Annotated in this window: 53 protein-coding genes and 2 pseudogenes (1 of these 55 only partly in view); 37 read left to right on the top strand and 18 right to left on the bottom strand. The window is 67.4% G+C overall.

The window, feature by feature from the left end; all coding sequences use genetic code 11:
- The 3 genes in view from QT17_RS11965 to dusA are tightly spaced (at most 1 nt apart) and all read left to right on the top strand, a layout consistent with a single transcriptional unit that may run on beyond the window.
- Positions 1-25, top strand: the final stretch of a protein-coding gene (locus QT17_RS11965; RefSeq protein ID WP_039460282.1) for a hypothetical protein. The gene continues 566 nt to the left of window position 1, outside the view; the window shows 25 of its 591 coding nt (coding positions 567-591); the start codon falls outside the window, past its left edge; its stop codon occupies positions 23-25.
- Between the two features lies 1 nt (position 26).
- Complete coding sequence (gene ispH / locus QT17_RS11960) at positions 27-1049, top strand: 4-hydroxy-3-methylbut-2-enyl diphosphate reductase (protein WP_039460281.1); 1023 nt, start codon at positions 27-29, stop codon at positions 1047-1049.
- Positions 1042-2058: a tRNA dihydrouridine(20/20a) synthase DusA gene (dusA, locus tag QT17_RS11955; protein WP_039460280.1), complete on the top strand. Its 1017-nt coding sequence runs from the start codon at positions 1042-1044 to the stop codon at positions 2056-2058. Before ispH ends, dusA begins: the two co-directional genes overlap by 8 nt.
- Here the strand turns inward: dusA and QT17_RS11950 are convergent.
- Genes QT17_RS11950 through glgC form a run of 6 tightly spaced genes read right to left on the bottom strand, consistent with a single transcriptional unit; the run spans position 1966 to position 6906 of the window.
- Positions 1966-2589: a tetratricopeptide repeat protein gene (locus tag QT17_RS11950; RefSeq protein WP_369792392.1), complete on the bottom strand. Its 624-nt coding sequence runs from the start codon at positions 2587-2589 to the stop codon at positions 1966-1968. The two genes, dusA and QT17_RS11950, sit on opposite strands and share 93 nt — an antisense overlap.
- A 10-nt stretch (positions 2590-2599) precedes the next feature.
- The gene (locus QT17_RS11945; protein WP_039460295.1) at positions 2600-3913 is read right to left on the bottom strand and encodes a glycogen synthase; all 1314 of its coding nucleotides are present in this window, start codon (positions 3911-3913) and stop codon (positions 2600-2602) included.
- Positions 3910-4281 (bottom strand): gamma-glutamylcyclotransferase, encoded by a 372-nt coding sequence (locus QT17_RS11940; protein ID WP_039460276.1) that lies wholly within the window; start codon positions 4279-4281, stop codon positions 3910-3912. The genes QT17_RS11945 and QT17_RS11940 overlap by 4 nt, the downstream gene beginning before the upstream one ends.
- Positions 4281-4955 (bottom strand): response regulator transcription factor, encoded by a 675-nt coding sequence (locus tag QT17_RS11935; protein ID WP_039460275.1) that lies wholly within the window; start codon positions 4953-4955, stop codon positions 4281-4283. Before QT17_RS11935 ends, QT17_RS11940 begins: the two co-directional genes overlap by 1 nt.
- 17 nt (positions 4956-4972) lie before the next feature.
- Entirely contained in the window at positions 4973-5659 is a 687-nt protein-coding gene (locus QT17_RS11930; RefSeq protein ID WP_039460273.1) for a SagB/ThcOx family dehydrogenase, read from the bottom strand.
- Between the two features lie 2 nt (positions 5660-5661).
- Positions 5662-6906 carry a glucose-1-phosphate adenylyltransferase gene (gene glgC / locus QT17_RS11925; RefSeq protein ID WP_039460272.1) on the bottom strand — a complete coding sequence of 415 codons (1245 nt, stop codon included), beginning with the start codon at positions 6904-6906 and terminating at the stop codon, positions 5662-5664.
- Positions 6907-6973: 67 nt separating this feature from the next.
- Between glgC and QT17_RS11920 the strand changes: the two are divergent.
- Positions 6974-9065, top strand: a pseudogene (locus QT17_RS11920) (AAA family ATPase).
- Here QT17_RS11920 and QT17_RS11915 read toward each other — a convergent pair.
- Positions 9062-11368 (bottom strand): penicillin acylase family protein, encoded by a 2307-nt coding sequence (locus QT17_RS11915; protein WP_039460270.1) that lies wholly within the window; start codon positions 11366-11368, stop codon positions 9062-9064. The pseudogene QT17_RS11920 and the gene QT17_RS11915 sit on opposite strands and share 4 nt — an antisense overlap.
- Before the next feature lie 58 nt (positions 11369-11426).
- Here QT17_RS11915 and QT17_RS11910 point away from each other — a divergent pair, with 58 nt between their 5' ends.
- The 6 genes from QT17_RS11910 to QT17_RS11885 are packed head-to-tail and all read left to right on the top strand — an operon-like array spanning position 11427 to position 17798.
- A complete protein-coding gene (locus tag QT17_RS11910; RefSeq protein WP_039460269.1) occupies positions 11427-12557 on the top strand; it encodes a Xaa-Pro peptidase family protein in 1131 nt (376 codons plus the stop codon).
- 26 nt (positions 12558-12583) lie between these two features.
- On the top strand, positions 12584-13516 hold the full coding sequence (locus tag QT17_RS11905; protein ID WP_039460294.1) for a ribose-phosphate pyrophosphokinase: 933 nt from the start codon (positions 12584-12586) through the stop codon (positions 13514-13516).
- Between the two features lie 2 nt (positions 13517-13518).
- Positions 13519-14235, top strand: a complete 717-nt coding sequence (locus tag QT17_RS11900) for an alpha/beta hydrolase (RefSeq protein WP_039460268.1) — start codon at positions 13519-13521, stop codon at positions 14233-14235.
- On the top strand, positions 14225-14788 hold the full coding sequence (locus tag QT17_RS11895) for a DUF72 domain-containing protein (RefSeq protein ID WP_039460266.1): 564 nt from the start codon (positions 14225-14227) through the stop codon (positions 14786-14788). The genes QT17_RS11900 and QT17_RS11895 overlap by 11 nt, the downstream gene beginning before the upstream one ends.
- Positions 14785-16677 (top strand): biosynthetic arginine decarboxylase, encoded by a 1893-nt coding sequence (speA, locus tag QT17_RS11890; RefSeq protein ID WP_039460264.1) that lies wholly within the window; start codon positions 14785-14787, stop codon positions 16675-16677. Before QT17_RS11895 ends, speA begins: the two co-directional genes overlap by 4 nt.
- 44 nt (positions 16678-16721) lie before the next feature.
- Complete coding sequence (locus tag QT17_RS11885; protein ID WP_200883405.1) at positions 16722-17798, top strand: diguanylate cyclase; 1077 nt, start codon at positions 16722-16724, stop codon at positions 17796-17798.
- 40 nt (positions 17799-17838) lie between these two features.
- Here QT17_RS11885 and metK read toward each other — a convergent pair whose 3' ends face one another.
- Complete coding sequence (gene metK, locus QT17_RS11880) at positions 17839-19017, bottom strand: methionine adenosyltransferase (RefSeq protein ID WP_039460292.1); 1179 nt, start codon at positions 19015-19017, stop codon at positions 17839-17841.
- A gap of 88 nt (positions 19018-19105) precedes the next feature.
- Between metK and murI the strand changes: the two genes are divergently transcribed.
- The 10 genes from murI (at position 19106) to QT17_RS11830 (ending at position 30048) form a co-directional block, all read left to right on the top strand.
- Positions 19106-19879, top strand: a complete 774-nt coding sequence (gene murI, locus QT17_RS11875) for a glutamate racemase (protein ID WP_039460262.1) — start codon at positions 19106-19108, stop codon at positions 19877-19879.
- A 9-nt stretch (positions 19880-19888) separates the two neighbouring features.
- Complete coding sequence (locus QT17_RS11870; RefSeq protein WP_039460261.1) at positions 19889-20533, top strand: TIGR00730 family Rossman fold protein; 645 nt, start codon at positions 19889-19891, stop codon at positions 20531-20533.
- A 5-nt stretch (positions 20534-20538) separates the two neighbouring features.
- Entirely contained in the window at positions 20539-21150 is a 612-nt protein-coding gene (rdgB, locus tag QT17_RS11865; RefSeq protein WP_039460260.1) for an RdgB/HAM1 family non-canonical purine NTP pyrophosphatase, read from the top strand.
- Positions 21147-22178, top strand: a complete 1032-nt coding sequence (locus QT17_RS11860; RefSeq protein ID WP_039460259.1) for a hypothetical protein — start codon at positions 21147-21149, stop codon at positions 22176-22178. The genes rdgB and QT17_RS11860 overlap by 4 nt, the downstream gene beginning before the upstream one ends.
- 95 nt (positions 22179-22273) lie before the next feature.
- Complete coding sequence (locus QT17_RS11855) at positions 22274-23131, top strand: extracellular solute-binding protein (RefSeq protein ID WP_039460257.1); 858 nt, start codon at positions 22274-22276, stop codon at positions 23129-23131.
- Positions 23132-23190: 59 nt separating this feature from the next.
- Positions 23191-24519: an ABC transporter permease subunit gene (locus QT17_RS11850; RefSeq protein ID WP_039460256.1), complete on the top strand. Its 1329-nt coding sequence runs from the start codon at positions 23191-23193 to the stop codon at positions 24517-24519.
- A complete protein-coding gene (locus tag QT17_RS11845) occupies positions 24520-25839 on the top strand; it encodes a sugar ABC transporter permease (protein ID WP_039460254.1) in 1320 nt (439 codons plus the stop codon). It abuts the gene before it with no gap.
- Positions 25836-27548: a glycoside hydrolase family 13 protein gene (locus QT17_RS11840; RefSeq protein ID WP_039460253.1), complete on the top strand. Its 1713-nt coding sequence runs from the start codon at positions 25836-25838 to the stop codon at positions 27546-27548. The genes QT17_RS11845 and QT17_RS11840 overlap by 4 nt, the downstream gene beginning before the upstream one ends.
- Positions 27549-27552: 4 nt before the next feature.
- A complete protein-coding gene (locus QT17_RS11835) occupies positions 27553-27783 on the top strand; it encodes a hypothetical protein (protein WP_052155212.1) in 231 nt (76 codons plus the stop codon).
- A 27-nt stretch (positions 27784-27810) separates the two neighbouring features.
- Positions 27811-30048 carry an endonuclease MutS2 gene (locus QT17_RS11830; protein WP_039460251.1) on the top strand — a complete coding sequence of 746 codons (2238 nt, stop codon included), beginning with the start codon at positions 27811-27813 and terminating at the stop codon, positions 30046-30048.
- Here QT17_RS11830 and QT17_RS11825 read toward each other — a convergent pair.
- Positions 30034-30444, bottom strand: a complete 411-nt coding sequence (locus QT17_RS11825) for a thioesterase family protein (protein ID WP_039460250.1) — start codon at positions 30442-30444, stop codon at positions 30034-30036. The genes QT17_RS11830 and QT17_RS11825 overlap by 15 nt on opposite strands.
- Before the next feature lie 130 nt (positions 30445-30574).
- On the opposite strand from QT17_RS11825, the gene QT17_RS11820 reads away from it, so the two are divergent.
- Both QT17_RS11820 and QT17_RS11815 read left to right on the top strand, forming a co-directional pair.
- A complete protein-coding gene (locus tag QT17_RS11820) occupies positions 30575-32266 on the top strand; it encodes a M3 family oligoendopeptidase (protein WP_039460247.1) in 1692 nt (563 codons plus the stop codon).
- 35 nt (positions 32267-32301) lie between these two features.
- On the top strand, positions 32302-32754 hold the full coding sequence (locus tag QT17_RS11815) for an arsenate reductase ArsC (protein WP_039460246.1): 453 nt from the start codon (positions 32302-32304) through the stop codon (positions 32752-32754).
- Here the strand turns inward: QT17_RS11815 and ubiE are convergent.
- On the bottom strand, positions 32751-33455 hold the full coding sequence (gene ubiE, locus QT17_RS11810; protein WP_039460245.1) for a bifunctional demethylmenaquinone methyltransferase/2-methoxy-6-polyprenyl-1,4-benzoquinol methylase UbiE: 705 nt from the start codon (positions 33453-33455) through the stop codon (positions 32751-32753). The genes QT17_RS11815 and ubiE overlap by 4 nt on opposite strands.
- A 59-nt stretch (positions 33456-33514) precedes the next feature.
- On the opposite strand from ubiE, the gene QT17_RS11805 reads away from it, so the two are divergent.
- Complete coding sequence (locus QT17_RS11805) at positions 33515-35329, top strand: ABC transporter permease (RefSeq protein WP_152607406.1); 1815 nt, start codon at positions 33515-33517, stop codon at positions 35327-35329.
- Positions 35326-36249: an ABC transporter permease gene (locus QT17_RS11800; RefSeq protein ID WP_039460243.1), complete on the top strand. Its 924-nt coding sequence runs from the start codon at positions 35326-35328 to the stop codon at positions 36247-36249. The genes QT17_RS11805 and QT17_RS11800 overlap by 4 nt, the downstream gene beginning before the upstream one ends.
- Here the strand turns inward: QT17_RS11800 and QT17_RS11795 are convergent.
- From QT17_RS11795 to QT17_RS11775, 5 genes and pseudogenes are all read right to left on the bottom strand, one after another.
- Positions 36237-36507 (bottom strand): annotated as a pseudogene (locus QT17_RS11795) (hypothetical protein). The gene QT17_RS11800 and the pseudogene QT17_RS11795 sit on opposite strands and share 13 nt — an antisense overlap.
- The gene (locus QT17_RS11790) at positions 36504-37040 is read right to left on the bottom strand and encodes a flavin reductase family protein (RefSeq protein WP_039460241.1); all 537 of its coding nucleotides are present in this window, start codon (positions 37038-37040) and stop codon (positions 36504-36506) included. The pseudogene QT17_RS11795 and the gene QT17_RS11790 overlap by 4 nt, the downstream one beginning before the upstream one ends.
- Complete coding sequence (locus QT17_RS11785; RefSeq protein WP_039460240.1) at positions 37037-37804, bottom strand: regulatory iron-sulfur-containing complex subunit RicT; 768 nt, start codon at positions 37802-37804, stop codon at positions 37037-37039. The genes QT17_RS11790 and QT17_RS11785 overlap by 4 nt, the downstream gene beginning before the upstream one ends.
- The gene (locus QT17_RS11780) at positions 37801-38610 is read right to left on the bottom strand and encodes a DNA polymerase III subunit delta' (protein WP_039460238.1); all 810 of its coding nucleotides are present in this window, start codon (positions 38608-38610) and stop codon (positions 37801-37803) included. Before QT17_RS11780 ends, QT17_RS11785 begins: the two co-directional genes overlap by 4 nt.
- On the bottom strand, positions 38577-39299 hold the full coding sequence (locus tag QT17_RS11775) for a metallophosphoesterase (RefSeq protein ID WP_039460236.1): 723 nt from the start codon (positions 39297-39299) through the stop codon (positions 38577-38579). Before QT17_RS11775 ends, QT17_RS11780 begins: the two co-directional genes overlap by 34 nt.
- A 23-nt stretch (positions 39300-39322) precedes the next feature.
- On the opposite strand from QT17_RS11775, the gene QT17_RS11770 reads away from it, so the two are divergent.
- Positions 39323-39946 (top strand): hypothetical protein, encoded by a 624-nt coding sequence (locus tag QT17_RS11770; protein WP_039460235.1) that lies wholly within the window; start codon positions 39323-39325, stop codon positions 39944-39946.
- An 11-nt stretch (positions 39947-39957) separates the two neighbouring features.
- Positions 39958-40158, top strand: a complete 201-nt coding sequence (locus tag QT17_RS11765) for a hypothetical protein (protein WP_039460233.1) — start codon at positions 39958-39960, stop codon at positions 40156-40158.
- Here the strand turns inward: QT17_RS11765 and QT17_RS11760 are convergent.
- Both QT17_RS11760 and QT17_RS11755 read right to left on the bottom strand, forming a co-directional pair.
- Entirely contained in the window at positions 40121-40573 is a 453-nt protein-coding gene (locus QT17_RS11760) for a hypothetical protein (protein WP_052155211.1), read from the bottom strand. The genes QT17_RS11765 and QT17_RS11760 overlap by 38 nt on opposite strands.
- Before the next feature lie 23 nt (positions 40574-40596).
- On the bottom strand, positions 40597-41583 hold the full coding sequence (locus tag QT17_RS11755; protein WP_200883404.1) for a helix-turn-helix transcriptional regulator: 987 nt from the start codon (positions 41581-41583) through the stop codon (positions 40597-40599).
- On the opposite strand from QT17_RS11755, the gene QT17_RS11750 reads away from it, so the two are divergent.
- The 11 genes from QT17_RS11750 to QT17_RS11700 all read left to right on the top strand — a co-directional run bounded on the left by QT17_RS11750 (position 41540) and on the right by QT17_RS11700 (position 53106).
- The gene (locus tag QT17_RS11750; RefSeq protein WP_039460231.1) at positions 41540-42763 is read left to right on the top strand and encodes an MFS transporter; all 1224 of its coding nucleotides are present in this window, start codon (positions 41540-41542) and stop codon (positions 42761-42763) included. The genes QT17_RS11755 and QT17_RS11750 overlap by 44 nt on opposite strands.
- Positions 42764-42782: 19 nt before the next feature.
- Positions 42783-44762, top strand: coding sequence for a threonine--tRNA ligase (gene thrS, locus QT17_RS11745; protein ID WP_039460229.1), 1980 nt, complete (start codon positions 42783-42785; stop codon positions 44760-44762).
- On the top strand, positions 44762-45538 hold the full coding sequence (locus QT17_RS11740) for a PaaX family transcriptional regulator C-terminal domain-containing protein (RefSeq protein WP_039460227.1): 777 nt from the start codon (positions 44762-44764) through the stop codon (positions 45536-45538). Before thrS ends, QT17_RS11740 begins: the two co-directional genes overlap by 1 nt.
- A 10-nt stretch (positions 45539-45548) precedes the next feature.
- Positions 45549-46736: an ABC transporter substrate-binding protein gene (locus tag QT17_RS11735; RefSeq protein ID WP_039460225.1), complete on the top strand. Its 1188-nt coding sequence runs from the start codon at positions 45549-45551 to the stop codon at positions 46734-46736.
- A gap of 3 nt (positions 46737-46739) precedes the next feature.
- Positions 46740-47900, top strand: a complete 1161-nt coding sequence (locus tag QT17_RS11730; protein ID WP_039460224.1) for an extracellular solute-binding protein — start codon at positions 46740-46742, stop codon at positions 47898-47900.
- A gap of 23 nt (positions 47901-47923) precedes the next feature.
- Complete coding sequence (locus QT17_RS11725) at positions 47924-49123, top strand: ABC transporter substrate-binding protein (RefSeq protein WP_039460222.1); 1200 nt, start codon at positions 47924-47926, stop codon at positions 49121-49123.
- Between the two features lie 10 nt (positions 49124-49133).
- Positions 49134-49898: a sugar phosphate isomerase/epimerase gene (locus QT17_RS11720; RefSeq protein ID WP_039460221.1), complete on the top strand. Its 765-nt coding sequence runs from the start codon at positions 49134-49136 to the stop codon at positions 49896-49898.
- Between the two features lie 86 nt (positions 49899-49984).
- A complete protein-coding gene (locus QT17_RS11715; protein ID WP_039460219.1) occupies positions 49985-50710 on the top strand; it encodes a c-type cytochrome in 726 nt (241 codons plus the stop codon).
- Between the two features lie 3 nt (positions 50711-50713).
- Positions 50714-51196 carry a cytochrome c gene (locus QT17_RS11710; RefSeq protein ID WP_039460217.1) on the top strand — a complete coding sequence of 161 codons (483 nt, stop codon included), beginning with the start codon at positions 50714-50716 and terminating at the stop codon, positions 51194-51196.
- Positions 51197-51204: 8 nt separating this feature from the next.
- Positions 51205-51834, top strand: a complete 630-nt coding sequence (locus tag QT17_RS11705; RefSeq protein ID WP_039460216.1) for a ubiquinol-cytochrome c reductase iron-sulfur subunit — start codon at positions 51205-51207, stop codon at positions 51832-51834.
- 9 nt (positions 51835-51843) lie between these two features.
- Complete coding sequence (locus QT17_RS11700; protein ID WP_039460214.1) at positions 51844-53106, top strand: cytochrome bc complex cytochrome b subunit; 1263 nt, start codon at positions 51844-51846, stop codon at positions 53104-53106.
- A gap of 60 nt (positions 53107-53166) precedes the next feature.
- Here QT17_RS11700 and QT17_RS11695 read toward each other — a convergent pair whose 3' ends face one another.
- Positions 53167-54765: a 30S ribosomal protein S1 gene (locus QT17_RS11695; RefSeq protein WP_039460212.1), complete on the bottom strand. Its 1599-nt coding sequence runs from the start codon at positions 54763-54765 to the stop codon at positions 53167-53169.
- Positions 54766-55122 lie beyond the last annotated feature (357 nt).

The following is a 55122-nucleotide window of genomic DNA, read 5'->3' as shown; positions in this document are numbered from 1 at the left end:
AAAGGCGGAAGAACCTAACGCCTAGAATGGGGGGCATGGACGGGGGGCTTGAGCGGCTTTACCTGGCCCGGCCTCGAGGCTTCTGTGCCGGGGTGGTGATGGCCATAGAGGCGGTGGAGCGCTGGGCGGAGGCGCTGAAGGACCAAGGGGAACTGGTGGTCTACCACGAGATCGTCCACAACCGGGTGGTGGTGGAGCGCCTGAAGGCCAAGGGGGTCCACTTCGTGGAGGACCTGGCGGAGCTGGAGGAACTTAGGCGGCAAAGGCGGCTTGCGGGCACCCTGGTCTTCTCCGCCCACGGCCACCCCCCCGCGGTGCGCAAGGAAGCCGCCCAGATGGGCTTTCACATCCTGGACGCCACCTGCCCCCTGGTGACCAAGGTGCACACCGAGGCCCGGCGCTACGCCAAGGAAGGGTACTGGATCCTCCTGGTGGGGGACTCCGCCGACCACCAGGAAATCAAGGGCACCTACGGCGAGGCCCCCGACCGGACCATCTTGGTGGCGGTGCACACCCACGTGGGCAAGGACCCCCGCCTGGCCGACCCCCGCACGGTGGCGGTGCCCGACCCCGAAAGGGTGGTGGTCCTCACCCAGACCACCCTGAGCGTGGACGACACCCTGGCCACCATAGAAATCTTGAAGCGCCGCTTTCCCAAGCTGGTGGTGCCCGCCCGCAAGGATCTCTGCTACGCCACCCAGAACCGCCAGGAGGCGGTGAAGCGCATCGCCCCCCACGTGGAGGCCTTTTTGGTCCTCACGAGCCCCCACTCCTCTAACGGCATGCGCCTTTTGGAGTTGGCCCAGAGCCTGGTGGGGCGGGCCTACCGGCTGGAGCGCCCGGAGGAGCTCCGCCCCGAGTGGCTTCGTGGGGTGAAACGCCTCGGCCTCACCTCCGCCGCCAGCACCCCCGAGGACCTGGTGCAGGGGGTGGTGGCCCGCTTAAGGGCGGAAAACCCGGGGCTTGTGGTGGTGGAGGAGGGGGAGTGGGAGCACATCGGATTCCGCGAGCCTAGGCCCCTTTCCCCGGAGGAGGTCTTGGGTGCTTGACCTGAGGCTCTCCGTGGCCCCCATGGTGGACCGCACGGACCGCCACTTCCGCTACCTGGTGCGGCAGGTGAGCCTGGGGGTGAGGCTCTACACCGAGATGACCCTGGACCAAGGGGTCTTGCGGGGCAACCGGGCGCGCCTCCTCGCCTTCCGCCCCGAGGAACACCCCATCGCCCTGCAGCTTGCGGGCCGGAACCCCGAGGACCTGGCGGAGGCGGCGCGGATCGGGGAGGCCTTCGGCTACGGCGAAATCAACCTCAACCTAGGCTGCCCCTCGGAGAAGGCCCAGGAAGGAGGGTACGGAGCCTGCCTCCTCCGCGACCCCTTAAGGGTGGTGGAGATCGTCCGGGCCATGGCCCAGGCGGTGCGGGTGCCGGTCACGGTGAAGCTCCGGCTGGGCCTCGAGGGCCAGGAAACCTACCCCGAGCTCGCCCGCCTGGTGGAACGCCTGGCGGAGGCGGGGGCGAAGGCCTTCATCGTCCACGCCCGAAGCGCCCTCCTCACCCTTTCCACCCAGGCCAACCGGGAGATCCCCCCCTTGCGCCACGAGTGGGTCCACCGCCAAAAAGGGGACTTCCCCCACCTCCCCTTCGTGCTCAACGGGGGCCTCCGCACCTTGGAGGAGGCCCTGGCCCACCTGGGCAAGGTGGACGGGGCCATGCTGGGCCGGGCGGTCTACGAGGACCCCTTTGTCCTGGAGGAGGCGGACCGGAAGGTGTACGGCTTGGCGAGGAGGCCGAGCCGCCTCCAGGTGGCGCGGCGGATGCGGGCCTATCTGGAGGAAGAGGTGGCGAGGGGCACCCCTCCTTGGGCCGTGCTGCGGCACATGCTGGGCCTCTTCCGGGGCAGGCCCGGAGGGAGGCTTTGGCGGCGGATCCTCTCCGAGGGGAAAAGCCTCGCCGCCTTGGACCGGGCCCTACGGCTTATAGAGGAGATAGGCCAAGAGGGCGAGGAGGAAGACCCACACCCAAAGGGGCACCCGCTTCCGGCGCACCCGCTGGCCGGTTAGGGGGTCTAGAGGGGAGGGCGGGGCCATCTTGAGCCGGGTGGCCCGCTTCATGTGGGCCACCATCTTGTCCAGGTCCCCCTTGCGCTTGTAGAGGGCGGCCAGGTTCTCGTGGAGGAGGGGGTCTTCTGGGGCGAGCTTTAAGGCCTTTTGGTAAAGGTCTAAGGCCGCCTCCAAGTCGCCCCGTTCCAGGTAAAGCGTCCCCAGGTTGGTGAGGGCCCGGTGGTGCTCGGGGTCCAGGGCGAGGGCCCCTTGGAAGTGGGCCTCCGCCTCCGCCCGCCGGCCCTGCCGCACCGCCTCCACCCCCAAGACCACCTCCCGCTCCGCGGCGAAGAGGGGGTCTTCCAGGGCTTTGGGGTCTTCGGCGAGGAGGGCGAGGCCCCTAAGAAGCCGCTCTCGCAAGCCCTCGGGGAAGCCTTCGGCGTAGGTTTTGGCGGCGGCGTAGTCCTTGGCACGCAGGAGGGCGAGGAAGCGCAAAAGCGCCTCCGCCTCGCCATCCCCCGCCAAAGCCCGCCGTTTGAGCTCGCCCACCATCCCGTCCATCCTAGCCTAGGGCGCGGCGGTAGGCCTCGAGGTAGGCCCGAGCGGGCTTTTCCCAGGAAAAGTCCTTTTCCATGCCCTTCAGGCCCAAGGCCTCGGCCCCAAGCCAGAAGAGGCGCAAAACCCCGTAGAGGAGGCCCTCGGGGTGGAAGGTCTGGAAGAGGACCCCCGTCCGGCCGTCCTCCACGGTGTCCTTCAGGCCCCCCACCGCCCGGGCCACGGGGGGGGTGCCGTAGCGCTGGGCGATCATCTGCACCAGGCCGCAGGGCTCAAAGCGGCTCGGGACCAAAACCGCCTCCGCCCCGGCGTAGGCCAGGCGGGCCAGGCCCTCGTGGTAAGCGGGGACGAAGCGGAGCCGCGTGGGGCTTTCCCCCTCCGCCGCCTGCAGGGCTTGGGCCAACTCCCCCTCCCCCACCCCTTGCACGTAAAGGCTGAAGCCAAGCTCCTTAAGGCGGGGCCAAGCGGCGAGGAGAAGGTCCAGGCCCTTTTGCGGGTCCAGGCGGCCGATGTAGGCGAGGATGGGCGGCTCGAGCCCCGTTTCCCGGCGGAAGGCCTCCTTGGCCAAAGCCTTGCCCGCGGGGTCTTCCCGGGAGTAGGGGGCGGGGAGGTGGGGGTCGCGGGCCGGGTCAAAGACCTCCGTGTCCAGGCCGTTGAGGATGCCCACAAGCTTCCCCGCATGCCGGCGCAACACCCCGTCCAGGCCCATGCCGAACTCGGGGGTCTGGATCTCCTCGGCGTAGGAGGGGCTCACCGTGGTCACCAAACGGGCGAAGACGATCCCCCCCTTCATCAGGTTCACCCTCCCGTAGTACTCCAGGGCCTCCAGGTGAAAGAGGCTCCAGGGAAGCCCGGTCCAGTGGAAGAAGGCGGCGGGGTCCACCAGGCCCTGGTGGGCCAAGTTGTGGATGGTGTAGACCGTGGGGGCGTAGAGGGCGAGGAGGGCGGCGGTCCAGTCGTGGGCGTGGACCAGGTCAAAGCCCCGGGCCACCTCCTTGGCCGCCAGGGCGAAGCGCAGGTAGCGCTCGGGGTCGTCCGGGTAGCCGTAGATTCCCTCCCGGTCAAACCCCTCCACCCCCAAAAGGAGGAAGCGCATCCCCCCTTCCACCCGCTCCCCCAAGGCCGCCCGCGCCTCCTGGCCGGCGAAGGCGAAGCGCACCTCCCCCACCCCCTTGGCCTCCAGGCCCCGGTGCCAGGGGAGGAGGACCGCCGCCTCCACTCCCAGGGGCCTCAGGGCCTTGGGCAGGGCCCCCACCACGTCGGCGAGACCTCCCACCTTGGCCAAGGGGTAGGCCTCGGGGGCCACGAGGAGGACCTTCATGGGGGCCACACCCCCTCGGGAAGGGGAAGGGCGCCCTTCAGGTCCTGGAGGTAAAGGTAGGCCCAGGCCTCGAGGGGGCCCTCCGCCGTGTGGACCAGGACCCGCACCCTCCGGTACTCCTCCCCTTCCTCCTCCAAGGCGTCCAGAAGGGGAAGGGCCTCCGCCGGGAGGAGGAGGACCTCGCCATAAACCCTTCCTTCCCCCGGCACCATGGCGGGGTAGGCGTAGGGCCTTCCCGCCCCTTCCGGCAGGTGATACAGGCTAAACCCCTCCACGTACCCCGGGACCACCCCCAAAAGCTTCCCCGCCACCCGGGCGTGGTTCCGCTCCCCTCGCTTCAAGGTGCCGTAGACGAAGACCCGCTCCACTACTCCCCCAGGAAGCGGTACCCCACCCCCACCACGGTTTCTATAAAGCGGGGGGCGTAGGGGTCATCCTTGAGCTTCTTGCGGAGAAGCCGCACGTAGGCGTCCACCACCCGCTCCGAGCCGGCGAAGTCCGGCCCCCAGACCCTTTCCAAAAGCTCCTCCCGGGTGTAGACCCGGCCCGGGGCCTGGGCTAGGGCGAGAAGCAGGCCCATCTCCGTGGCGGAAAGCTTTAGGGGCTCCCCTTCCAAATACGCTTGGCGCGCCTCCAGGTCCAGCTCCAAGGGGCCAAAGCGCCGTCTCCCCTCCTTGCCCGCGCGGCGCAGGAGGGCCTTGATGCGGGCGAGGAGTTCTTTTAGCGAGAACGGCTTGCCCAGGTAATCGTCCGCCCCTTCCAAAAGCCCTTCCACCCGGCTGTCCTCGTCCGCCCTGCCCGTGAGCAGGAGAACGGGGAGGAGGGGGTCCAGGTCCCTTAGGGCCTTGAGGACCTCGAGGCCCTCCATGTCCGGCAGGCCCCGGTCCAGGACCACCAGGTCGGGCTTCTCCCCCTCAAAGGCCTCCCTTAGGGCCTCCCGGCCCGCGCGGGCCCAGACCACCGAAAGCCCCTCCTTCTCCAGGAACCGCTTCACCAGCTCCCCCACCTGGGGGTCGTCCTCCACCAAGAGAATCCGCACCATAATCCCTTTCCGAATACCTAGCGTCCCAGAACCACCACCACCCCGGGGTATTCCCCTTCGGGCAAACCCAGAAGCCGGGCCACCGCCTCGTCGTAGAAGGTTTCCGCCGGATAGGCGGCAAGCCCCAGGCCCACGGCGGAAAGCAGGACCAAGCCCGCGGCGTAGCCGGCCTCCAAAAGAGCATACCGGTATCCCCGAAGGCCGAACAAGGCTTCGCTCCTTTCCGGGACCAGGGTGAGGACGAGCAAGGCCGCCGCCTTCTTTGGGGAAAGCCCCAGAAGGGCCTCGGCCCACGCCCCGGGCTCCGCCTTGTGGGAGAGCTGGAAAAGCTGGTGCTCCTTGGGGAAGTAGTGGTAGACCCCGGGGAAAACCCCCTCCACCTGGAGGGCCACCAGGTAGGCCTCCACGGGGTAGGCCTCGCCGGCGGAGGGAAAGCCCCTAAGCCCCTCCCGCTCCGCCAGGGGAAGGAGGAGCTGGGAGAGGTCGTTGAGGGTGAGGGCGGCCCCCACCTCGGGCAAAGCGGGCTTGAGGTGGGCCAGGACGCGGAAGAGGGGCGGCCCCCCGTCGCGCCGCCCGGGGGGAAGGGCCTGGGTTTCCAGGGGGTTGGCGTAGACCTTGGCCTTGGGCTTGCGCTTGAGGGGTAGCTCGTCCCCCGGCTGGAGGCGGGAGAGGCGGTAGAAGAGCTTTCCGGGGTGCTTCTCCATGGCTAGAAGCGGTACCCCTTGGGGACCACCACCACCCCTTCCGGGGTCACGGTGAAGCCCCGGGCCCGGTCGGCCTCGAGGTCGTAGCCGATCTCGGTGTGGGGCGGGATCTTCACGTTCTTGTCAATGATGGCGTTGCGGATGCGGCAGTAGCGCCCAACCTCCACGTCGTCAAAGAGGACGGAGCGCTCCACCAGGCTATAGGAGTTCACCCGCACCCGGCGGAAGAGGACGGATTCCCGCACCGTCCCGCCGCTCACAATCACCCCGCCGGCGAGGAGGCTGTTGAGGGCCCGCCCCACCCGCTCCCCGGTTTCGTGGACGAACTTGGCCGGGGGGCTAAAGAGGTTGGCGGTGCGGAGGGGCCATTCGGGGTTGAAGAGGTCAAACTCGGGGATGACCTTCACCAGGTCCATGCTGGCCTCAAAGTAGGCGTCCAGGGTCCCCACGTCCCGCCAGTAGAGGTTGGGGCCCTCCTGGCCGGGGATGGGGTTGCGGTGGAAGTCGTAGGCGTAGACCCGGTACCCCTCCTTGAGGGCCCGGGGGATCACGTCCTTGCCGAAATCGTGGGAGCTCGCCTCGTCCTTGGCGTCCGCCTCCAAAAGCTCAAAAAGGGCCTCGGTGCGGAAGATGTAGTTGCCCATGGAGGCCAGGGCCAAGTGGGGCTTATTTGGGAGGGGCTTGGGGATCTTGGGCTTTTCCTGGAACTCGGTGATGCGCCACTCCTCGTCCACCTGCAGGACGCCGAAGCGGCCCGCCTCTTCCACGGGCACGGGGTAGGCGGCGATGGTGATGTCCGCCCGCTTTTCATAGTGGTACTCCACCATGTGGCGGACGTTCATCTTGAAGATGTGGTCCCCGCCGAAGATGGCCACCGCCTCGGGGGCGTGGTTTTGCACCAGGTGGAGGTTCTGGTAGATGGCGTCCGCCGTGCCCCGGTACCACACGGGCCCGAGCTCCTCATAGCGGTACATCTGAGCGGGCACCAGGAGGATGAAGTGGTCCTCCAAAAAGGCGCCGAAGCGCCAGTAGCGCTGGATGTGCTCGGTGAGGGACTGGGCCTTGTACTGGGTGAGGACGTAGATGGCGTAGATGCCGGAGTTGACGAAGTTGTTGAGGACGAAGTCAATAATGCGGTATTTGGCCCCGAAGGGCACCGCGGGCTTGGCCCGCTTGGCGGTGAGGGGGTAAAGCCGGCTCCCCTGCCCCCCCGCCAAAATCATCCCCAAGACCTCCACCTTGACCATGCCGTCCCCCTTTGGGGGTAGTTTACCCTAGGCCCCAAGGACCCGCGTCCCGGTATAGTGGGGGCCGATGCGGGTCCTCCACCTCGCCTGGTTCACCCCGCCCACGAGGCCCAAGCCCGCCCCTCCCTTCTTCGGCCAGGAGCGGGCCCTAAAGGCCCTGGAAAGCGCCTTCCGCCAGAAGGGGCACGGCTACCTGGTGGGGCCAAGCGGCCTGGGGAAGCGCAAGCGCCTCCTGGCCTACCTCAGGGACCGCGCCTTCCCCAAGGAAGAACTGGTCTACCTCCCCCTGGGGGAGGAGGCCTTCCCCCTCACCCTGCCCCAAGGGGAGGGCCGGGCCCTGGTGGAGGGGGTGGAAGCCCTCTTCGCCGAGTTCACCCCCGCCCTTTTTGGGGAAAAGGGCTTCCTCTACGCCAAAAGCCTCCTGGAAGCCCGCTACGAGAAGGAAGCGGAAGCCCTCTTAAGGGCCCTGGCGGAGGAGGCCCAAGGCCACGGCTTCACCCTGAAGGAGGGCGAGGGGGGGCTCACCCTCACCGGCCAGGGCCCCCTGCCCCCCGAGCTTTCCGCCAAGCTGGAGGAAACCATCCTGGCCTACGTGGACCTGAGGCAAAAGGCCCAGGCGCAGGTGGCCGCCCTAAGGCGGGGCTTCGCCGAGCGCTTCCTCCTGCCCAAGGCCGAGGAGCTTAAGGGCCGCTTCCCCCAAGCCGGGCCCTACCTGGATTGGCTTTTGGAAAACCTGTTGCGGGCCGCGGCCCTGGAGGAGGCGGTGGAGCCGGAAAGGCTTCTTCCCCGCCTCCTGGTGGAGGGGGGGGAGCGGGTGGTCCACGAGCCCAACCCCACCCCGGAACGGCTTTTCGGCCACCTGGAGTACGAGATGCGGGAGGGGGCCCTCACCACCCACCTGGGGCTCCTGCGCCCCGGGGCCCTGCACCGGGCCATGGGGGGGGGTTTTGCTCCTGGAGGCCCACCGCGTCTTGGAGCTGGGGAGCTACCCCCTCCTCAAGCGGGCCCTGGCCACGGGGGAGGTGGAGCCCCTCACCCCCAGGCCCGAGGTCAAGGGCCCCCGGATCAAGCCCGCCCCCCTCGAGGCCCAGGTCTTCCTGGTGGGCCCCCCGGAGGTCATCGCCTTCTTGGAGGAGGACGAGGAGTTTTTGGAGCTCTTCCCCTTCCGGGTGGAGTTCGCCCCCGAGATCCCCTACACCGAGGAAAACGTGGCCTACCTGGGGGGCTTCCTGGAGGGTGAGGGGGTCCACCTCACCCCCGAGGGCCTGGCCGCTTTGGCGGACGAGGCCCGGCGCATGGCGGGCCACCAAGAACGCCTGGATGCCCGCCTCTACCGCCTCCTGGACCTGGCCAAGGAGGCGGAGGCCCACGGGAAGCCCCTGGACCGAGCAGCGGTGGCCCAGGCGGTGCGTTCCCGGGAGGAGCGGTACGGGCTGGAGGAGGAACTCTACCTGCAAGACCTGAGGGAGGGCGTGGTGGCCTTGGAGGTGAAGGGGGAGCGGGTGGGGGAGGTGAATGGGCTCGTGGTGGTGGAAGGCCCCGTGCCCACGGGCCGCCCCGTGCGCATCACCGCCCAGGCGGGGCCCGGGCGGGAGGGGATCCTCTCCATAGACCGGGAGGTGGGGCTGGGGGGCCAAGTCTTCCACAAGGCGGTCCTCACCCTGGCCGGCTACCTAAGAGGCACCTACGCCCAGATCGGGGCCCTTTCCGCCACGGTGAGCCTGGTCTTTGAGCAAAGCTACGGGGGCATTGAGGGGGACTCCGCCGGCCTCGCCGAGCTTTTGGCGGTGCTCTCCGCCCTTTCGGGCCTTCCCCTAAGGCAGGACCTGGCGGTGACCGGGGCCATTGACCAGACGGGGCGGGTCTTGGCGGTGGGCCGGGTGGCGGAGAAGGTGGAGGGCTTCTTCCGCGTCTGCCAGGCCCTGGGGCTCACGGGCACCCAAGGGGTGGTCCTGCCCCGGGCCAACCTCCCCCACCTCACCCTGCGGGCGGAGGTGGTGGCGGCGGTGGAGAAGGGAGTGTTCCACCTCTACGCCGTGGAAGGGGTGGACGAGGCCCTGGAGCTCCTCTTCGGCCGCAAGGCCTACTGGGTGCACGAGAAGGTGCGGGAAACCCTGGCCCACTTCCAGAGCCTGGAAAACGGCGAGGAAAAGGGCTAGCGGCCGGGCTCCAGGAGGAGAAGCCTCCCCTCCCCGGCGAAGGTCATGGGGAGGTAGTCCCCCCTGGCCCAAAGGGGGAGGAGGTCGGCGTGGTGGGGGGAAAGGAAGTGGCCCGACTGGCCCATGGGGTGGACGAAGAGGGAGCGCTCGGGATCGGCCAGGTCCACGATCTGGCGGTAGCTTGGGCCCTTGTCCATGGCGAGGGTCTTGGGGTCAAAGGGGCCCACGTTCACCGTGTACCGGTCCCCGCCAAAGGCCACCTCCCGGTCGGAAAAGCGCTTTAGGGGGGTGTGGGTGAGGACGGGGTGGCGGAAGGCGGCCCGGTGGACCGCGCCCCAGGTCCGGGCCCGAAGCCCCTCCTTGCGGTCCAGGGCCCGCTCCAGGGCCAAGGCGGCGTAGTCCAGGCAGGTTTCCCTATACTCGGTTTCCGGCTGGTCGCAGTTCCTGTCCCCCTCCTTCATGGCCTTGAGCAGGTAGCGGGGCTCGTCCCAGTACTCCTCCCCCACCTCCCGGGCGGGAAGCCGGGTGAGCTCGGCGTACCAGAGGGCGAAGACCAAGGCCTCCTCCGAGGAGGGGGCCATGGTGCCGTCCCAGGCGAGGAGCCGCTCCCGCCAGGCTTTGCTCCGCTCCGAAAGGGGGGTGAGGAGGGAGAGGACGGGGCGGAAGTCGCGGAAGAGGAGGCTCTTTTGGTCCTGTTGGATGGCCTTTATGTCCTCCAAGGTGAGCTTCTCCTTGGCCCGGAGGAGTTCCAGGATGCGCTCCGCCCGGTAGGGCTCGGCCCAGTCGTAGGTGAGGGCGTAGGGGAAGCCCGGCGGGGTCACCTTGTGGTTGGCGGTGACCAGGAGGCCCTCCTTGGGGTTTAGGACCTGGGGCCATTCCTCGGGTCTGCGGTAGCCCAACCAGTCCCAGTTCCCGTCCCCCGGCACCGGGACCATGCCCGTGTGCCCCTCCTTGCGGATGGGGAACTTCCCCGGGGCGATGTAGCCGATGTTGCCCTCGGTGTCGGCGTAGACGAAGTTTTGGCTGGGGGCGGAGTAGTGGATCAGGGCCTTTCTAAACGCTTCCCAGTTGGTAGCCCGGTTGATGCCCAGGTAGGCCATGAGGATGTGGTCCTCCGGGTCCAGGCTCACCCAGCGGAGGGCCATGGGGGTTTTGGGAGGGTCCTTTAGGGCGTCGGTGATCACGGGGCCATAGAGGGTTTCCCGCACCTTGAGCCGCTCCTCCTTGCCCCCCTTGACCCGGATCACCTCCTCCCGCACCCCATAGGGGACCACCCGGCCTTGGTACCGGTAGCCCCTGCCCCCCACCTCCTCCAGGAGGTAGAGGTCCTGCACGTCCGCCCCCACGTTGGTCACCCCCCAGGCGATGCGCTCGTTGCGGCCGATGACGATGCCGGGAACCCCGGGCAAGGAGGCGCCCACGGCCCGGTAGCCGGGGGCCTCGAGGGCCATGAGGAACCAAAGGGAAGGAACCTGGAGGCCCAGGTGGGGGTCGTCCGCCAGGAAGGGCTTTCCCGTGGCGGTGCGGCTTCCCGCCACCACCCAGTTGTTGCTGGCCTCGAGGAAGCGGGGCGGGGCCATCTGGAGGAGGGCGCTTGGCGCCTCCTCCCGCTTGAGGGATAGCCGCAGGTCCTCGGCGCTCAGGATGGTGGGGGCGTCCTCGGGGTAGGGGGGCATGAGTTCCAGAAGCCTTTCCGGGCTGATCCCCCGGGCCAGGAGGCGGTGGCGGAGGAGCTCCTCCTCCCAGTTGCCGGAAAGGTCAAAGCTCATCATCTTGGCCCAGACCAAGACGTCGGGCCCGGTCCAGGGCTCGGGGCGGAAGCCCAAGAGGGTGAACTCGGGGGGCAGGGGCCCCCCCAAGGCCAAGAAGGCGTTGACCCCGGCGGCGTAGGCGTCCACCGCCTCCTTCTCCTCGGGGTAAAGCCTTTCGTAAGCGCTTTGCGCCGCCCGGTAAAACCCCCAGGTGCGCAGGAAGCGGTCCTGGGCCAAGGTGGCTTCCCCCAGGACCTCGCTCAGGCGCCCCTGACCCACCCGCCTTTGGAACTCCATCTGCCAAAGCCTCTCCTGGGCGTGGACGAAGCCCTGGGCGAAGAGGAGGTCCTTGAGGCTTGCCGCCCTCATCCGCACCACACCGTGCCGGTCCCGCGCCACCTCCACCGGGGCGGAAAGCCCCTTTAGGGCGAGGCGCCCTTCGGTCTTGGGCAAGGAGGCCCGCAGGTAAACCACCCCCCCGATTCCCCCAAAAAGCCCCAGGGCCAAGAGGCCCACCAGAAGCCAGGCCAAAACCCGCAGGAAGCGTTTCATACTTGGCGGCAAGCATACCACACTTCCCAAAACCCGCCCCAGGCGGGAGGATAGGGGCATGGAACTCGCCCGCATCCAGGAGGTCCTGCGGGAGGAAAGGCTAGACGGCTGGCTCCTTTACTCCTTCGGCCGGAGCAACCCGGTGGCCCTCGAGGTCCTGGGCCTTCACGCCCTCCACCTCACCCGCCGCCTGGCCTACTTCCTCCCCCAAGAGGGGGAGCCCACCCTCCTCTCTCACGCCATAGAGGAAAGCCTTTTCCCCTCCTTGCCGGGGAAGCGGCGCACCTACCACACCTGGGAGGGCTTCCTGAAAGGCCTGGGGGAAATCCTGGAAGGGGCCCGGCGGGTGGCCCTGGAGTACGTGCCCGGGGGAGCCATCCCCTACCTCTCCCGGGTGGACGGGGGCACCCTGGACCTCCTAAGGGGCATGGGGCTGGAACTCGCCTCCTCCTGGCCCCTCCTCCTCCTCTTCCAGACCTGGGGGGAGGAAAGGCTCCAAAGCCACCGCCGGGCGGCCTTGGGGCTTGTGGCGGCCAAGGAGCTCGCCCTGGCCTTTCTGCGGGAACACCCCGGGGCCACGGAAAGGGCGGTGCAAGGGGTCCTCGCCCAGGCCCTGGAGGCCAGGGGCCTCACCTTTGACCACCCCCCCATGGTGGCCTTCGGGGAAAACGCCGCCAACCCCCACCACGCCCCCACGGAAAGGCCCCTGCGGGAAGGGGATGTGGTCCTCTTGGACCTCTGGGCCAAGGAGCCCGGGGGGGTTTACGCCGACCTAACCTGGATGGCGGAGCGCCGGGCCCCGGAGGCGGCCCACCGGGCCTTCCAAAGCGTGGCGGCGGCCCGGGACGCCGCCATCCGCTTCGTGGCGGAGGCCTACCGGGGGGGACGCCACCCCAGGGGCTATGAGGTGGACCGCATAGCCCGCCAGGTGCTGGTGGAAGCGGGCTACGGGGCCTACCTGCGCCACCGCACCGGGCACAACCTGGGGGAGGAGGTGCACGGCACCGGGCCCCACCTGGACGACCTGGAAACCCACGACTTCCGCCCCCTGGTGCCGGGGCTCGCCTTCACCGTGGAGCCCGGGGTCTACCTGGAAGCCTTCGGGGTGCGCACCGAGGTGGACGTCTACCTCCACCCCACGGGGCCCGAGGTGACCACCCCTTCGCAGGAGGCGCTTACCCCGCTTTAGGGGGGCATGGTATCTTGGGGGACGGCATGGACCGCCCCCTCCTGATCTTTTCCGGCCAGTCCAACCGCGCTTTGGCCCAGGCCATCGCCGAGGCCCTTGGCCTTCCCCTAGGCAAAAGCACCACCCTCCGCTTCGCCAACGACAACCTCTTCGTGCGCTACGAGGAAAGCCTCCGGGAAGGCGACGTCTTCATCGTCCAGTCCCTCACCCCGCCGGTGCAGGACCACCTGATGGAGCTCCTCATGATGATTGACGCCGCCAAGGGGGCGAGCGCCGCCCGGGTCACCGCCGTCATCCCCTACTTCTCCTACGCCCGGAGCGACAAGAAGGACGCCCCCCGCATCTCCATCGCCGCCCGGCTCATCGCCGACCTCCTGCAGACGGCGGGGGCCGACCGGGTCCTCACCATGACCCTCCACTCCCCCCAGGTCCACGGCTTCTTCAAGATTCCCGTGGACCACCTCTCCGCCGAGCCGGTGATCGCCAACCACTTCGCCACCCGGGTGGACCTGGATAACGCCGTGGTGGTGGCCCCGGACGCCGGGGACATCAAGCGGGCGAGCTCCTTGGCCCGCAGGCTCGGCCTCCCCCTGGCCTTCATTGACAAGGAGCGGGTTTCCGACACGGAGGTGCGGGTCCGGATGCTGGTGGGGGAGGTGGAGGGCAAGACCGCCCTCATCGTGGACGACGAGATCTCCACGGCGGGAAGCCTGGTGGAGGCGGTGGAGGCCCTCCTCCAGGCGGGGGCCAAGGAGGTCTACGCCGCCGCCACCCACGGGGTCTACGTGGGCCCCGCCCTGGAGCGCATCGCCAAGAGCCCGGTGAAGGAGGTGGCGGCCACGGACACCTGTCCGCCCAAGGAGGGCCCCAAGCTCAAGACCCTCACCGTGGCCCCCCTCTTCGCCGAGGCCATCTGGCGCATCCACCGGGGCGAGTCCGTGTCTAGCCTCTTCACCTAGCCATGGCGCGGGAAGCAACCCTCACCTTGGCCGGGCTTCCCGTCCTGGCCCGCATCCCCGAGGCCCCCAAGGCCCTCCTCCTCGCCCTCCACGGCCTACAGGGCTCCAAGGAGCACATCCTCTCCCTCCTTCCCGGCTACGCCGAAAGGGGGGTTTTGCTCCTGGCCTTTGACGCCCCGAGGCACGGGGAAAGGGGAAGCCCTCCCTCGGCCAAAAGCCCCCGCTACGTGGAGGAGGTCTACCAAGTGGCCCTGGGGTTTGGGGAGGAGGCCCGGGCCGTGGCGGAGGCGGCCCAAGAACGCTTCCGCCTTCCCCTTTTCCTGGCGGGGGGGAGCCTGGGGGCCTTCGTGGTGCACCTCCTCCTTTCCGGGGGGTTCCGGGCCCAGGGGGCCTTGGCCTTCATCGGCTCGGGGTTTCCCATGAAGCTTCCCCAAGGGCAGACCTTGCAAGACCCCAGGGTCCAGGCCCTCTACGAGCGGCCCCCCGCCCTCCAGGGGGAAAACTACGGCGAGGTGCCCCTTTTGCACCTCCACGGCACCAAGGACCTCATCGTCCCCTTGGCCCGCATGGAGAAGACGGTGGAGGCGCTCAGGCCCCACTACGGGGAAGGCCGCCTGGCCCGGTTCGTGGAGGAGGGGGCGGGGCACGCCATCACCCCCCTCATGGCCCGGGTGGGCCTGGCCTTCCTGGAGGCTTGGCTGGAGGAACGTGCTCCTTAAGGGGCTCAGGGGTTACCGGGGGTACCCTGGGGGGTTCAAGGCCTACCGCCAGGCCTTCCCCACGGTGGAGCTTTCCTGGTGGCACCGGCTGGCGGACCCCAAGACGATTGGCCGCCTCCGGGCCCTGGCCCCAGAGGGCTTTCGCTTTAGCGTCTTTGGCCACAAGCACCTCACCTTCCGCCCCTCGGGGGAGGAGAGGCGGGTTTTGCGCCGCTTTCTGAGGCGCTTTCGCCTTTTTGGGGACAAACGGGGGGCGGTGCGGCTTTGGGTCCCCCAAGACCTCACGCCCGCGGCGCTGGGGGCATGGTTAGACCTCCTGGAGGCGGTGGAGGGGGAACTTGGCCCCATGCCCATCGCCTTCCAGGCGGCAGAGCCCCTGCGCCCCCTTCTTCGGGAGAGGGGGAGAGTGGTGGTGAACGAGGCCGGCGGGCCCTTCCTCTACCTGGTGGACCCGGAAGGCCCCGTCCCCGAAGGGGAGGGCTACCTTTACCTTAGCCCTTCACAAGCAGGCCCTTCCGCCCTACACTCAAGGGCGGAGGTTGACCCGGATTGAAAACGGCCAGGCGCTTTTCCCCCAAAGAAGCCGAGGAGATCTACCTGGTGCCCTACTGGGGCGCGGGGTTCTTCCGCGTGGGCCGGGACGGGGAGCTGGAGGTGACCCCCTTGGGCCCCGAGGGCCCCGCCGCTTCGCTTTTGGAGATCGTGGAGGCGCTGAGGGACGAGGGGAGGCCCTTGCCCCTGGTGCTCCGCTTCCCCCAGATCCTCGAGGCCCGGGTCCGGGAGCTCAACGAGGCCTTCCGCCGGGCCATGGAGAAGTACGGCTACACCGGGGGCTACCGGGGGGTATACCCAGTGAAGGTGAACCAGCGCCGCCTGGTGCTGGAAACGGTGGCCAAGGCGGGGAGGCCCTACCACCACGGCCTCGAGGCGGGGAGCAAGGCGGAGCTCGCCCTCATCCTGGCGCAAAACCTCTCCCCGGAGGCCCTCATCACCACCAACGGCTTTAAGGACGACGACTTCATCCGCCTGGCCCTCATGGGGCGGAAGCTGGGGCGGAACGTGGTCATCACCCTGGAAAAGTTCGCCGAGCTTCCCCGGGTGGTGCGGCTTTCCCAGGAGCTTGGGGTCAAGCCCCAGATCGGCATCCGCTACAAGCTCAAGGCCAAGGGGGCGGGGCAGTGGGAGGCCTCGGGGGGGGAAAACGCCAAGTTCGGCCTCACCACCCCGGAGATCGTGCGGGCGGTGGAGATCCTCAAGGAGGAAGGCCTCCTGGACACCCTGGTCATGGTGCACGCCCACATCGGCAGCCAGGTCACGGACATCCGCAAGATCAAGGCGGCAGTGCGGGAGGCGGCCCAAACCTATGTGCAACTCCGGAAGCTGGGGGCACCCCTCACCTACCTGAACCTGGGCGGGGGGCTGGCGGTGGACTACGACGGCTCCAAGACCAACTTCTACGCCTCGGCCAACTACACCCTCTCCGAGTACGCCGAGGACCTGGTCTACGTGACCAAGGAGGTGGTGGAGGCCCAGAACGAGCCCCACCCCATCCTGGTCACGGAGTCGGGCCGGGCGGTGACCGCCTACCACCAGGTGCTGGTCCTGGAAGTGATTGACGTCATCACCCCCCCTGGGGAAACCCGGCCGCAAGCCCCCCCTGAGGAGGCCCACCCCCTGGTGAAGGAACTTTGGGAGGGCTGGAAAAGCCTCTCCCCCAAGAACTTCCGCGAGGTCTACCACGACGCCTTCGCCGACAAGGAGACCCTGCAGACCCTCTACGATCTGGGCCTGGTGTCCTTGCGGGACCGGGCCTTGGCGGAGGAGATCTTCTACCACATCGCCAGGCGGGTGTACGGCATCGTGCGGGAGCTTCCCTACGCCCCCGATGAGTTTGAGGACCTGGAAAAGCTCCTGGCCGACAAGCTGGTGTGCAACTTCTCCATCTTCCAAAGCCTCCCCGACGCCTGGGCCATCCACCAACTCTTCCCCATCGTGCCCCTTTCCCGCCTCCACGAGCCCCCCACCCGCCAGGCCACCTTGGTGGACATCTCCTGCGACTCCGACGGCAAGATGGACCGCTTCATTGACCTGCACGACGTGCGCCAAAGCCTGCCCGTCCACCCCATCCGCCCCGGGGAGCCCTACTACCTGGGGGTCTTCCTGGTGGGGGCCTACCAGGACGTCCTGGGGAGCAACCACAACCTCTTCGGTCAGGTGGGGGAAGCCCACGTGGTGGTGGATGAGGAAGGCTTCGCCATTGAGCGCTTCGTCCCCGGGGAAACGGCGGAAAAGGTCATTGAGAAGATGGGCTTCACCGCCCGGGAGCTCTTCCAGGGGGTGGAGCGCCTGGTGCGGCAAAGCCGCCTCTCCCCGGCGGAGAAAGGGGCCTTCCTGGAGCGGTATATGCGGGAGCTCCAGGGGTACACCTACCTGGAAGACTGAAGGCGTTAAGGCCCCGTTAAGGGGGGTTCGGGCAGGATGGGGGCATGGGCCTGCCCGAAGGGCGGTACACTGGGATTAGCTTGCAGCCCACCCTGGAGCTTCTGGACCCCTTGAACCCCCTCCGCAGGCGGGTGGCCCTATGGCTACTGCCCCTGGGGGCGGCCCTCGCCTTGGTGGCGCTTTTCGCCTCCCAAAGGGTGGGGCTAGACCCCGTGGACCGGGTCTTCCTGCCCGTTTTGGTCCTGGGGTTCGCCCTCCTTAGCGCCGCCCTTTGGCTTCGGCCCCGCTTCGCTGCCTGGGTTCTGCCCGGCGCCCACGCCCTGGTGGCCGCTTACCTCCTCGCCACCTTGGCCTACCAGCTCCTCTTCCGGCCCAACCCCATGGGGCTTTCCCCCGCCGCCTTCTGGGTGCCCTTCGTGTACTTCAGCAGCTTCCTCTTCTTCCACACCCGGCAGGCGGTGCGCCTCGCCCTCCTCTACCTCCTCACCCTCTTCCTCCTCTCCCTCCTAGGGGCTTTCCGCGGCCACTACCAACCGGAACACGTGAACGCCTTGGCCCAGTTCTTCGGGGCTAACCTGGCCTACGTGGGCCTCCTCTACATGCTGGTGCGGATCAAGGAGGGGTACCTCGAGGCCCAACTGGACGCCTACACCGACTTCCTCACCGGCCTGCGCAACCGCCGCTACCTGGAGCTTATCCTGGAAAGGGAGCTTTTCCGGGTCCAGCGTTACGGCCGCCCCCTCGCCCTCATCGCCCTGGACCTGGACGGGTTCAAGGCGGTGAACGACACCTTTGGCCACGAGGTGGGGGACCGGGCGCTCAAGGCCCTAGCGGAGTGCTTGGAGCGCCACATCCGCCAAAGCGACCGGGCGGTGCGCTTAGGGGGCGAGGAGTTCGCCGTCGTCTTGCCGGAAACCGAGCTCCCCCAGGCCCTGGCCCTGGCGGAAAGGCTCCGCCAAAGCATAGCGGCCCTAAAGGCTCCCCCGGTGCCAAGCCTTTCCGCCAGCTTCGGGGTGGCCCAGGCCGCCCCCACGGACTCCCCCCTCTCCCTCCTCAAGCGAGCGGACGAGGCCCTGTACCGGGCCAAGCGCAAGGGTAAAAACCGGGTGGAGATCGGCTAGGCCCCCTAGGCCCTGGCCTAGGGGGCTAGGCAACCTTCCCTTAGAGGCCCGCTTCCCGGCGCAGGGCCTCCACCCGGTCCGTCTCCTCCCAGGGGAAGCCGGCGCGACCGAAGTGGCCGTAGGCGCTGGTGGGGGTGTAGATGGGCCTAAGGAGGTCCAGCTCTTCAATGATGGCCAAGGGCCTCGGGTCAAAGACCTTCTTGGCGATTTCCGTGAGCTTCTCGTCGGGCAGGACCCCGGTGCCGAAGGTTTCCACCCGCAAGGATACGGGCCTGGCCTTGCCGATGGCGTAGGCGAGCTCCACCAAGGCCCTTCGGGCGAGCCCCGCCGCCACCAGGTTCTTGGCCATGTAGCGGGCGTAGTAGCTGGCGGAGCGGTCCACCTTGGTGGGGTCCTTGCCGCTGAAGGCCCCGCCCCCGTGGGGCACCGCCCCCCCGTAGGTGTCCACGATGATCTTGCGCCCAGTGAGGCCGGTGTCGGCGTGGGGGCCGCCCAGGATGAAGCGGCCCGAGGGGTTGATGAGGTACTCCGTCTCCCCCTCCTTCAGGTACTCCGGAGGAATGGCTTGGCGCACCACCTCGCGAATTAGGTCCTCCCGTAGCTGCTCCTGCTCCACTTCGGGGGAGTGCTGGGCGGAAACCACCACGGTCTTCACGTAAAGGGGCTTGTCCCCCTCGTAGACCACGGTGACCTGGGCCTTGCCGTCGGGGCGCAGGTAGGGGAGGAGCCCGGTCTTGCGCACCTCCGCCAGGCGCATGGTGAGGCGGTGGGCCAGGGTGATGGGTAGGGGCATGAGCTCGGGGGTCTCGTCGGTGGCGTAGCCGAACATGAGCCCCTGGTCCCCCGCCCCGGTGCGGTCCAAGGGGTCGGTGGACTTCAGCACCCGCCACTCGTAGGAGAGGTTAACCCCCCCAGCGATGTCCGGGGACTGCTCGTCAATGGCGGTGAGCACGGCGCAGGTGTCCGCGTCAAAGCCGTACTTGGCCCGGGTGTAGCCCACCTCGCGCACCGTCTTGCGCACCAGGTTGGGGATGTCCACGTAGCCTTCGGTGGTGATCTCCCCCGCCACGAAAACGAGCCCGGTGGTGACCAAGGTTTCCGCCGCCACCCGGGCCTTCTTGTCCTGGGCGATGAGGGCGTCCAGGATGGCGTCGGAAATCCGGTCCGCCAGCTTATCCGGGTGCCCTTCCGTGACCGACTCGGACGTGACCAGCCGCAACTTGCGCACCTCCTTCGTACCCGCCCCCTTCGGGGCAACCCTGATAGTATAGCACCCCCCCTCCCCCGTCCAGGTATGATGGCGGGCCGTGAAGGACCCCAAGGCCCCCATCGGCGTCTTTGACTCGGGGGTGGGCGGGCTCACGGTACTCAAGGCGCTCCGGCAAGCCCTTCCCCGGGAAGACTTTCTGTATTTCGGCGACACCGCCCGCGTTCCCTACGGGGGCAAGCCCCTTGCCATGGTGCGCCGCTTCGCCTGGGAGATCGCGGGCTTCCTCCTGCGGCAAGGGGTGAAGGCCATCGTGGTGGCCTGCAACACGGCGAGCTCCGCCGCCCTTCCCGACCTGGCCGAGGACCTCTCCGTGCCCGTCTTCGGGGTGCTGGAACCGGCGGCGGAGGTGGCCCGGGGCTACCGCAAGGTGGGCCTCATCGGCACCCAGGCCACGGTGGAAAGCGGGGCCTACGGGCGGTACGTGCCCCTCTCTTGGGCCAAGGCCTGCCCCCTCTTCGTCCCCTTGGTGGAGGAGGGGCTATGGGACGACCCTGTGGCCTTCCTGGTGGCCCGGCACTACCTGGAGGAGGCCCCCAAGGACCTCGAGGCCCTCATCCTGGGCTGCACCCACTACCCCTTCCTCAAGGCCACCCTGGAAAGGGTCCTCCCCGGAGTGGCCCTCATTGACTCCGCCGAGGCCACGGCCAAGCGGGTGGCGGAGGCATTAGCCCAAGCCGGGCTTTTGAACCCGGAAGGCCAAGGGAGGGTGCTCCACTACGTCACCGGGGACAAGGAAAGCTACAAGTCCCTGGCGGAGCGGCTTGGGGAAAAGGTGGAAACCCTATACCGGGTGAGCCTGGAAGAGCTTTAGCATGGAGACATGCCCAAGAAGCCCCTCATAGACCAGCTCCACCACGAGGACGCCTGGCGGCTTTTCCGCATTCTGGCGGAGTTCGTGGAGGGCTTCGAGACGCTTTCCGAGATTGAGGTGCCCTTGGTTTCCGTCTTCGGCTCCGCCCGCTTCGGCGAGGGCCACCCCGCCTACGCCCTGGGCTACCGCCTGGGCAAGTCCCTGGCCGAGGCGGGCTACGGGGTGGTCACGGGGGGCGGGCCCGGGGTAATGGAGGCGGTGAACCGGGGAGCTTACGAGGCGGGGGGGGTCAGCGTGGGGCTCAACATTGAGCTCCCCCACGAGCAAAAGCCCAACCCCTACCAGACCCACGCCCTCTCCTTGCGCTACTTCTTCGTGCGCAAGGTGCTTTTCGTGCGCTACGCCCACGCCTTCGTCTTCCTGCCCGGGGGGTTCGGCACCCTGGACGAGCTTTCCGAGGTCTTGGTCCTGATCCAGACGGAAAAGGTCCACCCCTTTCCCGTCTTCGCCCTGGACCGGGCCTACTGGCAGGGCCTTCTTTCCTGGATGGCCTTCTTGCAGGAGCAAGGGGCCATAGACCCCAAGGACTATCACCTCCTCACCCCCGTGGAAACCCCGGAAGAGGTGGTGGCCGCCCTAAAGGAAGTATCCTGAAAAGGATGCGCGTGGTCCTGGCCACCTCCAACCCCGGCAAGGTGCGGGAGCTTATGGAGGGCCTCGCCCCCCTGGGCTGGACCCTCCTTTCCTTGGCGGATTTCCCTTTGCGCATGCCCAAGGAGGAGGGGGCCACCTTCCTGGACAACGCCCTCCTCAAGGCGGCCCATGTGGCCAAGGCCACGGGGCTCCCCGCCTTGGCGGACGACTCGGGCCTCGAGGTCTACGCCTTGGGCGGGGAGCCTGGGGTCTACTCCGCCCGCTACGGGGGAAGGGAGACGGACCGGGAGCGGAACGTCTACCTCCTGGAAAGGATGCGCCACCTCAAGGGGGAGGAGCGCAAGGCCCGCTTCGTAGCCGTCTTGGTCCTGGCCTACCCCGACGGGCACGCCGAGGCCTACGAGGGTAGCGTGGAGGGGTACATCCTCGAGGCCCCTCGGGGAGAAAAGGGCTTCGGCTACGACCCCCTCTTCTACGTGCCCGAGGCGGGGAAGACCTTCGCCGAGATGGACCTGGAGGAGAAAGCCCGCTACTCCCACCGAGGGAAGGCCATCAGGGCCCTCGTGGAGGCCTACAGGGAAGGGCCTCCACCCCGGGAGGTTTCCAAGCTGGAATGAACCTCCTTTTCCCCCACATCGCCCTCTACCGCCTCTTTGACCTGGCGGACGAGATTGACCTCTCGCGCCTTTCCACCCCCCGGCTTCGCCTCTCCCGGGCGAGGCTCGGGGCGGTGCGCTTCCAGAACCCCCCGGCGGAGGTGGAGCTCGGGGTAAGGAGCCTGGAGGGGCTTTCCGGCCTCCTCACCGCTCGGCTTTATGAGTTCGGGGTGGTCTCCCTCTCCTTCCGCATCCACCTGGGGGAGAAGGTGCCCTGGGAGGTCTTCTTGGAAAAGGGGCTCAAGATCCCCGAGCTCCCTTTCTGGGATGGGTTTTTCCTGGCGGAGCTCGCCGCCTTGGAGCCTTACCTTAAAGGGGCCCTTCTCCGCCCCGAGGAGAAGCGGCTTTCCGAGGAGTTCGCCGTCTACCACGCCCTGGGCCTCGAGGGGGCCAAGGCGCACGACCCTCCCGTGGACCTCACCCCCTTGTGGATGGGCACGGCGGAGGAGTTCGCCCCCGAGGTGCGGCGGGAGATGGAGCGCTACCGCTACAGCTACTCCACCGAGGACCTGGCCCTTCTGGGCTTTGACCGGGTGCTCATCCTGGACTCGGAGGGCATCTGGGACGTGGCGGACCTGGTGGAGTTCGTCCACGCCCAACTTTTGGAGCTTTCCTATTACGACCGCCTCCTCACGGAGGAGCTGGAGGCGGTGCCCGAGGTGCTCAAGGAGCGGGGGCTTTGGGGCTACGGCCGGCTCCAGCGCCTCCGGCGCCGCCTCATGGCCCGCCACGCGGAGATCGCCCACGTGCGGGCCCGCATGGAAGGGGCCTTGCGCATCACCGAGGACCTCTTCTACGCCAAGATCTACCGCGCCGCCTTGGAGCTCTACGGGGCCCACGAGCTGGAAAGGAGCGTGGAGGAGAAGCTTAGGGTCCTCGAGGCCACCTACGAGATGGTGACGGAGGAGGTGGCCCACCTGCGCACCCAGGCGGTGGAGGTGGCCATCCTGGCCCTCATCGCCTTTGAGGTGTTCCGGGCCCTCCACTAGGGACTTGTGCCCTTCCCAAGAAGGAATATACTTGGGGCGCAGGGTGCGGGCAAAACCTTTGGCGGAAACGCTACCACGCGCCCGGAGGTGGGATTATGAGGAAGCTTCTGGCGGTTTTGGCCCTTGGACTCTCCCTGGCCCTAGCCCAGGGGAAGATCACGGTCTGGACCCACTTCGGCGGCCCCGAGCTGGAGTGGCTCAAGGCCCAGGCGCGGGCTTTTGAAAAGACCTCCGGCACCAAGGTGGAGGTGGTGGAGGTGCCCTTTGGGGACATCCCCTACTTCAACTTCGGCTTCTTCAAGGCCTTTGGAGCGGAAAACGTCTTCGGCAAGGACGCCAAGGGCAACCTGGACCCCAGCAAGCTCCTCATAGGCGGCGAGGTGGGGGAGAAGGCGCTCCAGTTCATCAAGGACCTGCGCTTCCGCTTCAACCTGGTGCCCGAGGGGGTGGACTACGGCGTGGCGGATGGGGCCTTCAAGGACGGGGCCTTGGCCATGATCATCAACGGCCCCTGGGCCCTGGGGGACTACAAGAAGGCCAAGATTGACTTCGGCATCGCCCCCTTCCCCACCCCGCCCGGGGCCAAGAACCCCTGGGGGCCCTTCCTCGGGGTCCAGGGCGTGGTGGTGAACGCCTACTCCAAGAACAAGACCGCCGCGGTCAACTTCGCCAAGACCCTCATCACCGGCAAGAACCTGGTTTCCTTCAACCAGGCGGGGGGCCGCATCCCCGTGTCCAAGAGCGCCGCCAAGACCCTGGAGAAGGACCCGGTGGTGGCGGGCTTTTCCAAGGTCTTCGCCCTGGGTACCCCCATGCCCAACATCCCGGAAATGGGCAAGGTCTGGGGCCCCTGGGGGAACGCCATTAGCCTGGCCATCCAGCGGCCCGACGCCAACGTGAAGAAGATCGTGGAAGACATGGTGGCCGAGATCAAGAAGGCCATCGGCAAGTAAAGGCCCATGCCCGCCCCCCACGGGACCCTCCTCCCCCGTGGGGGGATTATGGTTAGACCATGAAGCACCCACCGGGTCTAAAAGGCTTCCTCCTGGCCCTCGCCCTCCTGCTGGGCCTCCTTCTGCTGGCCACGGGGGTTGGGGTCTTGGGGTACTTCGCCCTCGAGGCCCACCTGGCCCCCCCGGGCTGGACCATCCTCGTCTTGGCCCTCCTCGTCCTCCTGCCGGGGGCGGTGGCCCTGGGGCGGCTTTTCCCCTGGCTTTCCGACTGGTACTACTTCCTGCCCGCCCTTTCCTTCCTCCTGGTCTTCACCCTCTACCCCATCGGCCTCACCGTCTACCTGGCCTTCACCGACTACTCGGGGCAGAAAAACGGCTTCCCCGACCGCTCCACGGAAACCCGGGTGCGGGAGCAAGTGGGCCCGAGGCTCGTCCTGGAAGCCCCCGTGACCGAGGCCCTCCGCTGCGACCCCTGCCGGGGCGAACCCGTGGAGGTCTACGCCGAAGGGCACCGGGCGCGGGCCCGCATCCTGGAGGCGGAAGGGACGGCCTTGGTCCTGGACCGCCCCCTTCCCTTCCGGGCGGAGTTCGTGGCCAAGGTGAACGCCTTCCGCTTCGTGGGCCTAAGGAACTTCACCTTTATCCTTTCCCAAGCGAGCCAGGCCCTCCTTCCCGTCTTCGTTTGGAACGTGATTTTCGCCGCCAGCACCGTGCTTTTGAACGCCTTCTTAGGCCTGGTCCTGGGCCTTATCCTGAACAACAAGGGCCTGAAGCTCCGCAACTTCTACCGCACGGTGCTCATCGTCTCTTGGGCCCTGCCCGGGGTCATCACGGTGCAGGTCTGGGTGGCCCTTTTGAACTACAACTTCGGGGCCGTCAACCGCCTCCTCGGGGTCTTGGGCGTCTACCCCATCCCCTGGCTCAACGACCCCGACTGGGCCAAGGTGGCCATCCTGCTCGTGAACCTTTGGCTCGGCTTCCCCTACATGATGACCGCCACCTTGGGCGCCCTTTCCACCATCCCCGACGAGCTCTATGAGGCGGCCAAGGTGGACGGCGCCACCCCCTGGCAGGCCCTTTGGGGCATCACCCTGCCCCTTTTGGAGAAGCCCATGGTGCCCATTTTGCTCTCCTCCTTCGCCTTCAACTTCAACAACTTCTACATCATCTACCTCCTCACCGGGGGCGGCCCGGCCCAGGAGGGAAGGCTGGCCACGGCCCAGGCCACGGACATCCTCATCTCCTGGGCCTACAAGACGGCTTTTAGCGCCGAGGGGCAGTCGGCTTACGGCCTGGGGGCGGCCATCAGCCTGATCATCTTCGCCATCACCGTGGCCATCAGCCTGGTGAACTTCCGCCTCACGGGGGCGCTGAGGGAGGTACGGTAGATGCGGCGGCTTCTTGGCTTCCTCCTCACCGGCTTGGCCCTTTACGGGGTCCACTGGTTTGCGGCCCACCGCCTCTTTGACGAGGGGTCTTACCGCAAGCAGGTGGCCTTCGGCAGCGTTTTCGTGCCCTACGGCTGGGCTTACGCCCTTTTGGGGCTTTTGGGTTTGGCGCTTCTCATCCTCCTTTATAGCCTCCTCCACACCGCCCTCACCAACCGCCTGACGGGGCGGAGGCGGAGCCCCTGGTCCCTTTTCCTCCAGGGGGTTACCCACCTCTTCCTCTGGGTCCTCATCCTCCTCGTCTACTACCCCGTGGTCCAGGTGGTGGCGGCGAGCTTTGACCCCACCAACAACCTCTTCAGCTTCCGCAGACCCGACACGGGCTTCCTCCTCCTGGACGCCAAGGTCATCCCCTACCTGCCCGAGCCCTCCTTGGAAAACTACGCCGCCTTGGTGCGGGGGGTGGTGCTTTACCCCTACCAGGTGGGGCTTCTCCTCCTGGCGGGGCTATCCCTTCTGGGGGTGGCCCTGATTGGCCTCCTCCGCCGCCTCCTTCCCCAGGAGGAGTGGATGGACCTCTGGCAAGGCCGCCTCCTGGCCGCCTTGACCCTTTTCGTCTTCCTCGTCGCCCTCCTCCTTTCCCCCAAGCAGTTCACGGGGCAGGGGACGGAGACCAAGTTCCTCCTTTGGGTGCGGAACACCTTCCTCATCTCCGGTCTCACGGGGCTTTTGGCGGTCCTGCTCACCGCCACCGCCGGCTACGCCTTCGCCCGCTTCCGCCACCTGCCGGGGCGCTACCCCTTGCTCCTCTTCTTCATCTTCGTGCAGATGTTCCCCGGGTTTTTGGCCCTGGTGGCCATCTACTACCTCCTTTCCCGGCTGGACCTCTTGAACACCTTCACCGGCCTGGTCTTGGCCTACTCGGGGGGCATCATCAGCTTCGGCACCTGGGTGTACAAAGGGTATTTGGAGAGCATCAGCCCAAGCCTCGAGGAGGCCGCCATGGTGGACGGGGCCACAAGGTGGCAGGTCTTCACGCGGATCCTCCTCCCCCTTTCCGCCCCCATGTTCGTCTTCATCTTCCTCCTCCAGTTCGTGGGCACCTACTCGGAGTTCGTCCTGGCCAACCTGGTGCTCACGGGGGTGGAGAGCTGGAACGTGGGCGTGGGGCTTAGGAGCTTCACCACGGGGCAGTTCCAGACCAAATGGGGCGTCTTCGCCGCGGCGAGCGTCCTGGGCTCCTTGCCCATCCTCTTCCTCTTCTACGGCTTCCAGCAGTACTTCGTTTCCGGCTACACGGCGGGGGCGGTAAAGGAATGAACCGCCACGACCTGGAACACGTCCACCCCCCCTTCCCGGACCTGGGGGAAGCGGTGACCCTTTTCCTGGAAACCCCGGCCAAGGAAGGGCTTCTCGTCTACGAGAAGGACGGGGAGCTCCACGAAAAGCCACTGGTGCCCTGGGAAAGGGGCCTGAAAGCGGAGGTCTTCCTCCACACGAGCCCCTTTCGCTACGCCTTCCGCCTGCCCGAAGGGTACTGGGGAAGCCATGGCTTAGAAAAAACCCTTCCCCGCTACGACCGCTTCTTCCACCTCCTGGCGGGGCCGCACCCCCCGGAGTGGGCCTTGGGAGCGGTTTACTACCAGATTTTCCCCGACCGCTTCCGCCAGGGGCGCCCCGAGCTTGCCCCAAAGGAGGGGGCCTGGCTTTACGGGGGTAAGCCCATCCGCCGAAAGGCCTGGCACGAGCCCCCCGGGGAAGACGGCGCCCGGGAGTTCTACGGGGGGGACCTATGGGGCGTCCTCGAGGCCCTCCCCTACCTCAAGGACCTGGGGGTGGAGGCCCTCTACCTCACCCCCATCTTCCAAAGCCCAAGCAGCCACCGCTACGACACGGAAGACTACCTCCGGGTGGACCCCCACCTGGGCGGGGAGGAGGCCTTGAGGGCCCTTTACCAAGCCCTGGAAGCCCAGGGCATGAAGCTCATCCTGGACGGGGTCTTCAACCACGTGGGGGCGACCCACCCCTGGTTCCAAAGGGCCCTAAAGGACCCCGAGGCCCCGGAGCGGGGCATGTTCACCTTCCGCCCCGACGGAAGCTACGCCAGCTTTTGGGGCGTGAAGCACATGCCCAAACTGGACTACGCCTCGCCCCTCACGCAGGAGCGCTTCGTCCATGGCCCCAAGGCCCCCATCCGCCACTGGATGCGCCTGGCCCACGGCTGGCGCCTGGACGTGGCCCACTCCATCGGGGAAGGGGGCACCAACCGCAAGAACGCCCGCTGGCTCCGGGCCTTGGCCCGGGCGGCCAAGGAGGAGCGGGAGGACGCCTTGGTCCTGGGGGAGCTTTCCTACGACACCACCCCCACCCTGCGGGCCCACACCCTGGATGGGGCCATGCACTACGCCGGCTTCGCCCACCCGTTGATGGCGTGGCTCTCGGGGCGGGACGTGCACGGGCGGGCGGTGGCCCTGGAGGCGAAGGAGGTCTGGCAAACCCTCCTGGACCACTACCAGGCCCTTCCCCTCCAGGTGCGCCACGCCATGTACACCTTCGTTTCCTCCCACGATATCCCCCGGGCCCTTTGGCGGCTAAAGGAGGACGTGGAGCGCTTTAAGTTGGCCTACACCCTCCTCTTCGCCTTCCCCGGAAGCCCCGCCATCTACTACGGGGACGAGGTGGGGCTTTCCCAGCCCAACCCCTACACCCTCTGGAAGGGGGACCCCTACTGCCGCGCCCCCTTCCCCTGGGACGAGGGGCGTTGGAACCGGGAAGTCCTCTCCTTCCTGAAGCGGCTCGTGGCCCTAAAGAAGCGCCATCCCGCCCTGCGCCGGGGCGGGCTTTTGCCCCTTAAGGCCCCCCCTGGGGTCCTGGCCTTTCGGCGGCGGTACGGGGGCCAGGAGGTCTGGGCCTACTTCGCCCCCGAGGGCGCCCGGCTTCGCCTTCCCCGGGGGGTGGACCTCCTGAGGGAAACCGAGGTGGAAGGGGAAGTGGAAGCCTCCCTCCTCCTCTTCCAACCCCTAGAATGAGGAGGTGGGGCGCAAGATGCCTGGACCCCGCAAAAGGCCTGGAAGGAAGCCCTTCTTCCTGGAGGCGTGGGGCCGCCTCTCCCCAAAGGAGCGGAGGCAGCTCCTGGAAGGGCTTTTCCTCCTCCTTTCCCTCCTTCCCTTGGGCCGGCTTGGCCGGGTGGGGGCCTGGCTCAGGTTCATGGCGGGCCCCGGGGGGCAGGTGGCCTTGGGCCTTTTCCGCCTCCTTAAGCGCTAGGCCTTTTCCGGGCTATACTTTTTCTTTGTGCGGGACGTCCTCGAGGTCCTGGAGTTCCCCAAGGTGCGGGCCCTTTTGGCGGAAAGGGCCAAGACCCCCTTGGGGAAGGAGCTCGCCTTGGCCCTCGCCCCCCTTGCCCGGGAGGAGGCGGAGCGGCGCCACCAGCTCACCCAGGAGGCGCAAAGCTACCCCTACGCCCTCCCGGAGGCGGGGACGCTCCGGGATGCCTACCAGAAGGCCCTTTCCGGGGGCAAGCTTTCCGGCCCCGAGCTCTTGAGGGCCGCCCAGGCCCTGGAGGAGGCCATGGCCCTCAAGGCGGAGCTCCTTCCCCTCCAGAACGCTCTAAGCCAGGTGGCGGAGGCCATCGGGGACCATCACCCCTTCCTCGGCCGCGTGAAAAAGGCCCTGGACGAAGAAGGGGCGGTGAAGGACGAGGCAAGCCCCCGCCTCCTCCAGATCCGCCGGGAGCTTAAGCCCCTCCGCCAGGAGATCCTGGACCGCCTCCACGCCCTCATGGACCGCCACCGGGAGGCCTTCCAGGACCGCTTCGTCACCCTGCGCCGGGACCGCTACTGCGTGCCCGTGAAGGCGGGCTTCGCCCACAAGGTGCCCGGCATCCTCCTGGACGAGTCCGAGTCCGGGGCCACCCTCTTCGTGGAGCCCCTTTCCGTGGTGAAGCTGAACAACCGCCTCCAGGCCCTAAGGCTCCAGGAGGAAGAGGAGGTGAACCGCATCCTGCGGGAGCTTTCCGAGCGCCTGGCAGAGGACGAGGGGGTGCCGGAAACCTTAAAGGCCCTGGCCCTTTTGGACCTGGTCCAGGCCCAGGCCGCCTTGGCCCGGGACCTCGGCTTGGTCCGCCCCCGCTTCGGCGAGGGCTATGCGCTCAGGGAGGCCTTCCACCCCCTGATCCAGAATCCTGTAAGGAACTCCTTCGCCTTGGACGAGAAAACCCGCCTCATCCTCATCTCCGGGCCCAACATGGGGGGAAAGACCGCCCTGCTAAAAACCTTGGGCCTGGCGGTCCTCATGGCCCAGTCGGGGCTTTTTGTCGGGGCCAGGAAGGCCCTCCTCGCCTGGCCCGACCGGGTCTACGCCGACATTGGGGACGAGCAGTCCTTGCAGGAAAACCTCTCCACCTTCGCCGGGCACCTCCGAAGGCTCAAGGAGATGCTGGAGGAGGCCACGCCCCATAGCCTCGTCCTCATAGACGAGCTGGGAAGCGGCACCGACCCCGAGGAAGGGGCGGCGCTTTCCCAAGCCATCCTGGAGGCCCTTCTGGAAAGGGGGGTAAAGGGGATGGTCACCACCCACCTCTCCCCCCTCAAGGCCTTCGCCCAGGGGCGGGAGGGGATCCAGAACGCCTCCATGCGCTTTGACCTCGAGGCCCTCCGCCCCACCTACGAGCTCGTCCTGGGGGTGCCGGGGCGGAGCTACGCCCTGGCCATCGCCCGGAGGCTTTCCCTGCCCGAGGCGGTGCTGAAGCGGGCGGAAGCCCTTCTGCCGGAAGGGGGAAGGCTGGAAACCCTCTTAGAGCGCCTGGAGGCGGAAAGGCTTCGCCTGGAAGAGGAAAGGCGCCGCCTGGAAGGGGAGCTGGCCCGGGCCGAGGCCTTAAGGCAGGGGCTAGAGGAGCGGGAAAGGCGCCACCAAGAGGAGCGGGAAGCCCGCCTAAAGGCCTTGGAAGAGGAGGTGCGGGAACGGCTTTTGGAGGTGGAGGCGGAGCTCAAGGCCATCCGGGAGAAGGCCAAGACCGAAAGCAAGCGGGATGCCCTCCGGGAGCTCATGGAGCTCAGGGCGCGCTACGCCAAGAAGACCCCCCCTCCCCCGCCCCCACCCGGCCTCGCCCCCGGCAGCCCCGTGGAGGTGCCCGCCTTGGGCAAACGGGGCCGGGTGGTGGAGGTGCGGGGGGAGGAGGCCTTGGTCCAGGTGGGGCCCTTGAAGATGAGCCTCAAGGCCAAGGAGCTCAGGCCCCTACCCCAAGAGGAAGCGCCCAAGCCCCTCCTGGCCAAGCCGAGGCGGGAGGTGAAGGAGGTGGACCTAAGGGGCCTCACGGTGGAGGAAGCCCTTTTAGAGGTGGACCAAGCCCTGGAGGAAGCGCGGGCCTTAGGGCTCACCACCCTCCGCCTCCTCCACGGCAAGGGCACGGGGGCCCTGCGCCAGGCCATCCGCGAGGCCCTGAGGCGGGACAAGCGGGTGGAAAGCTTCGCCGACGCCCCGCCCCACGAAGGGGGGCACGGGGTAACGGTGGCCGTGCTACGAAGCGGTTAGGGGCCGGCCCTCCAAGGCCTCTATTTGCCGGCTCACCGTCTCGGGCAGGGGGGCGGGCTTGCCCCCCTCCAACCAGACCAACACCCCCACCCCTTGGGCGGCGGGCACGCCGTTAGCGGTAATAAGGTGCTCCATGCGCAGGCTGGAACGGCCCATCCCCACCGCCCGCACCCCCACCAGGACCTCGTCTTCCAGGAAGATGGGCTTCAGGTAGTCCACCTCCATGCGGGCCACCACGAAGTGCCCTTCTTCCAGCCAATCGGGGGAGATTTTTTGGAAATAGCGGATGCGGGCCAGCTCCATGTAGGAGAGGAAAACGGCGTTGTTCACATGGCCCAAGGGATCTAGATCGCGAAAGCGAACGTCCACCCGCACCACAACCGGGAAACCTTCCATGACCTCAGTCTATACCTCAAGCCATCCAAGGAACCCGTCGCCTCCCGGCGCGCACCTACACCAACCCCACCGCTCCAGGCCCCTACCGGAAACCCCGAGCTCTGACCCGCGGGTCAGGTATAGTGGGGGCATGACCGAGACCACCTGGGACCTAACGCCCCTTTTCCCCGACCTGGATAGCCCCGAGTTCCGGCGGGCCTGGGAAGGGGTAAGGGGGCGGATCGCCCACCTCAAGGGACTTTTGGAAAAAGAAGCCATCCTAGGCGAGGTCCTGGCCGCCCTGGACGCCCTTCAGGAGGAGGCCACCCCCCTTTGGGCCTACCTCTACGCCCGCTTCACCGCCAATACCCAGGACGAGGCCGCCTTGGCCAAGCTCTCCGAGCTGGAGGTGCTCTTCCTGGACTTCCAGCGGCTTAGGCCTAGGCTCGTCCGCTACCTGGCCTTGCAGGAGCCCGAGGAGGCGGGGCCCCACCGCATCTTGGTGGAGGAGGCCAAGGAGGAGGCCCTGCACCTGATGCCGGAGGGGGAGGAGGTCCTGGCCGCCGAGCTCAGCCTCTCGGGGCGGCAGGCCTGGGCTAAGCTCCACGAAAGCCTCACCAGCCAGATCACCGCGGTGGTGGACGGGGAGGCGCTTCCCATCACCAAGGTGCGCAACCTCTACTTCCACCCCGAGGAGGCGGTGCGCAAGAAAGCCTACGAGGCGGAGCTTAAGGCCTGGGAGGCCCACGAGGTGCCCCTGGCCTACGCCCTAAACGGGGTGAAGGGGGAGGCGAGCGCCCTCAACCGGCGCCGGGGGTACAGGGACGACCTCGAGCCCACCCTCCTCCGCAACCGCATCCGCCGCAAGACCCTGGCCGCCCTGCAGGAGGCGGTGCGGGAAAGCCTTCCCCTTTTCCGCCGCTACTACCTCCTCAAGGCCAAGGCCCTGGGCAAGGAGCGCCTGGACTGGTGGGACCTCTTCGCCCCCATCGGGGAGGGCAGGCGCTGGACCCTGGAGGAGGCCCGGCGCTTCATCCGGGAAAAGCTCGCCGCCTTCGCCCCAAGGGCCGCCCAGGTGGCGGAGGCCGCCTTCGCCGAGCGCTGGATGGACCTTCTCCCCCGCAAGGGGAAGGTGGGCGGGGCCTACTGCATGCCTAGAGGAGGCGGCAAAAGCCTGATCCTCGCCAACTACGAGGAGAGCTTTGAGTCGGTCTCCACCCTGGCCCACGAACTCGGCCACGCCTACCACAACTTCGCCCTGGCCCAGGCCCCCGCCAGTTTGCGGGAAGTGCCCATGACCCTGGCGGAAACCGCCAGCATCATGAACGAGACCCTGGTGGTGGAGGCGGCCCTAAAGGAGGCCTCCCCCGGGGAGGGCCTCCTCATCCTGGACGCCTACCTGCAGGGGGCGGCCCAGGTGGTGGTGGACATCCACAGCCGCTTCCTCTTTGAGTCCTGGGTCTTCCAAAGGCGCAAGGCGCGGGAGCTTTCCCCGAGGGAGTTCAAGGAGCTCATGCTAAGGGCCCAGGAGGAGGCCTATGGGGAGGCCCTCGCCACCCGCCACCCCTACATGTGGGCGGTGAAGGGGCACTACTACGGGGCGGACTTCTACAACTACCCCTACACCTTCGGCCTCCTCTTCGGCCTCGCCGTCTACGAGGCCGCCAAGGAAGACCCTGGCTTTGCCGAGCGCTACGAAAGGCTCCTCGCCGAGTCGGGGATGCACTTCGCCGAGGAGCTCGGCCGCCGCTTCGGCTTTGACCTGGAAAGCCCCGCCTTCTGGCGGAAGGGCCTCAAGGTGTTGGCGGAGAAGGTGGAGGCCTTGGAAAAGCGGCTTTCCTGACCCTCTCCTGACCCGGGTGGGGTAGGCTTGGGGGGATGCGGGTCCTCGTCCTTTGCACCCACAACTCCGCCCGAAGCCAGATGGTGGAAGCCTGGCTCAGGCGCTACGCCCAGGAGCTTGGGGTGGACCTCGAGGTCCACTCCGCCGGCACGGAAAAGACCTTCGTGAAGGAGGAGGCCAAGCGGGTCATGGCGGAGGTGGGGCTGGACCTCTCGGGCCACCATTCCAAGACCCTCTGGGAGGTGCCGGACCCTTGGAACTTCGGCCTGGTCCTCACCGTGTGCGACCAGGCCGAGGAGGCCTGCCCCGCCTACCCGGCGAGGACGGAGAAGCGCCACGTCTCCTTCCCCGACCCCACGGGGAAGCCCCTGGAGGCGTGGCGCCGGGTGCGGGATGCCCTGGGCCGGATGGCCCGCTTCCTGGTGGAAAGGCTCAAGGAAGGGGAGATCCCAAGCGACGAGGACCTGGCCCGGGCGGCGGGGCTTTAGGGCTTATCCCCCACGTGGATGGCCGCCACCCCGAAGGTGAGGAGCTCGTAGCGCACGGAAAACCCCGCCCGCTCCATGAGGGCCTTTAGGGCCTCTGGGGGCGGGAAGGCCTCCACGCTTTCCGGCAGGTAGCGGTAGGCGCCGAAGTTCCCCGAGATCACCCCCCCGAGGAGGGGGAGGACCCTTTGGAAGTAAACCCGGTAGACCAGGCCGAAGGCTCCCTTGGGGGGTGGGGGAAACTCCAGGAGGACGAGCCTGCCCCCGGGGGCCAAGACCCGGTGGATTTCGGCGAGGGCCTTCCCATGGTCGGCGAAGTTGCGGAAGCCGAAGGCGAGGGTCACGGCGTCAAAGGCCCCCTCGGGGAATGGGAGGGCGAGGGCGTCGGCCTCGAGGAAGCGCACCTCCAGCCGCCTCGCCCGCGCCTTTTTCCGGGCGATCTCCAGCATGGGGGGGGCGAAATCCGCCCCCACCACCTCCGCCCCCGGGGCCTTGGCCTTTAGCAAAAGGGCCAGGTCCCCCGTCCCCGTGGCCAGGTCCAGGATGCGCCTTGGGCCCTTCTCCAAGGCCAGGGCCACCGCCCGCCTTCGCCAGCGCACGTCCGCCCCCAGGGAAAGAAGGCGGTTTAGGAGGTCGTAGCGGGGAGCGATCTCCGAGAACATCCGCCGCACCCGCTTGGCTTTTTCCTCGGGCAAGACCGCCACGAGGGGAGTCTAGCACCAACGGGGCGTTCCGCCCAGGCGGGTGGGGTACAATCGTGGGCGTGTTGACGGACCGGAAACGCCTCGGGGTCCTGGTCCTCCTCGGGGGAGGGCTCACCTTCCTCCTCTGGTACCTGGCCCCCTGGGCTGTACCCCACCGCCTCTTCGGCGGCGAAGGCGTCCTCCTGAACCCCTTCGGCCACCACCTGCCCCAAGGAAGCCTCCCGCAAGGCTACCGGGACGGCTGGCTCTACACCCTCTTCTACCTGGGCCTGGCCTGGCTCGGCCTGAGCCTTCTCCTTCCCTGGACCAAGGCCGGCCCCCGGGGGCTTTACCTGGCGGGGGCTTTGGGGCTTGGGCTTTTCCTCCTGGCCTACGCGCTTTTCCAAGGCAGCGTGGCCGAGGTGAACCGCTTGGCGGAAAGGCCCTTGCTCCGCCGCTACAGCATGGGCTTAGGGAGCTACACCACCTTGGCCTATAGCCTTTACCTTCTCCTCCTCGCCCGCACCTTTTCCCCGGGGGGGCTCGCCTTTTTGGTGCGGCGGCGGGGCGTGGTGGTGCCCCTTTTCTCCTTGCTCCTCGCCTCCCTCCTGGGCGGGGTCATGGTGGCGGTGCTCAAGGAAAGCCCCGGGGAAGCGGCTTCTTGGCGGGAAGCCCTCATGCTCAAGCTGGACCTCATCACCTACACCTACCAGCTCCTCTACAGCCCTCTGGTGAACCCCTCGGGCTTTTTGCAAAGCCTCCTCCTAGCCACCCCCCTCATCTTCACCGGCCTCGCCGTGGCCTTGGGCTTTAGGGGCGGCCTTTTCAACATCGGCGCCCCGGGGCAGCTCATCCTGGGAGCCATCGCCGCCATGCTGGTGGGGGTGTACCTGCCGGGGCCCCGCTGGCTCGTCCTGCCCCTGGCCATCCTGGCCGCCGCGGTGGCCGGGGGGCTTTGGGGGGCGCTGGCGGGCTGGCTCAAGGCCCGCTTCGGCGCCCACGAGGTCATCAACACCATCATGTTCAACTACATCGCCGCAAGCTTCTTCCTCTTCCTCATCTCCGCCAACGAGTACAAGTTCTTCGGCCAAACCCTCCACCTTCCCTTCAAGTATCCGGGCTATGAAGCGCGGAGCTACGAGGTGCGCCCCGAGGCCCGCCTGCCCCACTGGACGGAGCTGGTGGCGCCGGGCGGGGAGCTTTCCTTCGCCTTACCCTTGGCTCTCCTTCTTGGTCTTCTCGGCTACCTCCTGGTGCGGAAGGGCCTGGGGCACCGGGTGCTCGCCGCATTCCTCCTCGGGGTGGCGGGGTACATCCTCGGGGGGCTTCTCCCTGGGCCCCAGGTGGCCTTCGGCCCCGACCTCACCTCGGTGCGGCTCAACGGGGCCTTTCTCCTCGCCCTTTTGGCCCTCCTCTTCTTCCACTTCTACGTCTTCCGGACCGTGGGGGGGTATGAGCTTCGCGCCCTGGGCCTCGCCCCCAAGGCGGCGGAGTACGGGGGGGTGCTGGCGGGGAGGAAGGTGGTCCTCATCATGTTTTTGGCGGGGGCCTTGGCGGGGCTTGCCGCCACCCACTACGTGCTGGGCGGGGGGATTGACGAGTACCGCCTGAAGCAGTCCCTCCCCTACTCCGTGGGGTTTGACGGCATCGCCGTGGCCCTCATGGGCCAGAACACCCCCCTAGGGGTGGGGCTTGCCGCCTGGCTCTTCGGCATCCTCCTCACCGGGGGGCTACAGGTGAACCTGCAGCTCGGCATCAGCCGGGAGCTGGTCTCCGTCTTGCAGGCCCTCATCGTGCTCTTCATCGCCGCCGGGGGCTTTCTGCCCCGCTACTTCACCGATCCCTTGAGGGCGGCGGAGGTGGAGCTTAAGGAGGAGAAGGAGGTGCGGGCGTGAACCTGGACACCGCCTTCCTCACCGCTCTTTTCCTCTCCACCCTGCGCCAGACCACCCCCCTCCTCTTCACCGCCTTGGGGGGAATGTTTTCGGAAAGGAGTGGGGTGGTGAACATCGCCCTCGAGGGCATCATCCTCTTCGGGGCCCTCACGGCGGCGTTGGTGGTGGAGCGCTTTGAGGCCGCCTTGGGCCCGGGGCCCCACCCCTGGCTCCCTTGGCTCGGGGTCTTGGCCGCCATGGCCGTGGGGGGTCTGGTGGCCTGGGTGCACGGGGTGGTTTCCATCCGCTACCGGGCGGACCAGATCATCAGCGGCACCGCCATCAACCTCCTGGCGGCGGGGGCTCCAAGCCTGGTCCTCACCTACTTCTACGGCAACGCCACCAGCTCCAAGGAGGTGGCGAACCGCCTCCCCCTCCTGGGCCCCGAGGGCTTCGCCCTCTCCCCCTTGGTCTACCTGGCCTTCCTCCTGGTGCCCTTGGCCTGGTGGGTTCTCTTCAAAACCCCCTTTGGCCTCCGCCTGCGGGCCGTGGGGGAGCACCCCGAGGCCGCGGACACCTTGGGGGTGAACGTGTACCGCCTGCGCTACGTGGGGGTGGTGCTTTCCGGGGTCTTGGCGGGGCTCGCCGGGGCCTACTTGGCCATCGGCTTCCTCAACCAGTTCGTGCGGGGGATGTCGGCGGGGATGGGCTTCATCGCCCTGGCGGCCATGATCTTCGGCAAGTGGCACCCCGTGGGCATCCTCTTCTCCACCCTGCTCTTCGGCTTCGCCTCCGCCTTGGCCATCCAGCTTCAGGGGACGGAGATCCTCCCCGCCGTCTTGGTGCAGGCGTTCCCCTACGTGGTCACGGTGCTAGTGCTGGCGGGCTTCATCGGGCGTAGCCGCCCCCCGGCGGCGGTGGGCAAGCCTTACGAGAAGTAGGGCGTTACCCGCTTCTGAAGCCTTCCTAGGCGGTAGAAGAGAAAAAGGGCGCTCCCGTCGGGGAAGCGGAGCTCCACCCCCTTCCCCTGGTAGGGCGAAGTCCGAAAGCCCCTCCGCCCCCTCCCCTTGGGCGAAGCGGGCGAAGCCGTCCGCCCGCAGGTAGAGGAAGCCCCTTTCCAGGAAGACCTGGGCCTCCGTGGCCTGGCGGTTTAGGGCCAGGCGGCGCACCCTCCGGGCGAAGGCCTGGGCCTGGGTCAAGGGGTAAAGACCTCCTCCCCCGCGCGGCCGTAAAGCCCCTTGCCGTAGTAGAGGAGGGCGAGGCCGGGCTTGGGCCGCTTCCTCTCGTCCAAGAGGCTTTCCTCCTCCCACACCGCCACCACCTTCCCCACGAAGAGGTCGTGGTCGCCGAAAGTGCGCACCTCCAAGAGTTCCAGCTCGTAGGCGGCGTAGGCCCCCTCCAGGATGGGCACCCCCGTGTGGCCCAGGAAGTGGGGCACCTCGCCCTTATCCACCTCCCGTCCGGACACGCTTCCGAGCCGCTGGATCAGGGCTGCCTGGGTGTAGGGGTGGAAGCTACAGGAAAAGCGCCCCGCTCGGAGGATGAGGCCGTGGGTGAAGCGCTTGGGGCTTAGGGAGACGCCAAAGAGGGGCGGGTCGGCGGAGAGGCCCATGTTCCAAACGGCGGGGCAGAAGTTCACCCTCTCCCCAAACCGCACCCCCACCACCGCGGGCACGCCGGGGTAGTAGTGGTAGAAGGCGGGGAGGGGACCTTGGGGCAGGTGGCTTTTCACGCCAGCTCCTCCTTGGAAACCTCCAGGCTCTTCCCCTCCTCCAGCAGGAGCTCCACCGTGCCCTTTAGGGGGTTCACCTTCTGCACCTTGCCGCAGACCCCCGCCTTGGTGCAGGCCCGGGCGTTCTTTTTGGGAAGCTCGGCCAGGAGCTCCTGGTACACGGGGTGCTCGTAGGCCAAGCAGCAGAGGAGCCGCCCGCAGGGCCCCGAGATCTTTTCCGGGTTAAGGGGAAGCTGCTGGTCCCGGGCGAGCTTGATGGAAACCTGGGCGAAGCCCTGTAGCCAGGTGGAGCAGCACGACTCCATGCCGCAAGCCCCCAAGGCGCCCAGGTACTGGGCCTCCTCCCGGGGGCCTTCCGCCACGAACTCCACCCGGGCGTCGTAGCGCCCGGCCAGTTCCCGGGTGAAGCGGCGGAGGTTCACCCGCTCCGCCGCGGCGTAGTGGACCAAAAGGTGGCGGCCGTCCAGGGTGAAGTCGCACCCTAAAACCTTGGCCGCCACGCCCTCCTCCCTAAGCCGCGCCCGCAGGTAAAAGGCGGCCTCCTCGGCCTTGGCCCGCAGGCGTGCCGCCTTGTCCAGGTCCTCCTTGGTGGCGAGGCGCACCACCTCGCCCTCCTCCCGGGCCTTCCGCGGGGGGGTACGCACCTTGCCCACCTCGAGGCCCCTATTGGTGCGCACCACCACGTAGGCCTCCAGGGGCGGGGGCTCCCCCCGGAAGGCGCAGTAGCGGAGAAGGGGGGTGCGGAAGCGGACGCCCACGGTCATGCTTCTAAGTCTAAGGCCAAGCGGGCCAGGACCAGCTCAGGGTTCACATACCCTTCCAGGGCCTCGCGGGCGGACTCCAGGGCCAAAAGGGCCCTGGGCCTTTCCCTCAGGAGGGCGTGGAGGGCGAAAAACCCCTCCTCCTCCGTCAAGAGCTCCCGCAAGCGGGCAAGCCGGGCCAAGGGCGGCGCCTGAAGGGCCTCGCGGGCCAGCTCCATCCGGGCCCGGTGGGCCTCCGGGTCGGCCAGGGCGCGGAAAAGCCGCCCCGGGGCCCCCGCGGCGTAGGCCAGGAGCTCGGGGTCTTGGGTGAGGGAAAGGAGCTTCTCCTCGGGCACGGGGCCGAAGGGGACCTCCAGGGCCCGGCTCGCCAGGGTGGGGAGGAGGGTGTCCCGGCTCGGGGCGATGAGGACGATGCGCCCGTAGGAGGGAGGCTCCTCCAAAAGCTTCAGGAGGGCGTTGGCCGCCGCCTCGGTGAGGAGGTGGGCGGCGTCCAGGATGGCCACCTTCACCCGTTCCCGGGGATGGGTGGCGAACCAGTCAAAAAGGGGCTCCACCTCCTCCAGCCGCACCTCCTTCTCCCCCCTTAGGCCCCGCTCCTTGGGCCCGACCTCCAGGAGGTCGGGGTGCTCCGCCAAGGGGGGCGGGGGGAAGCCCCGGTTGAGGCCCAGGGCGTACCAGCGGGCCACGGTGCGCCGCCCCACCCCCTCAGGCCCGGAAAAGAGCAGGGTGTGGGCGGCGAGGCGGGGCAAGAGGGCCAGCACCGCCTCGTGTCCGATTATTCCCCCAGGGTGAGGCGTGTGTAGAGCCATTCGGGAAACCCCTCCTCCCTAAGGCGCCGGGCCACCCGCTCCAGGGGGTAGGCCACCCGGAAGAACTCCACCCGGTCCCCCTCCCATAGGGCGAAGGCCGCCCCCGGCACCCGGTCGCGGGGCTGGCCCACGGAGCCGGGGTTGACCAGGGCCCGCACCGTGGGGGGAAGGAGGAGCTCCCCCCCTTGGGCGAAGCTCTGGTGGCGCACCCAGGGCCTGGGGCCCGTAAGCTCCAGAAAGGCCCCCGCCAGGTGGGTGTGGCCGTGGAAGGCGAGGCGGGCCTCGGTGCAACGGAAGCCCTCCCGGGCAAGCTCCAGCTCGTCCAGGTACTCCAGGGGGTCGCAGGGGCTTCCGTGGACCAAAAGCGCCCCCTCCACCTCCCTCTGCCAGGGCCAGGAGGAGAGGAAGGCGAGGTGGGCGGGGGAGAGGCGGGCCCGCTGCCAGGCCAGGATCTCCATCACCGCCCCCTCCAAGGGAAGGCGGTCCAGGGCGAGGAGCCAGGCGTCGTGGTTGCCCAAAACGCAAAGGGCCCCCGCCTCCTTAAGCCAGTCCAGCACCCGGTCCCCATCGGGATAGTAGCCCACCGCGTCCCCCAGGAAAAGGACCCGGTCAAAGGGGGGAGCCGCCTCCAGCACGGCTTCCAGGGCGGGCCAGTTCCCGTGGATGTCCGAGAGGACCAGGTAGCGCACGGGGCTTAGGATACCATGAGAACATGGCTTCCGCGCTCTTGGAACGGCTTTCCCTGGACCTCGAGGCCTTCTCGGAGAAGGTGCGGGCCGGCCTGGACGAGTTCGGCACCCTCTACGCCTACCTGGAAGGCGGCCGGGGCGGGGGCACCACCCTCCTCCACGCCCCTTACGAGGAGGCCCTTCCCGTGCTCTGGGCCCTGAACGGCCTCGCCTTCCGGGGCCGCATCCTTTTGGCCCTGGACCCCTCCCCCCTTTCCCCCACCCAGGAGGGCTTGCCCCTCACCGGGCCCACCCGCGCCCCCCTGGAGCACCTCCTCAAGCGCTTCGCCCCGGACCGCCTCCTTTTGCTCTTCCCCGGGGAGGGCCTGGGACTGGCCTTCCCGGGGGGCAAGGAAACCGCCTCGGGCTGGAGGCCTTTGGGAGCGGAGGAGGCGGCCCTTGTCCTCCACGTGGAGGCCCCCACGGGCTTCACCTACCGGGAGGTGCGAAGCTACGAGCCCTGGGAAAGCCCCCCCTTGCCCCTGGACCTGCCCCAGGCCCCGGGCCCCTACTGGGGGGAGGTGGGCCGCAAGCAGGGGATTCCCACCTACGGGGTGGGCCTGGTAAACTTGAGGCCGAGCCTGGAGGCGCTCTTTCGCCTCTGGTAAGGGAGGGAAGTATGGTTTATATCGCCCTTTTCGCCCTGGGAGCCGCCTTGGTGACCCTGCTTTTCTACCTGATCCTAAACCCCCGGGTCCTCACCACGGAGGGGGAGACCTTTGACCTGCGCTTCATCTTCTTCATGCTCATCCTCATCGTCCTCTCCGCCGCCACCGTGGCCCTCATGCTCCTTCTGGGCCGGATGTACCATCTGGTCTAGCCGCCTGGACCACCGCCTCCGGGGACGCCTCGCCCCGGAGGTATTTTAGATCTTTTTCCAGATAGCTTTCCGTGGCCTCGAGGACCGGCAGGAACTCCAGGGGGAACTCCCGCTTTAAGTGGGCCACGCAGCGAAGAAGCCCCTCCACCAAAACCCGCTCCTGCTCCCGGCGCCGCTTGCCCCCTCGGAGGGCGCTATAGGCGAGGTGTTCCAGCCGCCGCACCACGCAGACTCGAGGCTCGCCCCCCACCCCCTGGCAGGGAAGCCCCTCCGCCCCCCCGCAGGCGGCGTAGGCTTCGCTGTAGCGGGGCGCAAGTTCCGGGTGCCCTAAAAGGGCTGGCCCCAAGGGCCCCGCGTGGACCGCGGCCAGCCGCAGGTAAAGGGCATGGCGGGCACGGCGGACCTCCACCTCCATGCCCTCAGGATAGGCCCCCCACCCTAGGACAAATGACCCCCTCCTTCCAGGCGAAAAGGGCTCCGCAGGCCCGCCAGGGCGATGGCCCGGGCCTCCTCCGGGGCGTAGGAAAGGGCCAAGACCCCCCGGTAGGCCCTTAGGGCCCGCTCCCGCTCCCCCGCCAGGTCCAATAATTGCCCAAAGCGGGCGAGGACGTAGCCGGGAAGGTAGCCGGGGTGCTGAAAGTCCGTGCGGAAAACCTCCTCCATGAGGCTTAGGGCCTGCCGCCACTCCCCCGCCGCCAGGTAGATCTGGGCCGCCAGGTAAAGGGCCTCGGGGCTTCCGATGGCGAAAAGCCCCTCCAGAAGCGCCCCCCAGTCGTCCTCCTCCTTAAGCTGCCAGGCCCGGTCCAAAAGGGCCCGCTCCCGCTCCTTCTCCGTGGGGGTGTGGGCCTGGGGCAGGGCGTGGGGGAAGGCCTCCGCCAAAAGGGCGTAGTCCAAAAGCTCCGCCACCACCGCCCCTTCCTTCCCCGCAAGGGCCGCCTTCACCCCTTCCATGCGCTGGCGGCGGAAGCCCGTGGCTGGGCCTTCCCCAAAGGCCTCGGCGAAGCCACGGTAGACCTCCCGCAAGCGGGAAAGAAAGGCCTCCGAGCCCAAAACCTCAGGGGAAAGGGGGGTCTTTAAGAGGTCCAGCAGGGCCTCGTCAAAGGCCCGCATCCGCTCCAGGTAAGGCGACCCCAAGGGGTGCTGGGCCAGGGCCTGGCGGAAAGCCTCCGCCTCCCCCTTGAGGTGGGCCTCGGCGTCCAGGGCCGCCACGGGGATGCCCCTCTCCTCCGCCCAGGGCAGGAGGTGGAAGAGAAGGGGGTCCTCCTCCCGCCAAGCGCCCTCTTGCAAGGCCGCTTCCGAGTGGGAGGCGAGGTAAATCGCCTTGGGGCGCGCCTCTTCCAGCATGGCCAAAACCGTGGCCGCGTTGTAGCGTGGGTGCAGGATGTGGAAGGGCCCAAGGGAAGGGAGAAGAAGCATCCTCCCCATCTTAGACCTGAAGGAGCGGAACTACCGCCTGGCGGTGGTGAACGGCTGGCTGGTGTGGCTCGGGGACACCTTTTTGAACGCCAACATCGTCCTCTCCGGCTTCGCCGCCAAGCTGGGGGCTCCGGGCGCCCTCATCGGCCTCCTCCCGGCCCTCCTCCAGGCGGGGGGCATGGTGCCCCAGGCCTTCTTGGCCCCCTATGTGGCCCGCTTTCCCCAAAAGATCGTCCTCTACCGCAAGGTGGCCGCCTTGAGGCTCCTTGGCGTGGTCCTCATGGCCCTTTCCGCCTTCCTCCTTGGGCCTTGGCCGGGCCTTCTCTTGGGGGGCTTTCTCCTGGGTCTCCTTTTGAACGCCCTCTTCACCGGGGTTTCCAGTTTGCCCTTCTGGGAGGTGGTGGCCAAGACCATTCCGCCGGAGCGCCGGGCCGCCCTCTTCTCCGCCCGCAACCTGGTGGGGGGGCTCTTGGCCTTCTTGGCGGGGTTTGGGGTGCGGGAGATCCTGGCTTTGCCCCTTCCCTTCCCCCTGCCCTACGCCCTTCTTTTTAGCCTGGGGGCCCTTTCCTTCGGCTTGGGCTGGCACCTTTTCGGCCGGGTGGAGGAGCCCGAAGAACCCCCCAGGACCGCCCGGCTGGACTTCCGGCGCCCCCTCCTCCACCCCGGCTTCCGCCGCTACCTTCGGGTGCGGGTGGTCCTGGGCCTCGCGGGGATGGCCGATCCCTTCTACGCCGTCTACGCCGTGCGGGCCTTGGGGCAGGGGGAGGAGCTTGGCCTTTACCTCTCCCTTTACGCCCTTTCCTTCACCCTTTCCAACCTCCTTTGGGCGCGGCTGGCGGAAAGGGGCTCCAAGGGGGTCCTGAGGGCCGGGGCGGCCTTGGGCTTCCTGGCGCCCCTTCTCGCCCTCTTCCTCGCCCCGGGCCTTTTTGGCCTGGTCTTCCTCCTGCAAGGGGCCTACCTGGCGGCCCTGGGCCTCGCCACCACCACCTACCTGCTGAACCTGGCCCCGCCCGAGGAGCGGAGCGCCTTCATCGGGCTCGGCAACACGGTGGCCGGGGTCTTCGCCTTCTCCACGGTGCTCGGGGGATGGGTGGCGGACCGGGCTGGCTTTCCCGCCCTCTTCCTCCTGGCGGCGGGCCTTTACGCCTCGGCCTTTCTCCTGGGGGAAAGGCTCCCCGAGGAGGGGTAGGCCGGGTATAGTGGGGTGCATGACGGTCTATTTGCCGGACGGGAAGGCCCTCGAGGTCCCGGAAGGGGCCACCGCCTATGACGTGGCCAAGGCCGTGGGCCCGGGCCTGGCCAAGGCGGCGGTGGGGGCCATCGTGGACGGGGAAGTCTACGACCTCTTCAAGCCCCTGCCCCCAGGGGCCAAGGTGCGCATCCTCACCGAGAAGGACCCCGAGTACCAGCTCCTCTTCCGCCACACCCTGGCCCACGTCCTGGCCCAGGCGGTGAAGGAACACTTCCAGGCAAAGGGGTACAACCCAGAAAGCGTCCGGCTCGGGGTGGGCCCGGTGATTGAGAAGGGCTTTTACTACGATATAGACGCCCCCGAGCCCCTATCGGACGAGGACCTGCCGGCCATAGAGGAAAGGATGCGGGCCATTCTGCAAAAGGACCTCCCCTTGCGCCGCTACGTCCTCTCCCGGGAGGAGGCCCTGGCCCGCTACCAGGGCAAGGACCCCTACAAGGCCGAGCTCATCCAGGAAATCCCCGAGGGGGAGGAGATTAGCTTTTACCAGCAGGGGGATGACGCCTATGGCTTCACCGACCTCTGCCGCGGGCCCCACGTCCCCTCCACGGGCCGCATCCCCCCCCACTTCAAGCTCACCCACGTGGCCGGGGCCTACTGGCGGGGGGACGAGCGGCGCCCCATGTTGCAGCGGGTCTACGGGGTGGCCTTCCGCACCGCCGAGGAGCTCAAGGAGTACCTCTGGCAACTGGAAGAGGCCCAAAAGCGGGACCACCGCCGGCTGGGGCGGGAGCTGGAGCTCTTCCTCATTGACCCCATGGTGGGCAAGGGCCTGGTGCTTTGGCTGCCCAAGGGGAACGTGATCCGGGAGGAGCTCATGGCCTTCATGCGGGAGGAGCAGATCCGGCGGGGCTACCAGCTGGTCACCACCCCCCACATCGGCAGCCTGGAGCTTTACAAGACCTCGGGCCACTACCCCTACTACGCGGAAAGCCAGTTTCCCCCCATCAGCTTCAAGGAGCGGGGGGAGGAGGAGGAATACCTCCTCAAGCCCATGAACTGCCCCCACCACATCCGCATCTACGCCTACAAGAAGCGCTCCTACCGCGAGCTTCCCTTGAGGATCGCCGAGTTCGGCACCGTCTACCGCTACGAGAAGGCGGGGGAGCTTTTGGGCCTCACGAGGGTGCGGGGCTTCACCCAGGACGACGCCCACCTCTTCTGCACCCCCGAGCAGGTGAAGGCGGAGTTTTTGGGGGTCTTGGACCTGGTCTTAAAGGTCTTCGCCACCTTGGGGCTTAGGGACTACCGGGCCAGGATCGGGGTCCGGGAGCCGGGAAGCGAAAAGTACGTGGGGGACGAGGCCAAGTGGGCCTTGGCGGAAAGGCAGATTGAGGAGGCGGCCCAGGAAGCGGGCCTTAATTACACCGTGGAGCCGGGGGACGCCGCCTTCTACGGCCCCAAGCTGGACTTCGTGGTCAAGGACGCCTTGGGCCGGGAGTGGCAACTGGGCACCATCCAGGTGGACTACAACCTGCCCGAGCGCTTCGGCCTCGCCTACGTGGGGCCGGACGGGGAGGAGCACCGCCCCGTCATGATCCACCGCGCCCCCTTCGGCTCCTTGGAGCGCTTCATCGGCATCCTCATTGAGCACTTCGCCGGGGACTTCCCCTTGTGGCTTTCCCCGGTGCAGGCGGTGGTCATCCCGGTTTCGGAAAAACAGGAGGACTACGCCAAGGAGGTGGCCTTTAAGCTGAAGGAGGCGGGCCTCCGGGCCGAGGCCGACCTGAGGAGCGAGCGCATGCAGGCCAGGATCCGCGACGCCGAGGTGCAGAAGGTGCCCTACATCCTGGTGGTGGGGGATAAGGAGAAGGCGGAGGGAACGGTGAGCGTCAGGCGGCGCCACCGGGGGAACCTGGGAAGCGTGCCCCTGGCCACCTTCCTGGAAAAGGCGCTTCTGGAATACCGGGAAAAGCGCTTGGAACCCTCCTTCTGATGCGGGCGCGCTCCACCATCTTCACCCTTTTTGTGGAGTATGTCTACCCGGAACGCCGGGCCCGGGTCAAGGACCTCATCGCCATGATGGAGGCCTTAGGCTTTTCCGAGGCGGCGGTGCGGGCCGCCCTTTCCCGGAGCGCCAGGCGGGGCTGGGTGCGGCCGGAGCGGGCGGGGCGCACGGCGTACTACGCCCTTTCCGAGCGGGTGTACTGGCAGGTGCGCCAGGTGCGCCGCCGCCTTTACGAGCCCAGGCCGACGTGGGATGGGCGCTTCCTCCTGGTCTTGCCGGAGGGTCCAAAGGACCGGGGGGAAAGGGAGCGCTTCCGGCGGGAGATGGCCCTTTTGGGCTACGGGAGCCTGCAATCGGGGGTGTACTTGGGGGCGGGGGTGGACCTCGAGGCCACCCGGGAACTCCTGGCCTTCTACCAGCTTCCCGCCACCCTCTTCCAAGGGGAGCATCTGGGGCCCAAGGAGGAGATCCAACGCATCTTCCCCCTGGAGAGGGCCCAGGCCCACTACCAGGCCCTCTTCCCCCTGGAGGTCCCCGAGGGGCCGGAGGAGGCCTTCCATTCCCTCACCCGCCTGGTGCACGAGATGCGCAAGGTGCTCTTCCTGGACCCCCTCTTGCCCCCCGAGCTCCTTCCCAAGAGCTTCTTCGGGCCCCAGGCCCGCCATGAGTTCCTGGAGGCCCGCAAGGCCCTTTACGGGAAAGCCCTTCCTTTCCTTCAGGGCCTAGAACTTCCCCTCACCGCCCTCTCACCTCGAGGCGGGTAAGCTTGGGGGCATGAGGCGCTCCTTTGCCGCCCTCACCCTTTTGGCCTGGGCCTCGGCCCAGGTGAGCATCCCTTTCTGGCACACCGCCGGCCCCCCGGGAAACCGGGTCCTGGAGGAGGCCATCCAAAGCTTCAACGCAAGCCAAAAAGCCTACCGCCTCGAGGCCCGCTATGTGGGGGACTACCGGGAAGCGGGGGTGAAGCTCCTCGCCGCCTTGCGCGCCGGGGGGGCCCCGGTCCTCTTCCACGGGGAACTTTCCTTTCTGCCCCGGCTCGCCCAAGAGGGGGTGGCCCTTCCCCTGGACGCTTACCTAAAGGACCTTCCCCGGGACCTTTACCCCGAGATGCTCCGGACAGGGCAGGTGAAGGGAAGGACCTTTGGGCTTCCCCTGGGGCTTTCCGTTCCCGCCCTCTACTACAACAAGGATGCCTTCCGCGCCCGGGGGCTAAAGCCCCCCAGGTCCTGGCCGGAGGTGGAGGAGGCCGCCGCCCGGCTCACAGGCCGCACCGCCAAGGGGATGGTGGTCTCCACGGACATCTGGAGCTTTAACGCCATCGTCATGAGCCTGGGGGGGAGCCTGGTCAAAAACGGGCTTCCCGCCTTCACCTCCAAGGAGGTGGTGGAGGCCTTGGAGATGCTTTACCGCATGGTGCAGAAGGGGCACGCCCAGGCCCGCAACCTGGCGGAGGCCCAGTTCGCCGTGGCCGACTTCCTGCGCACCAAGGCCTTCATGGGGCTTGGGCCCACCACCGCCTTGCCCGTGGTGGAGGCCCAGACCTCCCTCCCCTTCGCCGTGGGCCTAGCCCCCTTGCCCCGGCGGGAAGGGGGGGTGGTGCCCCTTTCCGGGGCGGCCCTGGTGGTCCTCAAAGGGGCAAGCCCCGAGCAGGTTCAGGGGGCGGTGGCCTTCTGGCTCCACTTCCTGGAGCCCAAGCGCCAGGCGGCGTGGGTGCGCACCACCTGGTACCTGCCCTTGCGCAAGGAAGCGGAAAGGGAACTCGCGGATTTCCTCAAGGACCCCGAGCGCCAGGCGGTCTTCGCCCAGGCGGAACTGGGGCGGCCTTGGAGCCAGGACCCCGAGCTCGTGGTCTGGTACGGCTACCTGGAAGAGGCCCTGGAACGGAGCCTGAAGCAAGGGGTGAAGCCCCAGCTGGCCCTGGAGGAGGCTCAGCGGAAGGCCCTCGCGGTAGAAAGGAAATAGACCATGGGCAGAGCGCTTTTCCTCCTTTTGCTGTTGGCCGCATGGGCAAGGGCGCAGATCCCTTTACCCCTTTGGCACACCTTGGGGGAAGGGGGGATCCTGGAAGGTGAAGCCCAGGCGTTCAACCAGGCCCAGTCCCGCTACCGCATAGAACCCCGCTTTGTAGGAGACTATCGGGAAATGGGGGTTCTCCTAGCCGCCGCTCTCCGCAACGGCACTGCTCCTCCCCTAGCCCAGGTGGAGCTTGGGTTTTTGCCGGTCTTGGTGCGGGAAGGACTAGTCCAAACCCTCCCCAAACCCCAGGTTCCGGACCTAGACCCAGACCTGTTGCGCTTGGGAGAAGTGAAGGGGCACCTCTATGGATACCCCTTGGGCATCTCCATTAGCGTGCTTTTTTACAACACAGACGCCCTCCGAGCCCGGCGACTAAATCCCCCAAAGGACTTTGCCCAGCTCAAATCCGTGGCCCAAGGGCTCTCTAGCCGCTCGGCCAGGGGGCTGCTTTTCTCTGCTGACGTTTATAGCTTCGCCACCCTGGTCCTGGCCCACGGCGGTACCCTAAGCCAGGGAGATGCTCCTGCCCTAGACGGAGAAAGCGCCCTAAGGACATTGGGTTTTCTCCAAGAACTAAACCGGGAAGGGGCTTTGCAGGTCCGTTCCGCCACCGAGCTTATTAGCGCTGGGGCTGATTTCCTTCGGACCAAGGCTTTCTTGGCCATGGGCCCCTCCTCCCTTCTGCCGGCGGTAAAAAGCCGCACCCAACTTCCCTTCACCATCGGCATTGCTCCCATGCCCCTCGAGCCCGCGGGAAAAGTGGCGGCCTCAGGATCCGTGCTCGTGGCCTTACGCCACGCCTCCGCCGAGGAAAAGCGGGGCCTCGAGGCCTTCTACCGCCACATGGCGGAGATCAACCGCCAGCTGGCCCTGGCCCGGGGCATTTACTACCTTCCTCTAAACCTCAAAGCCCAGGAAGCCTGGGCAAAGGAAGACGTGGGCCGCCTTCTCCTGGGCCAAAAGGCACGCCTCACCCCTTGGCACCAAAACAGCCCCCTACTGCTTTGGGCACCCCCCCTGGAAGAAGCCCTAGAACGCGCTTTAAAGGGGCAGGTGCCCGCCAAAAAGGCCCTGGAAGAGGCCCAAGCCCGGGCCCTGAAAATCCCCTGACCCCCTGGGAGTAACATAGGGCCATGCGGTCTACCCTCCTCCTATTCCTCCTCGCTATAAGCCTTGCCCAAGCCCAGGTAGAGATCCCCTTCTGGCACTCCATGGACGGCCCCGCCGGCAGGCTCCTCGCCGCCTTCGCCCAGGAGTTCAACACTCGCCAATCCCAGTACCGGGCGAGCCCCCAGTACGCCGGGGACTATAAGGACGCCGAAACCAAGCTGGTGGCCGCCCTGCGCACGGGGGGCCAGCCCGTCCTCTTCCAGGCGGAGATCTCCTTCTTCCCCCGCCTGGTGGGGGAAGGGCGGGCCTTGGCCCTGGACGGGTACCTGAACCTGGACCGGGCCTTCGTGGAAGACCTCTTTGAGCCCGCCTGGAACTACGGGGTCGTGGAAGGCAAGCGCTACGGCCTTCCCTTAAATACCTCCACCCCCGTCCTCTTCTACAACCTGGACGCCTTCCGGGCCAAGGGGCTCAGGGCCCCCCAGGACTGGAAGGAGTTTGAAGCGGCGGCCAAGGCCCTAACCTCCCGCCAGGCCAAGGGCTTCATCTTCGTCACCGACCCCCAGGCCTGGCTCTTTGAGGCCATGGTGACGAGCCGCGGTGGGAGCTTGGTCAAGGATGGGCAGCCCAACTTCCTCTCCCCCGAGGCCCTGGATGCCCTGGAGATGCTTTGGCACCTAAACCGGGCCGGGGCCCTCTCCGTACGCAGCATGGCCGAGGCCACCTTCGCCCAGCTGGACTTCGTGCGCACCAAGGGGATGATGGTCATGGCCTCCATCGCCAACTGGCCCGCGGCGGAGAACTTCTCCTTCGCCTTCACCCTAGGGGTGGCCCCCGTGCCCCGGGAGCCCCAGGGCAAGGTGCCCATGGGCGGGGCCCAGCTGGTGGTCCTCAAGGGGGCTTCCGAGGCCCAGGTGCGGGGCGCTTTGGAGTTTTGGCGCTACCTGATGGAGCCCAAGAACGTGGCCCGTTGGGTGGAGGCCAGCTACTACGTCCCCGTGCGCAAGTCCGCCTTGCCCCTCCTCGAGGGCTTCTACCGGGAAAACCCCTTCCGCAAGGTGGCCTTTGAGCAGATCGCCCACGCGCAAGAAAGGCCCCGCTTGCCCCAGTTTTCCGCCTGGGCAAGCCTCTTGGCGGAGGCCCTGGAGAAGAGCTTAAAAGGCGGGGTTCCGCCGCAAAAGGCCTTGGAAGAAGCCCAGCGGAAGGCGGAGGCCATCCGATAAAATGGAACGAATGCGCCTAGGCTTTAGCCCCTTTAACGCCGAGATGGGCTACGAGGAGGCCTTCCGCCTGGCGGCGGAAGAGGGGTTGGACCTCGAGGTGGCCTACGACCTCCACGAGGTCCTCCCCCTCCCCGACCCCCGTAGCCTTAGGGCCACAGGGGAGGCCCTGGGGGTGGGCTTCACCCTCCACCTTCCCTTTGTGGAGATGAACCCGGCAAGCCTTATCCCAAACGTCCGAAAGCTCTCCGAGGAACGCCTCAAGCGGGCCCTGGAGTTCGGCGAGGGCTTAGGGGCCAAGGTGGGGGTCCTTCACACCGGACAGGTGCCCGTGCGTCACCCCATGGCCCTGGACCTGGCCCGGGAGGCCCTGGAAAAAACCCTCACCGCCCTCCTTCCCCTCCCCTTCCCCGTGGCCCTGGAAAACCTAGCCCTCTCGGAAGAGGACCTCATACGGGGCCCCGAGGAGCTCAAGGCCCTTCTGGAACGCTTTCCCCAGTACGGCTTCTGCCTGGACGTGGGCCACGCCCTGGTGGAGCTCGGGCCCACGGGGCCTTTTCGCTACCTCGAGGCCTTAGGCGGCAAACTCACCCACCTCCACCTCCACGACAACCACGGCCGCAAGGACGACCACCTGCCCGTGGGGGCGGGCGGCGTGCCGTGGGAAAGGCTCGCCCCTTCCCTAAGGGGCTTTACCGGCACCGCGGCCCTGGAGGTGGGCGGGGGGAAAACAGGCGTCCGCCAAAGCGCAAAGCGCCTTCGGGACCTCCTTTCCTAGGGCTCTACGGGACATCTGTCCTTGCCCCAGTACCCTTATAGTGGTGGGGTGGGGGTTTGCACCCCGCTTCACAAAAGGGAGGCAGAATGGTCGTAGACCGGATTGAGGTGTACCTAGACGGCGCCCAAGAGCCCCTGGCTGTCCTTAAGGAGCCCCCCTACCGGCTGGAGCTAGACACCCGCCAAATCCCCGATGGCGAGCACACCCTGCGCCTCGTCACCCACTTCCGGGGCGGAGGACAAGAGGTAAAGGAAATCCCCTTCACCGTGAACAACTACCCCGACGTCCTGCTCCTGGGCTTGGACGAAGGGGGCGAGGTGGCGGGCAAGGTGGAGCTCCGCCTGGCGGTGGGCGAACCTGAACTCCCCGTGGAACCCGTGCGCTTCAACCCCATCTGGTACGCCGTGGCCTCCGTGGTGGTCCTGGGGGGCATCTGGGCCTACTTTGCCCTTTCCCCGGCGGCGGAAAAGATCGTGGCCGAGGTGGCGCCCCCGGCCCAAGAGGCCCAGGCCCACGGGCAAGGGGCCGCCCCCGCGGCCAACGTGGACCAAACCCTCATGGAGAAGGGCAAGGCCATCTACGAAGCCTACTGCACCGCTTGTCACCAGGCCAACGGCCAGGGCATGCCCCCCGCCTTCCCCGCCCTGGCGGGCAACCCCAACCTCCAGGACGCCCAGATGATCCTCAACGTCGTCAAGAACGGCCGCGGGGCCATGCCCGCTGTGGGGGCCAACTTCAGCGAGGAGGAACTCGTCGCCGTGGCCACCTACATCCGGAATAGCTTCGGCAACAACTTTGGTCCGGTGGAGTGAGCCATGTACCGGAACGATCCTATTCTGCCCACCTTCGCCCTGATCCTGGCAGCGGGCCTTTTCTACGCCGCCTACCTGGACGGCCAGCACATCGCCCGCCTCCTGGGCCACGTCCCCGAGGAACTTTCCGTGGGCCAGATCGGGCTCATGGCCTTCGGGGCGGTCCTGCTTCTCTACGGGCTCATGGGCTTGGTTTCCTACTGGCTTGAGGGTATGGAGCTCCGCCCGGGCCGCCACTTCCCCACCCCCTCCACCGCCCCCGTGGCCGCGGGCGTCATCCTGGTCCTCCTCCTTACCGCCCTTTCCGGCTTTTTCGTGCGGCTTCTCGTCTACGCCGCCCAGACCGGGCACAACCCCACCTGGCTCCAAGGCCTCATCTTCGGCAGCATCAGCCTGGTGGTGGCGGCCCTTTTCGGCATCTACAAGAAGTTCTTCGGCCGGGACGAGGTCATCACCGAGGAGGAGAAGAGCGAGTTTCCCTGGTGAGGTAAGGCATGGACGAACGCGAGATTCGTTTGCGCACATCCCGTAGGCGGCTTTTCCTCAAGACCGCCATCGGCACGGGCATCGGCCTCTCCTTGGTCTCCGCCTTCTACGTGGGGGCAAGCCTCAGGCCCCGGGAGGAGGTGACCCCGGAGAAGGAGCCTTTGAAGCCCGGGGACATCTTGGTCTACGCCCAAGGCGGCGGGGAGCCCAAGCCCATCCGCCCGGAAGAGCTGAAGCCCGGTGATCCCTTCCTCCTCGCCTACCCCATGGACCCCAAGACCAAGGTGGTGAAAAGCGGCGAGGCCAAGAACACCGTCTTGGTGGTGCGCTACGCTCCGAAGGAGCTTGCCCCGGAGGTGGCGCAGCACGGGGTGGAAGGCATTGTGGCCTACTCCGCGGTGTGCACCCACCTCGGGTGCATCATCAGCCAGTGGGCGGCGGACAAGAAAGCTGCCCTGTGCCCCTGCCATGGGGGTACCTACGACCTCAAGGCCGGGGCCAAGGTCATCGCCGGCCCCCCGCCCCGTCCCGTGCCCCAGCTTCCCCTCAAGGTGGAAAACGGGGTCTTGGTGGCGGCGGGGGAGTTTTTGGGCGAGGTGGGCGTGAAGGCCGAGGCGGGCTTCTGCCGCCACGTTTAGGAGGGGAGCATGTACAAGTGGCTGGATGAACGCCTAGACCTCACGGGGCTTTACCACAAGGTTTTGCGCAAGGCTTTCCCGGTGCACCACTCCTTCTTCCTGGGGGAGATCACCCTCTTCGCCTTCGTGGTCCTGGTGCTCACCGGGGTCTTCCTCACCCTGAACTTTGAACCCTCCATCCGCGAGGTGAAGCTTCCCGACGGGCGCACGGTGCCCGCCGCCTACGCCAGCGTCCTTTACATTGACAGCCTCCCCTTCGGCGCCGTGATCCGCAGCCTTCACCACTGGTCAGCCCACGTGATGATCGCCGCCGCCTTCTTGCACATGCTCCGCATCCTCCTCACGGGGGCCTACAAGAAGCCCCGGGAGCTTAACTACCTGGTGGGGCTCGCCCTTTTGGGGCTTGCGGTGGTCACCGCCTTCACCGGCTACGCCCTTCCTTACGATAACTACGCCGTGACCGCCACCCGCATCGGCTACGGCATCGCCAACTCCATCCCCTGGATTGGGGGTGCCTTGGCCCAGGTCATGTTCGGCGGGGAGTTCCCGGGCTCCACCCACTCCATTCCTCGGCTCTTTAGCCTCCACGTCCTCTGGCTTCCCCTCCTCCTCATGGCCCTCATCGGGGGCCACCTCGCCATCATGGTCAAGCAAAAGCACACCCAGCCCCGCTACGCCGAGAAGGTGGCCCCGGGGAAGATCCTGGGCGTGCCCATGTACCCGCAGCAGATGGTCATGATGATTATCCTCTTTGCCCTTTACGTGGGCATCATGACCATCATCGCTGGCGCCTTCCTGGCCCATCCCATTGAGGCCTTCGGTCCCCCCACCCCCAACACGCCCGCGGTGAAGCCCGACTGGTACTTCCTCTGGATCTACGGCATCCTGCAGATCATCCCCTCCAGCTGGGAGTTCCACCTTTTTGGGGCCACCATCGGGCCCGAGTTCATCGGGGGAGCGGTGGTGCCGGGCCTTTTGGCCCTCATCGGCCTCCTCCTACCCTTCGTGGATACCCGCAAGGACAAGATGCGCTACCTGGAGCTTCCCTCGGAGCACCCGGTGCGCACCAGCGCGATCCTCTCCCTCTTGGTTTTCTTCCTCATGAGCACCTTGGCGGGCTACAAGATTGACTTCCAACAGCAAGGCTCCTTGCTGGGGAATAACGCCGTGCTTTGGACCCTTGTCCTTGGGGGCCCCTTGCTCACCTTCTTCCTTTCCTACACCCTGATGCGCATCTTCTACGGGAAGGCAAGGGAGGAGAAAGCCTTCTAAATCATAAGCCCCCCGCCTAGAGCGGGGGGCTTTTCAGGGCCCCTTAACCGGGGCCCTTGGTTATTTCTCCTCCTCCAGGCCCAGGCTCGCCAGGAGGTCCCCGTAGAGGTCGCCCAGCTTCACGCTGGTGCTGGCGGTGGGCACGGCGGAGGCGTCGTAAAGGTTGTACTCCGCCACCGCCCCGTACTCGTACTCCCTCCGCTCCTCCCGGCGGCCGCCAGAGGGCTTGCGCTTGCCCCGAGCCTCCTTGCCCTTGGCTCGGCGGGGGCGCTCCTCCTCCGCCTTGGGGGGCGGGGGAGGCAGAAGCCGCTTGCGGGAGAGGGAGATGCGCTGCTCCACGGGGTCAATGTTGAGGACCACCACCTCCATCTCGTCCCCCTTCTTAAAGAGGACGGCGGGGTTTTCCACCCGGGTGTGGTCCAGCTCGGAGATGTGGACCAGGCCCTCCATGCCGGGCTCCAGCTCCACGAAAACGCCGAAGTCCGTGACCCCCGTGACCTTGCCCTTCACCACGGTGCCCGGGGGGTACTTCTCCACCAGGAGCTGCCAGGGGTCGGGCTGGGTCTGCTTGAGGCCCAAGGAGAGGCGGCGTTCCTGCGGGTCCAGGCGGAGGACCACCGCCTCCACCTCCTCGCCCTCCTGCACCACCTCGGAGGGGTGCTTGGGCCGCTTGGTCCAGGAGAGCTCGGAGATGTGGATCAGGCCCTCGAGGCCCGGCTCCACCTCCACGAAGGCGCCAAAGGGGGTGAGCCCCACCACCTTGCCCCGCACCCGGGTGCCCACGGGGTACTTCTCCGCCACCGTGGTCCAGGGGTCGGGGATGAGGGCCTTGATGGAGAGGTTAACCCGCTCCTTGGCAGGGTCCACGGACACCACCTGGGCCCGCACCTTCTGCCCCTTGTGCAGGACCTCCCGGGGGTGGCCGAACCGGCCCCAGGTGATCTCCGAGCGGTGGACGAGGCCGTCCACAGGACCCAGGTTGACGAAGGCCCCGAAGTCGGTGACCTCCACCACGGTGCCCTCCACCACCTGGCCGGGCTCGAGGCTCTGGAAGAAGGCCTCCTTGGCCTTCTTCTGCTCCTCCTCCAGCACCGCCCGACGGGAAAGGAGAACCCGCCCCTTCTTGCGGTTCAGCTCAATGATTTTGGCTAGGATCTGCTGGCCCACGTAGGCGTCCAGGTTGGGGATGCGCCTGAGGTCCAGCTGCGAGGCGGGGATAAAGGCCTGGACGCCGTCCAGCTCGGCGACCACGCCCCCCTTGACCTTCTCCTTGACCGTGACGGTCACCGGCTCGCCCTTCTCGTAAAGCTCCTGGATGCGGTCCCAGTGCTCCCGGGCCTCCACCTTCCTGCGGGAAAGGAGGATCTGGCCCGTTTCTGGATCCACCTTGAGCACCTGCACCCGCACCAGGTCTCCCGGCTTGAGGAGGTTCTTAAGCTCCTCTTCCGAGAGGGGCTTTTCCGTGAGCTGGTTGAAGGGGATGATGCCTTCCGTCTTAGCGCCGATATCCACCGCCACGCCTTCGGAACCCACCAAGACCACTTTGCCCGTCAAGATCTGACCGGGGCGCACGCGCTTCTCCAAGCGGGCCTCGGTCTCCTGCAGGGCCTCTTCCATGCTGAAGGTCTTTTCTGGGGTCTGGGTCGCCTTTTCTTCCATGCCGCCTCTATCCTCCTTACGCGCCTTCCCAAGGAAGGCGGGCGCCTTTGGCGCTCGCCCACACGAAAAGAGGGGGGAGAACCCTCACTCCCCGCTTCCGTGTGAACCGGCCCCGAAGGGCATACCCTTCCTTTATACCACGCCTCCAGGTCTCTGCCAAGAGGTTGTGCAGGACTTTACCCACATCTCCGTTTCGTGGTAAATCTCCAGGACTTTACCCACATCTCCGTTTCGTGGTAAATCTCCCCTTGCGGGCGCAGCCCGTATCTGGTACCGGGGGTGATCCATGGACATGCTCAAGGTGGCCGAGGCCAGGCTCCAGGAGTTCACGGGCCGTTTTGCGAGCGTTTTCCCCCG

The organism is Thermus sp. 2.9 (assembly GCF_000794385.1).
Taxonomy (GTDB): domain Bacteria; phylum Deinococcota; class Deinococci; order Deinococcales; family Thermaceae; genus Thermus; species Thermus thalpophilus.
This window is presented reverse-complemented; position numbering and strand designations above follow the sequence as displayed.

Excerpts from the sequence above, each read along its gene's own strand:
- ispH (WP_039460281.1), top strand. The coding sequence starts at position 27 with ATGGGGGGCATGGACGGGGGGCTTGAGCGGCTTTACCTGGCCCGGCCT.
- QT17_RS11950 (WP_369792392.1), bottom strand. The coding sequence starts at position 2,589 with ATGGTGGGCGAGCTCAAACGGCGGGCTTTGGCGGGGGATGGCGAGGCG.
- QT17_RS11945 (WP_039460295.1), bottom strand. The coding sequence starts at position 3,913 with ATGAAGGTCCTCCTCGTGGCCCCCGAGGCCTACCCCTTGGCCAAGGTG.
- QT17_RS11935 (WP_039460275.1), bottom strand. The coding sequence starts at position 4,955 with ATGGTGCGGATTCTCTTGGTGGAGGACGACCCCCAGGTGGGGGAGCTG.
- QT17_RS11930 (WP_039460273.1), bottom strand. The coding sequence starts at position 5,659 with ATGGAGAAGCACCCCGGAAAGCTCTTCTACCGCCTCTCCCGCCTCCAG.
- glgC (WP_039460272.1), bottom strand. The coding sequence starts at position 6,906 with ATGGTCAAGGTGGAGGTCTTGGGGATGATTTTGGCGGGGGGGCAGGGG.
- QT17_RS11915 (WP_039460270.1), bottom strand. The coding sequence starts at position 11,368 with ATGAAACGCTTCCTGCGGGTTTTGGCCTGGCTTCTGGTGGGCCTCTTG.
- QT17_RS11910 (WP_039460269.1), top strand. The coding sequence starts at position 11,427 with ATGGAACTCGCCCGCATCCAGGAGGTCCTGCGGGAGGAAAGGCTAGAC.
- QT17_RS11905 (WP_039460294.1), top strand. The coding sequence starts at position 12,584 with ATGGACCGCCCCCTCCTGATCTTTTCCGGCCAGTCCAACCGCGCTTTG.
- QT17_RS11900 (WP_039460268.1), top strand. The coding sequence starts at position 13,519 with ATGGCGCGGGAAGCAACCCTCACCTTGGCCGGGCTTCCCGTCCTGGCC.
- QT17_RS11885 (WP_200883405.1), top strand. The coding sequence starts at position 16,722 with ATGGGCCTGCCCGAAGGGCGGTACACTGGGATTAGCTTGCAGCCCACC.
- QT17_RS11870 (WP_039460261.1), top strand. The coding sequence starts at position 19,889 with ATGCCCAAGAAGCCCCTCATAGACCAGCTCCACCACGAGGACGCCTGG.
- rdgB (WP_039460260.1), top strand. The coding sequence starts at position 20,539 with ATGCGCGTGGTCCTGGCCACCTCCAACCCCGGCAAGGTGCGGGAGCTT.
- QT17_RS11860 (WP_039460259.1), top strand. The coding sequence starts at position 21,147 with ATGAACCTCCTTTTCCCCCACATCGCCCTCTACCGCCTCTTTGACCTG.
- QT17_RS11855 (WP_039460257.1), top strand. The coding sequence starts at position 22,274 with ATGAGGAAGCTTCTGGCGGTTTTGGCCCTTGGACTCTCCCTGGCCCTA.
- QT17_RS11850 (WP_039460256.1), top strand. The coding sequence starts at position 23,191 with ATGAAGCACCCACCGGGTCTAAAAGGCTTCCTCCTGGCCCTCGCCCTC.
- QT17_RS11845 (WP_039460254.1), top strand. The coding sequence starts at position 24,520 with ATGCGGCGGCTTCTTGGCTTCCTCCTCACCGGCTTGGCCCTTTACGGG.
- QT17_RS11840 (WP_039460253.1), top strand. The coding sequence starts at position 25,836 with ATGAACCGCCACGACCTGGAACACGTCCACCCCCCCTTCCCGGACCTG.
- QT17_RS11825 (WP_039460250.1), bottom strand. The coding sequence starts at position 30,444 with ATGGAAGGTTTCCCGGTTGTGGTGCGGGTGGACGTTCGCTTTCGCGAT.
- QT17_RS11820 (WP_039460247.1), top strand. The coding sequence starts at position 30,575 with ATGACCGAGACCACCTGGGACCTAACGCCCCTTTTCCCCGACCTGGAT.
- QT17_RS11815 (WP_039460246.1), top strand. The coding sequence starts at position 32,302 with ATGCGGGTCCTCGTCCTTTGCACCCACAACTCCGCCCGAAGCCAGATG.
- QT17_RS11785 (WP_039460240.1), bottom strand. The coding sequence starts at position 37,804 with ATGACCGTGGGCGTCCGCTTCCGCACCCCCCTTCTCCGCTACTGCGCC.
- QT17_RS11780 (WP_039460238.1), bottom strand. The coding sequence starts at position 38,610 with ATGGCTCTACACACGCCTCACCCTGGGGGAATAATCGGACACGAGGCG.
- QT17_RS11770 (WP_039460235.1), top strand. The coding sequence starts at position 39,323 with ATGGCTTCCGCGCTCTTGGAACGGCTTTCCCTGGACCTCGAGGCCTTC.
- QT17_RS11765 (WP_039460233.1), top strand. The coding sequence starts at position 39,958 with ATGGTTTATATCGCCCTTTTCGCCCTGGGAGCCGCCTTGGTGACCCTG.
- QT17_RS11760 (WP_052155211.1), bottom strand. The coding sequence starts at position 40,573 with ATGGAGGTGGAGGTCCGCCGTGCCCGCCATGCCCTTTACCTGCGGCTG.
- QT17_RS11750 (WP_039460231.1), top strand. The coding sequence starts at position 41,540 with ATGTGGAAGGGCCCAAGGGAAGGGAGAAGAAGCATCCTCCCCATCTTA.
- QT17_RS11755 (WP_200883404.1), bottom strand. The coding sequence starts at position 41,583 with ATGGGGAGGATGCTTCTTCTCCCTTCCCTTGGGCCCTTCCACATCCTG.
- thrS (WP_039460229.1), top strand. The coding sequence starts at position 42,783 with ATGACGGTCTATTTGCCGGACGGGAAGGCCCTCGAGGTCCCGGAAGGG.
- QT17_RS11740 (WP_039460227.1), top strand. The coding sequence starts at position 44,762 with ATGCGGGCGCGCTCCACCATCTTCACCCTTTTTGTGGAGTATGTCTAC.
- QT17_RS11735 (WP_039460225.1), top strand. The coding sequence starts at position 45,549 with ATGAGGCGCTCCTTTGCCGCCCTCACCCTTTTGGCCTGGGCCTCGGCC.
- QT17_RS11730 (WP_039460224.1), top strand. The coding sequence starts at position 46,740 with ATGGGCAGAGCGCTTTTCCTCCTTTTGCTGTTGGCCGCATGGGCAAGG.
- QT17_RS11725 (WP_039460222.1), top strand. The coding sequence starts at position 47,924 with ATGCGGTCTACCCTCCTCCTATTCCTCCTCGCTATAAGCCTTGCCCAA.
- QT17_RS11720 (WP_039460221.1), top strand. The coding sequence starts at position 49,134 with ATGCGCCTAGGCTTTAGCCCCTTTAACGCCGAGATGGGCTACGAGGAG.
- QT17_RS11715 (WP_039460219.1), top strand. The coding sequence starts at position 49,985 with ATGGTCGTAGACCGGATTGAGGTGTACCTAGACGGCGCCCAAGAGCCC.
- QT17_RS11710 (WP_039460217.1), top strand. The coding sequence starts at position 50,714 with ATGTACCGGAACGATCCTATTCTGCCCACCTTCGCCCTGATCCTGGCA.
- QT17_RS11705 (WP_039460216.1), top strand. The coding sequence starts at position 51,205 with ATGGACGAACGCGAGATTCGTTTGCGCACATCCCGTAGGCGGCTTTTC.
- QT17_RS11700 (WP_039460214.1), top strand. The coding sequence starts at position 51,844 with ATGTACAAGTGGCTGGATGAACGCCTAGACCTCACGGGGCTTTACCAC.
- QT17_RS11695 (WP_039460212.1), bottom strand. The coding sequence starts at position 54,765 with ATGGAAGAAAAGGCGACCCAGACCCCAGAAAAGACCTTCAGCATGGAA.